The sequence below is a fragment of the Micromonospora sp. NPDC053740 genome (assembly GCF_040677775.1).
GTDB classification, from domain to species: Bacteria; Actinomycetota; Actinomycetes; order Mycobacteriales; family Micromonosporaceae; genus Micromonospora; species Micromonospora alfalfae.
In genome coordinates this window covers 974710-1030223 of sequence record NZ_JBFASO010000001.1, presented here as the reverse complement: position 1 = coordinate 1030223, position 55514 = coordinate 974710, and the positions used below count along the sequence as shown (strand labels likewise).

The following is a 55514-nucleotide window of genomic DNA, read 5'->3' as shown; positions in this document are numbered from 1 at the left end:
CCCTCAACGCCCTGATCCTCGCCTACGGCGACCGGATCGCCATCTAACAGCATCGATCACACCACAGGCCCAAACACGGAAATCGACACACTCCCCTGCGAAACTCGAGGTCGGCGAGGATGGTGTTGAATAGGGCCGGGTACTTGCCGTCCCTGTCCCGGATCATGTATTTCACCTGGCAGCCGGCGTCTTCCAGGTCCATCACCAGGTTACGTGCGGTCTGGGTGACCAAGCCTGCGGTGGGGTGTGCGGTGGCGCCGAGGATTCGGATGCGGCGGGTGGCGTGTTCGATGACGGCCAGGATGTAGAGGCGGGCGCCGGTCAGTGTGGTGGTTTCGAAGAAGTCGGCGGCGATGATGGCGTGGGCCTGGGAGCGCAGGAACGTCGCCCATGTGCTGCTGGTGCGCTGAGGTGCCGGATCGACATCGGCTTCTTTCAGGATCTCCCAGACGGTGGACGCGGCGACCTTGACGCCCAGGACGAGTAGTTCGCCGTGGATACGGCGGTATCCCCAGCTGTTGTTCTCCGGGGCCAGTCGCAGGACCAGCCGGCGGATCGACCGGATCGTTCGTGGCCGTCCGGGCCGGTGGGGCCGGGAACTGCTGGCATGCCGGCGGGCGATCAGATCGCGGTGCCAGCGCAGCACGGTCTCCGGGCGCACCAGCAACCGCAGCTGGTTGCGCACGGTTCGCGATAGCGGGTGCAGCAGGGCCGCCAGCCACGCCCGGTCCGCTGGAGTGAACCGGACCCGTTCGCCGTGCAGTTGACGTTCGAGAACCATGACCTGGTGCCGCAGAGCGAGGATCTCGGCGTCCTTGTCGCGGTCACTCATCGGCAGCAGCCGCAGCAGAGCCAGAGCGTTGGTCACGCCGAGGTACGCCAGTCGAAACAACACACCCCATCGTCGCCCAGCGCTCGACGTCGAGCACCGTCACGATCCAGCCGAGAAGATCCGCGTCGGCCCCAGCTCCCTTGCCCCGGTGATCAAGATGGCTGTGAACAGGGTGGATGAGATTTTCGGCATCCACAGGGTCCACATACCCGCCAGTACGCGCGCCGAGTCACCTCCACCGTCCTGAGTCAGAGCGAGAACCCTCGCCGCCTCGGCGTCGGTGAGATCAACCGGCTGAGGGAGAAGACGCCCATTGGCGTCGAGCACAAAGAGCCGAACACCGCCAGCCAAGGGCAAAGCGTTCATCACGGTCACCCACTCCGGCAGGCGCTTGTCCGGAATGCGGAGTTTCTGCCCCTCTTCGAACCTCACAGGTCTACACTACGGATCCGGTCTCGCAAGGGGGGGCCTCCGACGGCCACGGCGAGTGATCCGGACCGCCAGGCTTGCCCTGGCAGGCCGTCGGCATGATAGCAGGGTGAAAAAGCTCTCCGACTGGATCGCGCAGCACCTGGTCGCCTGGCTCGTCGGCTCCGGGCTCCTGATCACTGCCTCGGCCGTCGTGCTCATGGTCGACTTCTCGAAGTCCTACCGGCCCCCGGCTGGCGAGGAACAGCCGAAGATTACCGACTGGATGCAGGCGTGGGGCAGCATCGGGGCCGTGATCGCCGGTGTGCTGGCTGCCCTCGCCGCAGGTGCCCTGCTGGTAGAAGTCCTCGGCCGCGTCTTCCGACTCCTTGTCGCCTTCACCGCTGCGTGGCAAACCGTGCAGCGTCCGCGTGACCGAGCGCAGCAGCGAGTGCGCGGTGAACGTGGCGTCGCCGAGCATGATCTTCAGTGGTTCCCCGGCCGGTGACAGGGCGAGTGCGTTGAGGCGCAGGACCGGCTGTTGGTGGATGTCGAGGAACTCGTGCCAGCGCAGAACCTCGGGGTCCGGCGACGGCGCCATCGACGCGTCGGACAGCGTCACCGCCGCGGCCAGCGATCCGCTTCAGCGAAGAGCCCGGCCCCAGATCCGAAGGCACACCCCGGCCACGACGGACCCGACCGCCCCACTTGACTTGCGGTGTCGTTCTTGATTCGATGGGGGCATACGCGGGGGGCGTGTTGCCAGAGTGCAGCTCGGCGTACACGACGAGAGCGTGCCCGCAGGATCGGTCGTTCCGATTCCCGGACGATCAGTTGCTTGGTCCGAGGTGGTGTTTGTCCTGGCTCTCCTCAGTTACGGCCAGCTGTCCGTGCTGCGCAGCATAGAACACATCGACGTTAGCCAGTGGCATATTGCGAACATTGCCTACTGGCTACCACTTCGAACAGGGCTTGCCACGGATGAGGTACACGCGGCTTTGAACCATCTTGCTCGGCGACATGAATCGCTGCGCACGGTCTATCGACTGCCGGAAGAGGGCCCGCCGACACAACGGGTCGAGAAGGAACCCATCAGCGTGGTGGAGTACGCGGAGATCGACAATTCGGCCGAGGCGCAGGTCGCCTTGGTCGAAGCCTCCCGACAATGCGCTTTCAGGATCGAGGATGAGGTCGGGTGGCGCGCGACAATAGCCACGACCGACGGCACTCCTCGCGGCATCGGCTTCTGCATCCACCACATCGCCGCTGACGGCTGGGCCCAGCGCATCGTCGGGCAGGGCCTGTCACCGATCCTCAAGGTCGCACCGCATGGGCCTTCGATCGACGGGCGCGACGCCGTGCGGAGCCCTGGGGCCCTGGCGTCGGAGCAACGTTCGACGTCCTGGCGCGAGAGGCGACAACGGGGGCGTCGCTATCTTCGTGACTTCCTGGCCAGCGGCCTGCTGACGCCGAGCCCCTTCATGCCCGGTGAGCGCCTACGCACGCTGCCGACGCGTCATGACGGTGAACTGCGTCTGGATCATCTCGCTGGCGCGCTCCTCAGCCGCGCGCGCGGCATGCGTCTGCTGCCCCATACACTGCTGCTGGCCGCCGCCACGTTGACCACGGCCGCCTGTTTCGATGAGTTGTCAGCCGCGTGGTGGCTCATGTCCTCCAACCGGTTCGACCCTCGAACGAGTGGGCTGGTCACCTCCATGAACCAGGTCGTACCTGTGCATGCCGATCTCATCCCGCGAGGGACGGTCGCGGAGCTGATCCAACGCCTTCAGGCCAACAGCCTGGCCTCGCTCCGCTACGCCAGCTACGACGTCGACGAGTTCAACAACCTGGCCGAAGAGATGATCGGTGGACGGCCACGGCGGCAGTACATGTTCAACTATGCCCTGAACGAGGGGTTCACCGGTACAGACGACAAGCGCCCCCTCGACCAGATCCCGTTCGCAGAGCCGCGGGTGACGAGTCAGCAGAAGACGTCCGCCGCCTCCTGCTACTTCATCGTTGTCGACGAGCCGTGCTTGACCTTGGAGTACCAGACGACTCTCCCGCAGGCCGACGAGAGGCACGTAGCGGCTCTGCTGCGAACGTACGAGACCATACTGCGTCACGTCCTTCTGCAGCCCGAATCCTCGGTCCGGCGATTGCTCGACCAGGCCGTGCCCGGGATCGACTCCGCCGACGCCTCGCCGCATGGGGTTGGGTCCGGAGCGAGTCGTTCGTAGGACACGTGCGAGACGGCCAAGCCGCCGAGGTGTGCTAGGTTGCCGAGTTCATCCGGGTGCAAGGCCGCCGCGCCTTCATAGACGAACGCGAAGCACCGCTGACCACGTTCCGGCGGCCGCACCGCTACAACACCGTTCGCCGCCACTCCCGCCTTGGACAGCAGCCACCGATCACCTACGAGAAGAGCACCCGGCCAGCGCCAGCTACGCTGGCCCCGGCCGCATAAACCCCGTGTCCAAAATCAGGGGGTCAAGCCCCTCTACCAGCAGGGTCCCGGCAAAGTCGTGGAGTGCCCGGCTTGATGGGGTTGGTGTAGACGCGCCCTTGCTGGTGGTAGCAGGGCGGGCATGACCGTTCAGATGATCATCGAGGTTCCTACGCCTTGTTGATCGTCCGAAGTGAGTCATGCCCGCGCTGCCATCATCGCTGATCTCATCCTTGTCCGGTGCACCGGCTCTCACCACGCCCGAAACCGCTGCCGGGCTGCTCGCAGCGCTGGCCGATCTGCCGGATCCCCGTGCTCGTCGTGGAGTACGGCACCGGCTGACGGTCGTCGTCACTGCGGCCGTGTGTGCCGTGGTGGCCGGCTACCGCTCCTACACCGCGATCGCCGAGTGGGTTGCCGATGTCCCGGCTGCGACCGCGCTCGCGCTGGGCATCGTCCCGGATCGGCGCCCGTCGGAGTCGATGATCCGCCGCCTGTTGCAGCCCCTGGACCCGGACCTGCTCACCGCCGCCGTCAGCGGCTGGCTGTCCACCCGGACCATAGCGACAGCACCCGCTCAGCGGCAGGCGATCGCCGTGGACGGCAAGACACTGCGCGTGCGACACGAGGTCGCATGTGGTGAGTGGATCACGGCGGAGGAGGTGCCTGTGTGGTGACGTGATCCCCGGTCCGTGCTCGGTGGCCGGTCTCCTCTCTGGCGTGCGTCGTGGGTGACTGCGGGGTGCGGAGCCCAGGGTTCAAGCCGAAGGGTCCTCGTTCCTTCCGGGGGCTACGGGTGAGGAGAAGTACGGGCGGGCGAACGTGAGTGAACCCTTGGTTGATGCCTCGTCATCTTGAAGGTCCGGGTGGAGGGAAGCGGGACCGGGCCGAGGTCAGGGACTGGCCGGTGGGAAGCGGCGGATGCCGGTGGTGGAACGCAGCGCTGCCGGGTGAGCACCATCGTCCCCGGGGTACAGAGGGCGCCCTATCCGTGCGTCTCTCATGCATGCGGAACGTGGAAACCGTGCGCCACGAAGCACTTTGTGACTGTGTGGAGGTGAGACGACTTCACCGTTGGGTCGTCGCAGCGGCCTGATTGAAGCTGGGGGCAGCCGTGCGACGTGAGGTCGCACGTCGTGAGTGATCGCACTGCTTGGAGGTAGTCGATGACAAAGGTGTGATCCGGTCCAGTGTCCATTGGATCGTCCCCGTCCTGGCGTGCGTCGCGGGTGACTGCGGGGTGCGAAGCCCAGGAGAAAGCCGAAGGGTTCCCGTTCCACCCGGGGGCTACGGGCGAGGGGAAGGCCGGACGGGTGAACCAAGTGAATCTTCGTATGCTCCGTTATCAGCAGCTCCGCGAGGTGGGAGGTTCCAGCGGGGTATAGGGCTGGCCGCTGGGAAGCGGCAGGCGCCGACCAGAGAGGCTGCGCTGGTCGGGAGGACACCGCCGCCTCGGAGTAGAGAAGGCACCCACCCCGGCCGCATCTCATGCGTGCGGAACACGGCAACCCCGACAGAGGGAGTGTGGATCTAACTGTGTTTCCGGCCTGACCTGCCTGGCGTTGTGCCTGGTGAGGAGGGTGCCATGATGACCGCGACGCTGAACGATCAGAGCGGACGTAAGAAGCGGCCCGAGCCGTCGGCGGAGGCAAAGACCGCCGCCGAGCTGGTAGTGCGTCTTGAAGCCGTCGATCTCGGCACGGTGGTGTGTGACAACGGTGTCATCCTCGTGCGGAGCCATGTGGATGCTCCCATCTGGATGCTAGGCCGGTGATCGTCGGGTGGGCCGGACAGCGCATGGTGGCAAGCCGTGTTCCCGCTCCTGCCAGTACCAAACAATTCGTCCCGTCAAGGTGACCGGAGAACGTCAGCGTGATCCCAGCGCGGGTGTCGTGTCGGGGATGGCGTGCTCGATCAGGGCGGCCGCGATGCCGGCAGCGGTCGGGTAGACGTCGACGCCGAGGGTGCGGGTCCGGGCCGAGGCGCCGTCGAGCAGGAGCGCCAGCTGCTCTCCGAGCAGGTATGGGCCGGTCGCGCCGGCGTCCTAGGCGATCTTGATCAACCGGGTGGCGACGGACGTCTTGTGCTCGCGGGCCAGCACGCGCGCCGATGCTCCGAGTCGACTCCCTGTCCCGGTTGACCCTATCGAGTACGAGATCATCATGACCCCACCGGCCAGTCAGGCCGCGTGACTGAAACTGTCACCGATCCCTGCAGCAGACATCACCATTCGGCATTGCCCGACACCCGGCCTTGCTGGCGAAAAGCGCTGCTTCGCGGGCAGCACCTGTCCAGCCACAACCTCCGTGGGTTGCAGCGTTGGTTGCCATTCCGGTCGGCTGTGCTCGACCAATTCTCCGACCCACGCCGTCTACGTGTGACCGCGTGGCGCTGATCGACGTCGGCACCGGCCGGACAGTTGAGCGGCGGGTGCGCCCTCACCAGATCAGCGTGATCGGCTGGTCCTCCGTCGGCAAGCGAGAAACTCGACCAGCTTCGTCGCCTTCTCGATCGCATCCTGACTGAGAGTCACGCTCGCATGCACCCCTTGTTATTTGACAGGCAACGTCACAGACTGCGCCGTCTACAACCAAGATCACAAGGGTGATGCCGGGAGCGCAGCATGAGTGAACGTTCCGAGCAGGGGCGCGGCCCAAAATCGGGCACCCGTCGCCACCCCACCTCTGCGGTGTTCGCGGGCGGCGCCGCGATAGTCTGCAACGGATGAAGCCGTCGGCTCGAAGGTGAGGCTTGCCCGATGGGTACCAGCTACGAACCGATGAGTCTGGCCAGGTTGGCCACCCATCTGGCATCCGCGGACACCGACCAGACTCGCTGGAAGCTCGTATGGGAGTTTCTGGAGGAGTACCGCTGGGAACCCGCCGAAACCAGGGTCGACCTGTTAAGAGACGAGCCCGGGCTAACCGGAGACCCACGGTGGGACGCGCTGCTTGCCGCGCTCGCGGAGCACCTGTTAGCTCAGGCGGATCTTGCTCCGCCCGCATGGGTCGACGCACGTGTGCTGCGCCGGGCATGGTTCCCGGCCGAACTGGCCATTCACCGGGCCGACGCCCTGGCGTGGGCCCCGGCTGCATTCCGGAAGCACGGTGTGTACCTGTCCGTTCACGACCTGGCCGCGGCGTGAGCGGATCAGACAGCGTCCTCATGGGGCGCGCGGAACTCGAACGCGCGTTCACTCACCTGGGCGACCGGCTTGTCCGCCGCGGAGTCGTCGCTGACATCTTTATTGTGGGTGGTGCCGCGATGGCGCTCGCCTACGACGCGAAACGGGTCACCAGGGACGTCGACGCATTGTTCGTCCCGCACGGAGTCGTCCTCGATGAGGCGCGTGCAGTGGCCGACGAACTGGGCCTACCGCCGTGGTGGCTCAACGAGCAGGCCAGCGTGTATGTCTCCGGCAAGGATGACCCGGGCAAGCGGCGAGTCTTCGACCACCCTGGCCTGCGCGTGATGGCCGCCTCTCCGGAGCACATCTTCGCGATGAAAGCGCTCGCGGCGCGAACCCGCGACGTGGACGACCTTCGCGCCCTGGCGGCGCTGGCCAAGGTAACGACGGTGGACGACGCTATACGTCTGTGCAGCGACCTTTAACCCGACGAAGCGATCTCGCCACGAGCAATGGGAGTTATCCGCGAACTTTTCGGATGATTCGGATCCCCCATGCAGCGCAAGGCGGTCAATGCGATCACTTCCGATGGCTCAGGCCTCTAAGCAGGATCCTCACGTGTCCGCCGAAAGCGCGTGAAACGTGACCGTAAAGCGGGGCGCTTGCTCAGAATCCTATCTGCGGTTGTTCGCCTCGGAGATGGAACAGTTGGTGCCGTCGGGGGAGAGGTGCTTCGGGAATCTGCCGTTCCTGTTCAGCATCAAGGACGTGCGACGGCAGGATGGACAGATCTGACGGCTGCGTGGACGCCTGCACTGTCTTGGGCGATCACGATCCGCAGTGTGACGAGTCGTTTCCGAGCCACTGCACTCCCTCTGAGCGCCGTAGCTGAAAACGCCGTACCTCTCTTCACCGTAATGTTTCGGCAAAGTCTTGATCTTCGTGAGCTTCAGACGCAGACAACAGACGTCACAGTGAGCCAAGGGTAGCGACCTCCCGTGTCGGACGCTCTCGGCACCGATCGGCGTCCAGACGGGATTCGCCACTGCATTCGCTGTAACGCTTCAGGGCTGATGCGCGGGGGAGCCTTGAGTGGATGCTGCCCGAAGCCCGATCGAGGTCCCCTCTACTCAGGGGCGACCTGCGCACTCGCTTGGCGGAAGTCGGCAATGAACGCTGACCCGGCCCGGACCGGGGTGCGCGGGCGGCGCCGGTGCTCGTCCCGGCTCAGCCCCGAGGGCCGGGAAAGTTGACGGTGAACGGCGAGGTGCCCACCCGGATGGCGGACGCGTCGACCTGCCGGACGTAGTTCGGGTAGCAGCGGTCGGGGTGCAGGCAGAGCCGGACCCGCTGGCCGGGCAGGAGTCGAGCGTCGTACCGGCCGTCCTCGACGTTCTCGTCGACCGCGACGATGTCGCCGGTGTCGGCGTTGTAGACGTAGACGGGGTAGCTGTAGCCGTACACCGGGAGGCCGTTGGCTTGGCCGGAGACGGCGGTGCCGGCGCTCATCCGCTCGTTCGCGACGGTGATGCCGCCTGCGACGACCTTGATCCGGGTCGCCTTGACGCTGTTCGGCGCCCCACCGGACCATTGGGTGGCGTAGACGCTGTTGGCGCCGCCGTTGCCCGGTGGGATGAACGCCAGTGACCACTCGTACGGGCCGAGCCCGCTGAAGGTGTACGAGCCGTCGCCGGGAACCTTCCGGGTGGTCTCGTACCAGAACGGATCGTAGGTCGTCAGCGCGACGGTCACCGACACCGGCTGGCCGGTGACCGCGTCGGTGATCGACCCGGTGATCGACCCAGCCCGGTCCAACAGGATGTCGGGCAGCGTGGTGATCCCGGGCCCTGGCGCGACCACCAGTGCCTTGGTCCGGTCGCCGGTGCCACCGTTCGGGCCGACCCACTGCGCGCCGTGCCCCTCGGCCGAGCCGCCGGCCCAGATGTTGTACCGGTCCGGGTGGAGGCTCCGGAACCGCACCACCCCGTTCTCGTCGGAGATCTCGTTGGCGTCATAGATGTCGGGGAACCGCTTGTCCACCGAGATGGCGATGATTCCCGCGTTGGGCACCGGCGCGCCGGTCGCCCGGTCTCGCAGTGTCACTCGTAGTTCGTTACCGGGCGGCTGGACCGGCAGCGTCGCGTGGGTCACCCGCCCGGCGACCGCGTTCGCCTCGACCATCCCACCCTCGTGTACGCCGTCGTTCGCGGCACCGGTGAATCGGTAGTGGCCGGGCGGCACCTCCAGGTCGACGTACCCGTTCGGGAAGGTCCCGGCGGGGTTGGTGCAGATGAGGCCGAGCTCCATCGGGTCCTGCACACAGAAGTTCCGCACCTCGGCGCCGGTGGCCGCGTCGGCCGCGACGAACCGGATCCGGCCGGCCGGAGGAAGCACGTCGTCGACGACGAGCCGGCCACGGGTCGGCACGGTGACAGCTCCCCAGGGGAATCCGAGCCGGCTCGGGTAGTAGCGGGGCCGGAACACGCCGGGCAGTTGGTTGGTGATCCGGTAGCGCCCGGCCGACACCCCGGACACCCGCCACCGGCCAGCCCGGTCCGTGGTGGTCGAGTAGGTCGGATGCTCGGCGCCGGAGTCCGGCGCGAGGGTGACCCTGACCTGGCCAGCCGGTCGGCCGGACCGTTCGGTCAGAGTGCCGCTGACTGTCGCGGTGGCGCTACCGGCCCGTACCGGCGCGACCGTACCCAGCACCGCGTCGACGCCGAGCAGCAACAGTGCGCACAGCGCCGCCAACAGGAGGGTCGCGGGACGTGCTATTCGGCTGTCCATCGTGGTGGCACCTCCGGAATCGGCAAAGCTCGGCTCGCTCGCGCACGTCAGGGCAGCGTAACTTTGGCCATCATCACCTCAAGTCATGTGATGAACACGGACAGCGTCGGTTTTCGAGGCATCTGCAACTCGCTAGCGACGGTCAGGGCGCCGCCAGCCGCTCAGCGTGAGGAGGACTTCGTCGGTACGGGGCTTGTTCCAGACCTGCCGGCCGGTGTAGCGGGGGTTGGTGAGGATGACGCGGACGGTGCTTTTGGACCAGGCGATGCCGCTGCGATGTCGGTTGCGGGCGCGGTCGTGCGCCGAGGGGCAGGGCATCGTGTTCACGATTCCGGCGCTTGCCCGGGTCGCGGCCCGGGCCAGTGCGGAGCCTCCGACCAAGGCGATGTCGCCGTCGCCGGTTGCCCTCAACGTCTCGATCGTGGTGGCCAGGTCGGTGGTGGCCAGTCGCGCGCCCGACCAGCCGAGCGGTTCCCGCGTTCGCCAGCGGCCGAAGCCCAACGATCGTCCGCCCGGGGAACATCAGTCCACATGTCACGGTGCGGTGCCGGTCGTTGTGCGTCATGACAAGTCAGGCGTCGATTAGGGGGAAGGTTTGCGATCGTTCACGAAGACGTCGGCACGCCCGTCGCTGAATAGTTTCCCCACCATGTTTTTTCGATTCCCCTGCTACTGCGGGGAATGATTGTAGGAGGGGAAGATGCTCAGACGTCGCGTGCTCGGCATCGGGCTTGCCGCACTGCTGGCGGTCTCCGTGGCCGCCGTTGCTTCTCCGGCCAGTGCAGCAGGGTCTGCGATGGCTGCCGGGGCGATCCCCCAGCCGGTGCTCGATGCGGCGGAGGCTCTGGCCGGAGGGCAGGTCGTAGCGGTAACACCTACGTTCAGCCGGAAGCCGACCACTCGTAAACCGGTCGCGGCAGCCGCCGAGAATGTGATCACCTGCACCGCGCGGGCCCAGTATCCACATGCGTCGACCGGCGGCAACGGCATCCCGGGCAGCATCGACGGCAAGGCGGATTCGTGGTGTGACGCGCCAATCCCGTACATCGGTGCTCAGGCCGAGTTGTACCAGTACGTCCCAGGCAGCGGCTTCTACCTGGTGTCGGTCGGAAGCCTGAACTCCGGCCCGGGGAACAAAACGTACACAGGTGTCGCCTTCACGATCTGCCAGAGTGTGCCGAACTACTACGTCACCAAGGGCATCCACACGTACACCGCTCCCGGCGGCTACTACCCACCGTCACTGACGCTGACAACACAGTCGCCCATCGTGCAGGTCACCTGCTGAGGAGGCCGCACGGATCAAACCGGCCGGCCACCGCAGTGCCAGCGGGGGCCGGCCGGGTACGCCCGGCCCCGTCAAGCCTGCCGCAGCCGATCGGCGATCGTCCAGGCGACGGCGGCGGTCAGGATCCGCACGCCGCGGGTCGAGGCGGGACGCAGCCCGATCAGCTCTTGGACGCGCCGTAGGCGATAGTCGAGCGTGCGGGCGTGGACGCCCAGCGCCCGTGCCGTCGCCGGTCGGGACATGTCGTGCAGGTAGTACGCGTCGAGGGTGCGGATCAGGTCCGGACCGGCTTCGAGTCGGGTGACGAGCTCCCGCAGCCAACTGTCCATGTGTGGCGAGTGGGCGGCTCCGAGTTCGACGAACCTGTCCGCGACGCTGTAGAGGTGCTGGGGTCTGCGCTCCGCCGACGTCAATCGGCTGATCTGTCGAGCCTGGTCCAGCACACCGGCCAGCTGGCCCACCGCTCCGAGGGCCGCGCCGGCAGCGCACCCACGGCCGGAGTCCACGGCGACGCCACGGACCAGGTCCAGGGTGCGATCCGCCACTGGACCGTGGACCCCACCGTTGACGAGCCAAGCCGAGGTGGCCGCCGGTGCGTCGACCGATGCCGGCGTGACCAGTACCAACTCCGCCGGCCCGAGCCAGGACATCGGGATCCGCCAGGACGCCAGGGCTGTCGCGACGATGCGTTTCCGCTCCGGGGCGGCCAGGCCCGGCGGGTCGAACCGAACAACCGTCACTAGCCACCGATGCCCGAGACGTACGCCGGCCGCCCGAGCGATGCCCACCGGCGGTGGTTCGTCGGCCAGCAGCGACCGCGCGAGCAACTGGACCTGAGCCGACATCGACCAGGTCTGTGCGACGCCAACAAGGTACCCGTCCAGGTAGGCGCAGCGGGCTCGGTTGCCCTCCCGCCCGAGCCAGTTGGCCATGTGGAGCACGTCCTCGGTGTTAGCCGGAGCAGCGGTCTCCACCACATCGCGCAGCATCAGTGCGGTATGGGTGCTGAGCGCCTGCCGCTGCGACGCCAGCGAGAGCCGATCCTCGCCTCGTCGTCGGCCGACGTCGCCGATGGCCGCCAGGTCGTCCTCGTCGAGCGACGTGTCGTCCCGTACGCGCTCCAGACTCACCCGTCGAATGAAACGCGCGAAGTCGAGCATGTGCGCGAGCTGCTCCGGTGACGGCGACGCGTACTCGGGCACCTCGCGCTGGTAGGTGTTGACGGCGCGCAGGGCATTTACGTCAATCCGCCGCTGGAGCGCCACGATCAGGTCAGGCACGACACCTCCTGTGTGGGACGTCGGACGCCTTTCGATTGATGTTCGCCGATCGTATGGCCTCGCTGAGGGTCGACTTCGGTAAGTATTGCCCGTTCCGGTTGGCCGCTACGGCGATGGCCCGCAGCGTCGGAGAGCCCACCTGCCGCCGTAGCGCGCGGAGTCGATCGCGCAGAGCTGGGATCGGGTCACTCACCGTCACGTCAGCAGAGTACTGCCACGGCTCCTCGAGGGCGTCCGATGTTCGGTTGCGTTCGACCGGACCACCTCGGACACGTGGTTCGCGATCGTGACGGCACAGACACACGCCGAGCTTGCTGAGGAGTAAGGATGACGGAGATGCGCGGTGTTGCCGTCGCAATAAGCGGACTTGGTGCGGCTGGCTGCGGCATGGTGGCGGCGGCGGAAGCGCCGACAGTGAGCGCGATTGTGGCCGGGGCGGTCGTCGTTCTCGTCGGGGCCTTGTCGCTCGTGGGGTGCTGCGCCAAGGACCGCGCCGCGATCTTGACGATGCCGTCGCCACAAATCTACCCGTAGCGATCGTTCTAGTTGTAGTGAGCGCTACAGGATGCGCCGGCAACCTTCACCCTGGATAGCCCCGGCGCGGAGGTGGTCGTGGCTCGTGGCTGTCACAAAACGGGGTGGAGCTTCGTCGAGTGCGTGTGGTGAGACCAAGGTTGAAAGCCAGGAGTCGGGCATAGGCCGGAACAACGGACGCCGCCCGATCCGAACGACCCCGTGCGTAAGAACCTGCTGCGCCACCCTGGGTCCACCCGCGACCAACCGCACCGACCGCAAACGAGGATCATGACCAAGCTCCGTCATTTCCGACGTCAGGACGCCTCCCCCAGGTCTAGCCGGAGGCTGGCCCTGAGCGCCGTACTCACCCTGGCAATGATCGGGTGCGGGGGACCGCCGAACAAGGACTCCCCGCCGCCGCCCGCCTCAAACACTCCGTCCGCCACCTCCACCTCCACCGCCACCACCGGCACGGCCCTGGCCGAAACCCGCAGCACCATGACCGAGAACCTGAAGGTCGAGGTCGTCGGCCTCAACCGCGTCGAGGGCAGGCACCTCATCGCTCAGATTCGCCTGTCCAACACCGGCACAGAGAAGCGTCTGTCCTGGGCTGGCGAGATGGGCGACCACACGCGCCCGCTTGGCGAGATCAAGTGGGCCTCCGGCATCGGCATCCTTGACGCGCAGGCCCGCACCTGGCTCCTGCCGTACAAACCCGCCGGATCCCCCTGTCTGTGCAGTGGCCTGGGCCGCGACGGCCTCGGCCATTTCATCGACCCCGGCCGGTCGATCACCGTCTACGCGGTGCTGCCCGCGCCGTCGGGCAACCCCGCGACGACCGTCGTCGTCACCCCAGTGGGCCCGCCGATGCTCGACGTGCCCATCAGCGACGAAGCTCCGGTCGGTGACTTTCCCGACCCCGATGCCGAACCCGTCACCCCGGTCACCCGCCGCCTCATCCTCCCCTCCGAATCACTGGACAAGTCGGAGGAGACCGCCGACGACGGCAAGGACCTGCAGGTCAACCTCTCCGCCGACGTGCTGTTCGCGGTGGACAAGGCCACCCTCACCCCCAAAGCCAGGTCGGTCATGGCCCGCACGGCGAAGCTCATCGACGCCTCGCCCGCCACGGTGGTGACCGTGGCGGGCCACGCCGACTCCTCCGGCACTGACGCCATCAACGACCCACTCTCGCTGCGCCGCGCCCAGGCAGTACAACACGCCCTGTCGGCGCTGCTGACCAGAGACGGGGTCCGCTTCCAAACCGAGGGGTACGGCTCACGCCGCCCGCTCTACAGCAACGACAGCGACGAGGGAAAACGCCGCAATCGCCGCGTCACGGTGACCTTCCCCAAACCTCAACCCGCTGCCCAGGAACCGGTGGCCACGACCACCACCGGCGCGACCGACCTGACCGGCAGCGCCAGGGCCGACGGTCAGCCCATCGCGATGGAGGTCACCGGCCTGCGCCGGCTACCCGGAGGCCTCGGCCTGCTCACCTACAAGATCACCAATAAGGGCTCGTCCGACGCCTGGTTCAGAGACCTACACCACGCGCAGGACTGGGAGGCGTACAAATACCAGGCCGCCACCAACGTCCGCGTGACCGACCTCGTGGCCCGCCGCCAGTACCTGCCCGGCCGCATCGAGGTCCCCACCGACGACGGCGTGGACTTCTACTGCGCATGCACAGCCGTCTCCGGCGTCCGCATCAGCACCGAGAAGTTCCCACCGGGCCAGACCCGCGAGTTCTGGAACCTCTTCGCCCTGCCCGACACCGCCGCCACCCTCAAGGTCAAGATCGGCCCGTTCCGCGATTTCCAGGTTCCCGTCCAGTAACGGCATCCCGCGCTGCCTGCCACTTCAACCCATCAGGACGATCACCCTGTTGACCATCAGGAAGGACCTCGTGAAATCTCGACACATCCTGTCCGGACTGGTCGCGGCGGTGCTCACCGGCGCTGCGTCCCTGACGCTCGCCGCCTCGAGGTCGCCGGTGGGTGACGAGTGGAGGTACACCGATGACGCCAGCTCGGGAATGCCTTGCTAACGGCGTTCCCGGCGATCTTGGTAAGTAGGGGTCGGCGGGAAGGAAACGATCGGCATCAGCCACGTCATGCTTGCCGTCAGCGTGCGCCACAACGTCACCTCCACGATGACCGACACCACTGCCGAATCTTCCCCTCAGCGCACGGGGCCGGGGTGGCGCAGGCGGTGCATCGTGCTGCGGCTGATCGCCTCCTTGAAGGCGATGGCGGTCCGGCCGGTGAGTACCGCATCGATCGGCGTGTCATCGGCTCGGGTGAACTGGGTGATCCCGTCCCGTCGGCCGAGGCTGATGTTCTGCCAGACGTAGCGGATCCGAAGCGACCTCGGCGTCCGTCCGTCCAGCACGGCCGCGATCGCGTCTGCCACGTACAGACCCATCGGAAGGCCGGTCTGGCAGGACATCCGGGTCTCACCGCCGAATGCGGGTGCCGCCGCGGCGTCACCGATCCCGTACACCTGCGGGTGCGACACCGATCGGCAGGTCTCGTCAACGATCATCCGGCCACGGCCGTCGACGGCGAGACCGGCCCGATCGGCCAGCGCGGACACCCGGAAACCTGCCGTCCAGACGACGACCTCCGCGTCGAGATCCCGCCCGTCGTCGAGGCGCAGGCCTGCCGCCGAGACCATCTCGACCTGAACACCCTGGTGGACGCCAATGCCCATCCGGTCGAACGCCCGTCCGAGGTGGCGCCTGGCGGGCGGAGACAGCCAACCACCGACGGCGTCACTCGTCACCAGTTCGATCCGTAGCCCCGGATATGCCTCGGCAAGCTCGGTGGCGGCCTCGATGCCGGTCAGGCCACCGCCGACGACGGTAACGACATCGCCGGCCGAGGCACCGAGCAGATGCGACCGGAGCCGCTGCGCCTGAGCCGCCTCGGCGATCGTGAACGCGTGCTGCCGTACCCCCGGCACGCAGCTGACGTCCGCGCCACTGCCCAGTGCGTACACCAAGGTGTCGTAACCGACCGTGTACGGCTCGGCGTCCAGTCGGACGATCCTGGCGTCGACGTCGATGGCGGTGACCCGGGCCACGACGAGTTTCACGTCGGCACCGTCCAGCATGGTTCGCAGCGGCCGGTCTCGCAGGGCCTGCCCCGCGGCGAGCTGGTGCAACCGGATTCGTTCCACGAATCGGTCGGTGGCGTTGATCAGCGTAACCTCGACGTCGGTGCGGCGCAGCCGGCGGGCGGCGCGCCTGGCGGCGCCGAGGCCCGCGTACCCGGCGCCGAGTACCACCAGGCGGTGAGTCATGGTCGTCTCCTTTGATATGCGCTGGTTGACGGGTGACGGGGCAGATTCGTGACCGTCTTCCAGTGCAGGCGTGATCTTCCACGGCACTGCGGGGTGCTGCGCGATCTGTCAGCCGTGGCATCACCTAGCGTCCTGAACGGTTCTGACACGGATGTCGTGCGTCCACGACCGGGCGAGGAACCGTCGCGCAACGTCGAGGCCTACTCGTTACCTGTCGATCCAGCCGAGCTCAACTGCCTGCTCGCGCATGACGTCTTCCATCACGGGCAGCGTCAGGAACGAGACGGCATACAGAACAACGATGAGTCCGATCGGGACAACCCAAGCGCGAGGACGGGTTGCCCAGGTGCGGGGACGGATCTCCAACGGTCCGACGCCATCCGGTCCAGCGTCGGCACGGCCGGCCCGACGGAGCCGAGTCTCCGGAAGCCGGCGGTCGGCTGGCCTCAGCACCCACGACGCGATGGCGCACGTGCCGAACATCAACGGCACCCACCACGACTTGAGACCGTCACCGACTGCCAGATGCGACGCCACGGCACCCGACCACAGGAAGAGAGCGCCCACGTACGCCCATTCCTTGAGCAGCGGGAGCCCGGGCGCGATGATCGCGACGGCCGCGCCGGCCTGCCACGCGCCGAGAATGTAGGCGAAGAAGTGCGGGTACCCCAGGTGGTGCAACTGCACTTCCACCCATTCGATCGTCAGCAGGTTCCACACGGATCCAGCAGCCAACTCGAAAACGATTACAAACGTCGTGGCCCAAAAGGCGATGGCGCGGATCCGGCTCCAGGTCCAGCTACTTCGTGTGACGGTCGCCAACTTCTCGTCGGTCGCTTCCTGGAACTTTCTGGTCGCTTCAGTTCGCATCTCAGTCGCCTCGTCAAATCGGTCTGATGTGTTGGAAATTGCAGGCTCGCAGTGGCAGTACACAGCCGGGGCCGGAAGCAGCTGTCCACGCCGGCGGTGTAGTCGGTGCCGTCGGGACGGGCCAGGGTTCCGGTCAGGTGCGATCGCCGGGACGGAGGGAACGGTCACGGTCTCACTGCGCTTTTGACCCGCTGGGTGGGGTGTTCGTCTCAGTGGTACGACAACCGGGCGCCTCGGAATGTGAGGCGACGCGCGAACCTCACAGTTCGGGGTGCTGTCTTGTCGAACCAAGTGAGGCAGATGCGACCGAAGGGAGTCGGCGACACCATGACCAGACGAACCGAGCCAGGACACGCCCGACCCGATCCGAGCCTGACTGCGGTCATGAATGAACGGCGTCAGCTGATCAATCTCGCCTACCGGCTCCTCGGCTCCCTGGCCGACGCCGAAGATGCCGTCCAAGAGACCTATGCCCGCTGGTACGCCATGGCCCACCAACAGCAGGAGGCGATCCGATCCCCCGGCGCCTGGTTGACCAAGGTCGCCAGCCGGATCTGCCTCAACCTGCTCTCCTCGGCGCGGGTTAGGCGGGAGACCTACGTGGGCGAATGGCTCCCCGAGCCGCTACCCGAACCCACAGAGTGGATCAGCGGACGGTCCGACGCCACCACCATCGACCCGGCCGACCGCATCACCCTCGACGAGTCGATCAACATGGCCTTCCTCGTCGTACTCGAATCGATGACCCCGGCCGAGCGCGTCGCGTTCATCCTGCACGACGTCTTCCGCTACTCCTTCGCGGAAGTTGGCGACGTTGTCGGCCGTACCCCGGCGGCGTGCCGGCAGTTGGCTTCCTCGGCCCGCCGTCGCGTTGCCGCGGCACAGACCCGCGGGACCTCGACAGCCCCACGCGCCGACATCGTCAGGAATTTCAAACAGGCATGGGAGGCCAAGGACATCAACGCCCTCATCGGCCTCCTCGACCCCAACGCCACGGCGATCGCTGACGGCGGCGGCATTGTCGGCGCCGTGCTCCACCCGATCGAAGGCGCCGAGCAGATCGGCCGCTCCCTGATCCACCTCGAGGGCAGACTTCGGAATCTGACGCTCCTGGAGCGTCTGGTCAACGGCCAACCCGGCCTGATCGCCCAGCAGGACGGCCTCACCGTATCGGTGTACGCCTTCGAGGTGGTAGGCGACCGGATCAAGCGCATCTGGGCGGTACGCCACCCCGACAAGCTCCGGCCGTGGACGGTGGGACGCCCGTAAGGGCTCCCCGCTTCGGCACGGCTCTCAACGACGTCTACCGCAACGTCAACGGCGCGCTGCTGTTCGCCGACAGCGACACCCCCTCACCGGCGTCGTCCTCGACGTCATTCCGGCCTGCGGCCAGGTATGCGGGATCGACGCGTCAGGAATCCCTACAAGCGTTCTCACGTCGACTGAGCACTGAGGAATCCCCATGTTGCGAAAAGTGATGACCTTGCCCAGTGGCAGGATTGCGAAATGGGCAATCGTGGCCATCTGGGTCGCCCTGATGGTGCCGGCCTTCCTGCTGGCCGGCAACCTGGGCGATGTTGAGAAGAACGACAGTTCGGCCTGGCTGCCCAGCAACGCGGAGGCGACCAGGGTCCTCGACCAGGCAAAGAAGTTCCAGCCCGCCGAGACCCTGCCCGCGATCGTGATCTACGACCGGCCCGAGGGCATCACCTCTGCGGACATGGCCAAGGCCCAAGCCGACGCCGAAGCCTTCCAGGGCATCGAGAAGGTCATGGGGCAGCCACAGGGGCCGTCGAAGTCCCAGGATGGCAAGGCCATCCTGACCGTGGTCCAGGTTGACGACGGTAGTGAGGGCTGGGACGGGGCCCACACGGTGGTCGGCGAAATGACCACGATAGGTCGACAGAGCGCCAATGGTCTTGGGTTCCACGTCACCGGACCGGCCGGCTACGCATCCGACTCAATAACGGCCTTCAGCGGAGGAGGGGCCCTGGGGATGATCACGGCTTTGGTGGTGGTCGTCATCCTGCTGCTCACCTACCGCAGTCCACTGCTGCCAGTGCTGCCGCTCCTGACCGCAGGCGGCGCCCTGGTCGCGGCAGAAGCGGTGATCTACCTGCTGGCAAAGAACGCCGGACTCGTCGTCAACACGCAGACCAGCCTCATCCTGACCGTACTGGTGTTCGGCGCCGCCACCGACTACGCGCTGCTTCTCATCTCGCGGTACCGGGAGGAGTTGCGGCGACACGAGGATCGGCACGAGGCGATGGCTGAGGCCCTGTACCGCTCCAGCCCCGCGATCGTCGCCAGCGCAGCGACGGTCGCTGTCAGTCTGCTGGTGCTGGTGCTGGCCACGCTCAACTCCACACAAGGTCTCGGCCCGGCCTGCGCCATCGGCATACTCATCGGGCTGCTCGCTATGAGCACACTGATGCCGGCCCTCCTGGTCATCTGCGGCCGTTGGATCTTCTGGCCAGCCAAGCCGTCGTACGGTTCGGTCGGGACGGCTAAGGGCAGCATCTGGACGCGGATCGGCACCGCCATCTCCAGCCGGCCGCGAATGGTGTGGGTCGGCACCGCACTCGTCCTCGGCGTGATGACGATCGGAGTGACGGGGCTCAAGGCCGATGGGATCCCGAGCAAGGGCCAATTCACCAACGAGGCGCAGGCGGTCGTGGGGGAGGAAATCCAGTCCAGGCACTTCCCCGCCGGATCGGGTGACCCTATCTACATCGTGGCCAAGGCCGCCTCGGCGGAGCAGGTCAGGAGTGCGCTCTCAGGCATCCCGGGGATCGCCGACGTCGCGGCGCCAACGATCAGGGATGGCGACGTGTTCGTGCTCGGGACGCTCAATGACCCTCCCGGCAGCAAGGCCGCGATGCGCACCGTCGAGCAGGCCAGAACCGCGATTCACCAGATCGAGGGTGCGGATGCCCGGCTCGGCGGCAGTACGGCGATCGCACTCGACACACAACAGGCGGCGGCCCGCGACGCCAAGGTGATCATTCCCGTCGTACTGATCGTGGTCTTTTTCATCCTCGTGCTGCTGCTCCGGGCCATCGTCGCACCGCTGCTGCTCATGGCAACGGTGGTGCTGTCGTTCGGAGCGGCCCTCGGCGTAAGCGCGTTGATGTTCAACCATGTGTTCGACTTCGCCGGGGCGGACGCGAACTTCCCACTCCTGGTGTTCGTGTTCCTGGTCGCCCTCGGGATCGACTACAACATCTTCCTGGTTACCCGGGTGCGGGAAGAGGCGCAGCTGCAGGGAACCCGATACGGCGCGCTGACCGGACTGTCCGCCACCGGCGGTGTGATCACCTCGGCGGGTCTGGTGCTGGCCGGTACCTTCGCGGCGCTGGGATCGCTGCCGTTGGTCTTCGCGGCGCAGCTGGGGTTCGCGGTGGCGTTTGGCGTGCTGCTGGACACCATGATCGTCCGCTCGGTCCTGGTCACCGCGCTGACTCTGGACGTGGGTCGATGGATGTGGTGGCCCAGCAGGCTGTCCAAGCACCACGAGCCCCTGCCGGCGACGGGCGGATCCAACCCCGAACCCGCCCTCGCGGGCGCGGGCGGGTGACATCCGTCCGGCACCGGCCCTCTGGCGTCGGCTGGGAGGTCCGGTTCCGGGGGTGACGCCGCTCGGGAAGCCAGCCGTGCGGTGCGCGGCCGGTAGCCGCAGGAGGCGGACGGCCAGTAGGCCGCGGCAGGGGCGGGCGGCCGCGTGGTCGCCCGCCTCCTGCGGCTGCGTCCGGTGGCATCCGCAAGATCGACGAGGATATGTGACACAAGGTGTCAGGTTTCGGATTGAGGATGGGGTTCATCGGACCGGCGTCGACGGCCCGCGTAGACCGACACCATGGACGGATAGATGGATGAGGAACAGCGTGCGCGAAACTACAGAAGAGCTCAATGAGCTTCAGGCCCTCCTTGACGACTCCCTCTCCCGCTCCGCCGAGCACCTCCGCTCGATCATCAGCACCGAGCGCACCCTGAACGCTCAGCAGCTCACCCAGGTCCTCGCCGGCATGTGCACTCTCGCCCTGTCCACGGTGACGGCGAAAGGCGAGCCCCGGATCAGCGGTGTGGATGGGCACTTCCTACACGGAAAGTGGCACTTCGGCACAGCGCGCGGTGCCGCCAAGGCCCGCCACCTCGCGGCGCGGTCCGCCGTCAGCGCCGCACACATGCGCGGTGAGGACCTGGGCGTATTCACGCATGGCAAGGTGGAGACCCTCAACCCTCGGGATAGTGAGCCGGCCGCGGACTGGCCGGAACTGTTGGCGTACCTCAAGGATTTCTACGGCGATGACTTCTTCGACTGGGACAACGACGTCGTCTACTACCGGCTGCATCCGCACTGGATGACCGTCTTCGCCCCCGACACCGCGAAGCTCACTGCGGAATCCGAGACCTGAGCCGCAGTACGGCCGTATCGGGGTCGGGCGACGGGCTGACAGATCTAATGCAGCGACCGCTCAGCGCCACCGATGACGGCCTGCCGGGTAGTGGCGTGATCGACGTGTTCGGCACGGGTGGGTGGGCCGCTGCGCCCAGGCCATGCCGCGTCGCGAGAGGGTGAACAAAGGTTGACCGCATTCGCACGGGACTTCGCGAGTATGGGACGCGAGACGATTGACGTGGTGGGGGCTCGTACCAACAATTTGCGGGACGTGTCCGTGAGCATTCCCAAGGGGCGGCTCGTCGCCTTCACCGGCGTGAGTGGCAGCGGCAAGACTTCGCTGGCCATCGACACCCTGCACAACGAAGCCCAACTGCGGTATCTGGAGGGGCTTTCGCCGTTCGTACGGCAGTACATAACGCAGCGTAATCGGCCGAAGGTCGACCGTATCCTGGGCCTCGGCGCGACGCTCGCGGTCGACCAGCGCCGTCTGAACCGTAACCCCCGTTCCACGGTTGCGACGATCACCGGCATCGACGGGCACCTTGGGCTGCTGTACTCGCGTCTTCCGGGGATCGGCACAGATTCGGCGGCGGCGGTTGAGGACGGGCATCTGACGACCGCTCACTTCGACAGCAATACACCGGAAGGGAGCTGTGCGGACTGCCACGGGGTGGGTGGGCGCTGGCAGGCGCAGGAGGACCTGGTCATCACCCACCCGGAGCTTCCGCTCTTCGAGGGGGCCTCGCCCTGGTACGCGAAATGGCGCTCGGGGGAACACGCGTTCATACCGGCGCTCGCCGAGAAGCGGGGCGTGGACCTCGGCTGGTCGTGGCAGTCGCTGCCTGAGGAGTTCCGTCACTGCGTGCTCCACGGCACGGGTGACGAGAAGATCGAGGCGACCATCGACATGACGAACAGGAATGAGACGGCCCTGGTGACCTACACCTCGAGCCAGCCGCTGCGGGGCGCGCTCGCCGAGGTGGAGCGGGTGTTCGTGAACGCCCAGACGTCCAGCGCCAAGCAGCGCTACCTGCCGTACATGCGCAAACAGCCCTGCGGCACCTGCGGCGGCAGCGGATACGACCAGGTGGCCCGGTCCGTGCGGCTCGGTGGACTGACCTACCCCAACCTGCTCGAGGTGGAGGTGCGGGAGGTGCGCGACTGGGCGAAACGCGTGGCGGACGAGCTGGACGCCCGGCAGCGTGAGGTGGGTGATCCGCTGCTGCAGGACCTCGGCCGCAGGCTCGGAATCCTTGACCGGCTCGGCCTGGCCCATCTTCAACTGTCCCGGAGCGCAGCGACACTGTCCGGGGGTGAGTTGCAGCGGACCCGGCTCGCCTCGCAGCTCAGCACCGAGCTGAGCGGCATCATCTTCGTCCTGGACGAGCCTGGCACCGGGCTGCATCCGGCGGACAAGGCACACCTGCTCGACATCGCCCTGGAGCTGCGCGAGGCCGGCAACACCGTACTCCTCGTCGAGCACGACCCTGAGCTGATCGCCCGAGTCGACTGGGTGATCGACATGGGGCCCGGCGCGGGCCGATTTGGCGGTGAGGTCCTCGTGTCCGGGCCTCCCGCCGACGTGGCCGCTCATTCCAAGTCACTGACCGGGCGCTATCTGGCCGGCGAGGGGCCGCGGCTGCACCGGGCCCGCCGCCCGGCCGGGGATGACACCGGCTGGGTGGAGCTGCACGGCCTGCGTGCGCACAACGTGTCCGCGAGCCTGGTGAGGTTCCCCGCCGGGCGGCTCACCTGCCTGACCGGCGTGAGCGGCAGCGGAAAGAGCAGCCTCCTCGCCGCGCTCGGGGCGAGCGTGGAGGCCGCCTTGAACGGGACGGCGACCGACACGGTGCGGGAGGTGACCGGCATCGAGGGTTTCAGCTGGGTCGCCGTCGTCGATCAGGAACCGCTCGGGCGGACGCCGCGATCCAACCCGGCTACGTACAGCAAGGCGTTCGACATCGTCCGCAAGCTGTTCGCCGAGACCGACGTGGCGCGCGGGCGCGGGCTCAACGCCTCCTGGTTCAGCTTCAACACCGCGGATGGCGGTCGCTGCGAGAGCTGCACCGGTTATGGTCGCATGCTGGTCGACATGCACTTTCTGCCGGACGTGTGGGTGGTTTGCGACGCGTGCGAGGGTCGGCGCTACAAGCCGGAGGCGTTGGAGATCACGTACCGGGGGCTGGCCATCGATCAGGTGCTGGAGCTCACCGTTGCCGAGGCCGTGGAGCAGTTCTCCGAGCCCCGGCAGCTCGTAGAGACCCTGGGAGCTCTGAACCAGGTGGGGCTCGGCTATCTCCAACTCGGCCAGAGCGCCACAGAGTTGTCCGGCGGCGAGGCGCAGCGGCTGAAGCTGGCGTCCGCGATCCAGCGAGGTGCGGCGAGCCGCAAAGCCGGCCTTGTCGTTCTTGACGAGCCCGTCTCGGGCCTGCACCCGTCTGACATTCAGCGCGTGGTGGACGCGCTCGACGTGTTGCTGGACTCGGGCAACACCGTCGTCGTGGCCGAACACGACATCCCCGTCGCCGCATCCGCGGACTGGGTGATCGACCTGGGGCCAGGAGCCGGTCCGGACGGGGGCACGGTGATCGCGGCGGGCACGCCGGAGGCCGTTGCGACAGCGGACACCCTGACTGCCGGCTTCTTCCGGCGGTACGCGGCGGGCCTGCCGCTCCTGGCGGTGCGGGACGGCGCGCGCTGCTGAGGGGTCGGGACGCGCACTGCGTCACGGCTGCGCTGTCGCCCGCCTCTCTACATCGACCTGGCATTGGACGCGCTGTGGGCTGCGATCCGGCGCAGGCACGTCAACGTCCCACCCGCCGAATACGAAGCGTTACGCGCGATGACCCAACCCCTGCGCCATCGTCGCGTGTTCGATCATGCGGCCTGGACGGTAAAGGCCAGCGCCGCCGAGCAGATGACCAACATCGCCGTCGCGTTCAGGAACAGGTTGCGGCCGAAATCGTGGGCGCGGACATGCGCCGAGACCGCCACCACGAAGTAGCAGACCAGCGCCGCACACACGAGCACCGCCAACGGCGGAACCCAGATCCCGACGATGAGCCCAGCCGCTGCGGCAGCCTTGAGCGGAGGGAGAAACTTCCAGAAGCGTTCGGGGAACCGGACGTCGATCAAACACTGCCGAATGAAGGCGACCGGCTTTGCGCATAGCACCGCATCGCAGAGCTGGATCACTGCCAACAAGGCCAGCGGCCACCAGGGTTGCACCATCTCGAAGGACTCCTGAGGGTAATGGGTCACAATCAACCACACTGGACGTGATTCGAGCCTCACCATGTCGGACACCGGTGACCCGCCATCGTCTGCGAACCGTGCCCGACTCCTGCTGCCGTGCCAGTCAGCCACCCTGCCTCAGCGGAAAGGCTCAGCCCTCCTTCGTGTCTTGGCTTCTCACGCGCCCGGGCTGTCGTCGGGTAGCGGCAGCGGGTGGGCGTACCCGCCTGCGCCGAGGACGTGCTTGGCCACCGCGTCGGCGCAGGGAGTGCGTGCGCGCCAGTGGAGGTAGCCGTCCGGGCGAATGAGCAACGCGGTACCGGGCTTTGCTCGGTAGGCCCGGCGAAACGTCCCGTCGCGGTCGATGACCACCCGGCCGGAGGACGACGTCGACCGCGCGGGCGTGATCAAGCAGGTGTGCACCTCGTCGGGAAGAGCATCACGGTCGAGGCGGCTGGCGGATGCGTCGCCGATGAGGAGCAGCATCCATTGTGGCCCGCGGAGCAGGTCGAACAGCCGCAGCGGTTGCCCGGTTGCGGCATCGACGAGGTGCGCATCGGGGGCCCGATCGCCGGGTCGGACGCGGCCGCCGGACAGTTCGTCGTCTGCCAGGGGCCCGTCGCGGTAGCCGATGTCGATCTGGGACACACGAGCGGTGAGCCTGCGGTTGATCGAGGGTCGGCTGAGTAGCGGCAGGAGCAGTCGTTGCACGGCGAACCGGACGAGTGGGTTGCGACTGGTGACCACGTCGAGGATGTCGGTGCTCTGCGCCAACGCACGACGGGCGACGGGAAGGCGTTCGGCCGGGTAGGTGTCGAGCAGGGTGTCGTCGTGGCCGTTGAGGCAGGCGGCAAGCTTCCATCCCAGGTTGTAGGCGTCCTGGATGCCGGTGTTCATTCCCTGCCCTCCGGTGGGCGGGTGCACGTGCGCGGCGTCGCCGGCGAGCAGGACCCGGCCGCGGCGGTAGTCCTCGACCATGCGGACGTTGACCCGGAAGTTCGACAACCAGGTCGCGTCGGACAGGCGGACCTGCGGGTGGCCGGTGCGTTCGTCCCATAGCCGCTGGAGGGCCTCCAGGGTGGGCTCGAGGTCGTCGCCGGCGGTGATGCTCGCGCCGATCTGCCACTGCCCGGTCTTGGGCAGGCCAGCCAGACCGAGGAACGACCCGTCTGTGCCGAGCCATGCATGTGAGCGAACGGCTCCGTCGACTTCGGGGTGCCAACCGGGAACGGTGACATCACCGAGCAGGTAGCGCTGCGTCTCGTCGGAGGAACCGGCGAACTCGAGCTCGAGTGTGCGGCGCACGATGCTGTGCGCGCCGTCGCAACCGACGAGGTAGCGAACGGTCAAATCCTCCCGGCCGCCGTCCGGTGTGGTGACCACGGCGCGCACCGCGTAGTTACCAGCGGTGAACGACTCGAGGCGAGTGTTGAACCGAATCGCGGAACCGAGTTCGTGCAGCCTCCGTGCGAGCAGCGTGGTGGTGCGCCACTGAGGAATCATCACGATGTTCGGGTACGGCAAATCCGCGCGCGGCTCGGCGAGACCGGCGGGTATCCGCGCAAGGCGCCGGCCATCGCGGTACAGGGTGATGTCCTGGCGCGACTGGCCGTGTCTCAGAACCGCGTCGATAACACCGAGATCGTCAAGCACCTCCAGGCTTCGAGGTTGCAGGCCCTTGCCTCGGGACTGACGAGGCAGTGTGGGCGCGGCCTCTATCAGCACCGCGCGAAATCCACGGCGGGCCAGATCGACCGCGAGGGTGAGCCCGGTCGGGCCGGCCCCGACGATCAGCACATCGACAGCGGGCATTTGTCTCCTCTTTCTAGGCGATGAACCCCGGTAGCAGTCACGATGCCCGGCGCGAGCGCAACAGCGACGGCAAGCACGGCGCCTGTCCGCAGGCGGGGGCGCCCGAACGGGACCTCAGACATGGGGAATTAGGTCTGGCAGTAGGTCGAACACGGCACGTCGACTGGCAGCGTCGAGCGGTGGGCGAATGGCGTTCGCTCCGATCAGGACAAGAAGCGGCAGCAGGGCCGCGGCACGCGCCCGGGCCGGGTCGGGCACAGCGCGGTTCCAGAGGGTCTCGAGGAAAGTGAGCCGCGCGCTGTCGACGCGCTCCACCACGCCACGCGCACCGTCGTTCCCGATCGCCCACGCCCGGAGGGCCCGATCCAGCTCGGCGTCGAACAGCTCGTCGAGTCGCGAGGGGAGGGCCCGCAGGGCGTCGACCGGATCGGCGGTCGCGAGCTCGTCTGACAGCCCATGGAGCAGGGTGACCTGTCCATGCTCGATATGAGTCAGCAACGCCGCGTGGTAGTCGGCGACCCCCGTGAAGTGGTGATGGAACGACCCCTTCGTCAGGCCGAGGCGGGCAGCCAGACGGTCGATCCGCACACCCGCCGGTCCCTCGTCGGTCAATACCACGACGCCCTCGCCGAGCCAGAGATCACGTGTTCCCATCAATCGAGCATACCATACGGTATGGTATGCAGATCTTTCGGCAAGGATCCCGATCACCGCCGGAGACAACGCTCATCCGCGAAGACCTGCGCGTAGATCGGATCACCCGCTTTCTTCGAGGAGCGAGTGTTCGGCCCCCACCCCCACGCCGGCACCCTCCGGCTGGCCTTGGACGACGAGGCCGCGCCAATGCTCGGCATCGCTATCGACATTGACCGATCAAGCGAACAGGCTGCTTCTACCAGCAGACACAGAAAGCCGAGCGCAGCAGCCGAATGGCCACTGCTCTCGGCCGGCTTAATGACCTGTGTGGGTGGGCACCAGCTATCACTCGGATCCTTGAGCGGACTGAGAATCACGCAACCAAGGCAGCGGGAAGGGACACGGTGCCGCGCTCGTAGGGCGTGATGTCGATGCTCGTGACGAGGCCGTCGTGGACGCGGATCCGGATTAATGCGAACGGGTGCCCACCAGGGGCGATCACCGCTCCTGGGTAACCCTCAACGAGGACCGGGGCGGCGGCGGCGATGCGGTCCACGAACGCCCTGGTCTCCTTCGCGACCGCCCAGGCGCCCCGAACGACAGGCGCGGCGCCGTTCGCGAGGAATCCGAGGTCGGCCGTGCGGACGACGTCAGGCGCCAGGAGCGTGACGAGCCGCGCGATGTCGCCGCCACGCGCCGCGGCGAGGAACGCGTCGATGATCTCCATCTGGTGGGCGGACCCCGGCAGGTCGACCGCACGAGCGTCCCTGAGCCGGATCCGCGCTCGACTCGCGAGCTTCTTCGCCGCGGCCACCGTCGTGTCGAGCACGGGCCCGATCTCGTCGAACGGGACGGCGAAGAGGTCATGCAGCACGTAGGCCACCCGCTGCGGGGGAGACAGTTCGTCGAGCACGACCAGCAGCGCCCGGGAGACGTCCTCACGCCGGACGAACGCCTCGTCGGCCGCGAGCTGCTCGCTGGGGATGTCGTCGGCCTTGAGCGGGACCTCGCGCCGGCGATGGCGGGCGCGAAGCTGGTCGAGGCACAGGCGTGCCGTCACCGTGGTGAGCCAGCCCTCGGGGTTGACCAGTTGCGCCGGGTCGGCCGACGTCGCGCGCAGCCAGGCGGCCTGCACCGCGTCTTCGGCATCGTTGCGCGAGCCGACGATGCGATAGGCCAACGACATCAGTCGGGCCCTCGAAGCCTCGAAGTGTTCGACGAGTTCCACGTCTGGTCACCTTTCATCCGTGCTGGGCGTCAGAAGGGGCGAGAGACCACAGCCTGATGAACCCGCGCACGTGGAGGCACCTATGAGTTTACCGATTGCTCAATCGCGCCGACGCGCGTCATGATCGCCGTACTGGAGGGCGTCCTGGTCGTCGCGACCGTCCTTTGCGCCCTTGCCAACGCCATCGAGGTGACCGCCAAGGTGATCAGGGCGGACTTCGTGATGCGCAACTGTGCCGAGGTCGGGCTGTCCGCGCGGTGGATCCCCTACCTCGCGGTGGTCGAGGGGGCCGGCGTCGTCGGTCTGGTGCTCGGCTTTCTCGGCGTACATCCCGTCGGATTGGCCGCAGCCGTTGGCCTCGTCCTGTTCTTCGTCGGCGCGATCCTGGCTCACGCCCGCGCGCGGGTGTTCCACAACATCTCGTTTCCCGCGGTCTTCCTCGTCCTCGCCGTCGCCGCCGTGGGGCATTTCGCGTCGACGACCGCCTGATCAACCGCCGATCGGCCTTGGCGGTGCAGGGGCTGAGGGTCCGCGTGTCGGGGTCGCCGATCTGTGCCGCCGGGAGGGGATGAGGCGGCTGCACGCCCCCTGCACGTGCCCGAAAGGGCGGAGTTCACGCCGATCCTGCGCGACCTCGACCACCCGGCCGGCGAGGAAGATCCTGGCCGGCGAGAACGGCGAGAACGACCACACTCTGGCGCAGGTGCGCGCCGACGACAGCGACGAGCCAAGCGTCTTCGTGCCAGCGAAGAAGGTCGCCGTGAGCTCGCCGAGCGTCTCGGCGTCGTCGTCGCCGCCGTTGCCGTCGGCATCGGCGTCGTCGAGCGCCGGCCCGGGCCTGCCGGTCACCGGCGACGACACCATGCTCTTCGTCGGCGCGGCTGCGATCGCCGTCGCGGTCGGCACGGTGCTGTTCTCGTCGCAGGGCGCCGCCGTGTACGCCTGCAGCCTGACCGACCGAGATCACTCCAGCGGCCGAACATCCGCACGCTGTAGCGTCCCCGGCTGTGTCGAGCAAAGCGAAGCGCGCCGAGGCCCCAGCACCACGCTGGAGCCTCGGCGCCGCGACTCCGGCCGCGCCAACGCCCTCGACGTGCGCTTCGCCGGGTGTTGACGTTCGTGGTCCTCGTCGGCCACTCGAGCCTCTTCGGCTTCGTGTCCGCCACCCCCACACGTCCGGGACAGTGACCTCGCACTGGTCGCGACGTCGGCGAAAGACTTCGGCCAGCTGCGCCACAGTGCTCACCGTCGGCCGCCGTGGAGCAGGCGATGCCATGAGCAGTGAGAAGACTGGCAGCCGGACGGACTCGTGTCTGCGGACCTCCACGGTTCGGACGTTTCCATCGACGACCCGACCTGTACGCCCGAGACACCCTGGCCCCGCCTGCGCCACTCGATCAGAGCGCGTGGGACCCCCGTACGGGAGGCAACCCGCCGCGGGTGCGCCAGGCGGGAGGCCCCGCCGCCCAACCCCGTGCCGACGGCCAGCATTCTGGCCTTGGCCGGGGGTGTCGTCGCGGCACTGATCGTGCGTCGCCGGATCGCCGTGACCACGGTCGCCCGGGCCCGCAGCCGGTGGGTGCCGGCCCGCTTTGAGCATTGAGTAGCGCCGAGAGTCAGCGTCCCCGTGGGGGTAGCCGAACTCACGGGGACAGACACGCCCGACCGCGAAGTGTCGGCCCGGCCGCTCAGGCCGGGCTGAACTGGATGAGGACCGACGCGGTCGGCAGCTCGTCCGGAGCGGGTGGCGCCTCGGTTCGCCAGGCCAGCCGTACGCGCCACCGGCGGCCCGGCGGAAGGCGGTAGGCGTCGGCGATGCCGCCGGCCGTGCCGCTAAAGAACCCGAGGATGCCCGACTCGAAGACCACCTCGAGCACGTGGCTGCGGTCCCAGCCGGCCGGATCGAAGTCGGCCGGCCCGTCCCAGGTCTCCAGCCGGGTGTCGCTACCCAGCACCACGGTGTCGTCGATGTTCTCGACCACCACGTAGCCCGGCGCCGAGCTGACCCATTGATCGAGCTCGTGCGGTGAGGGTGGAACGTTGCGCCGGTCGTTGCTGTCGTCGATCATCGCGAACAGTCGATAGTCGACATCGACGTACAGCTCGGTGTGCTCGACCAGCGCCGCCATGCTGGCCCCTCCCCGCTCGGTGGACTACGAGGGTAGCGATCTCCCGCCGACCGTGAGTGTCCGCACACTTAGTCGCCCTTGCGTCGGCAGCAGCGAGTATCCCGAGTGCGGTGTGATGGCGATGGTGATTGCAGGCGTAGAGCCAGGCAGGTAGGGCCGCTCGTCGGGCGGTCTCGGATCGGTAGGCCCGGTCGCCGCGACTAAATCGGGTGAGCCACCACTTCTCGGTGCCCCTGGCAGCCCCATCGAGAACCAGATCCGGCCCTGAAACGGCGGGGAGACTGCCATGTGGGCTGGGAGCCTCGCTGCCGCGACGCTGCCGCTACCTTGCAGCTTCGACTCCCGGCCCCTGGCCTGGGCCCCACGCTGACGGCGTCGCAGCCGCTCATGCCGCCGAGAGGTCGCTATTGGGCGACCGCATGCCGTCGGCCCTCGGCGTCTGAACACTTTCCCGCCTGATCGGCAATGTCAGGGTGAAGCACGGACTTTGCCGAGGAGGGCCATGGCTTCGGATGCGGATTTGATAGGCCGGTCGCTGGATGGCGATGTCGACGCCTTCGTAGAGGTGGTCGAGCGTCATGAGGCCGCCGTCGGTGCGTACCTCGTTCGCCGGGCTGGGCGGGATGCGGCTGAGGACCTCCTGGGCGAGGTTTGGGTTGCGGCGTTCGAGTCGCGGCGATCGTACGACCGGTCGTACAACGATGCGCGGCCGTGGCTGTACGGGGTGGCATTGAATCGCTTGCGGCGCTACTGGCGGTCCCGGCCGGCCGAGGACCTGGTGGCGGACGTGCCGGACGTGGCTACTGGATGGGATCCGTGGTTGGCGGTGGACCTCGGCGTGGACGCCCGGGCGGTGCTCCGGTCGGCCCTGACGCGGCTCAAACCCGAAGAGCGGGAGGTCCTGAGGCTCGTCGCCTGGGAGGACCTGACCGCAGCCGACGCCGCGCGGGCCCTCGGCATACCGGCCGGCACCGCGCGGCGGTTGCTGAGCCAGGCCAGGACGGCGTTGCGCGACGCCCCGGGGGTGTCCGCGCTTCTGAAGGACCGCAACAGCGCGAAGGAGAGACACCGATGACCGACGAGCTTGATCTGGTCGGTGCGTTGGGCAGCGCAGAACCACTACGCCCGGAGGCGTATCAGCGGGCGCGGGCGGTGCTGCGGGCGGCTATGGCCGACCCCGGAACCGTGCGGCTGCTGGGCGCGAAATCAGCGGAGGACACGACTATGGAGGCGACTTCAACAATGGAAACGACGACAACCACGCGGGACCACGAATCCAGTCCGGCGCTTCAGCGCCGCCGCAGGATCGGCGTCGCGGGCCGATTGGGCATCGGCGCCGGGGTGGGGGTTGCCGCGGCGGCGGCAGTTGTCGCTGTGGTGCTCAACTCGCCGGCGACCGGGGGAGTGGAGGCCAGCAAGGATTCGCCAGCCGCCACCTCGGGCTCGACCACCGTCGACGGGTCCGCCGAGCGCGCGCCGCTGATGACCCTGGCTGGGTCCATCAAGACGGTCACCCCGTCGACGGGCGACGCGTGGCTGGTGAAGGCGACGCAGGTCCACGGCACCAAGACCATGCAGGTCGTCTACACGCTGTACACCGATGGTCACGCGATCTACACGGGCAACAGCGTGAAGGACATCAAGCGTGCGATCGCCCGTCACCAGGACCAGATGACGGACGGCGGCTACGCTCCGCTCCTCAAGGCGGCCGTCGCCGCGGCGGACAGCAGCCCGGCCGACGGCCGGACCCAGATGCTCAAGGCAGCCAACGATCCGCTGGTGGGCCTCGACCCCGCAGCGCAGAAGGCGGTGTGGGACAAGCAGCAGGCGGATGTCCAGGTGATCATCAAGCAGAAGGGCGGTAACGCCGAGCCGAAGCCGTACAGCCCCCAGGCCGTTCAGCGGCACTTCGACAACGCCCTGTGGACGTACAGCACCCAAGCGCTGTCCGCTGGCGACGGCAACACGCAGGTCCGGGCCGGTGTGCTGCGTCTGCTGTCCACCATCTCCGCGGTCAGCGTCAAGAACTCGACCACCCACGGCAAGGCCACGCTGACGATCACCGCCGGCCCCGAGGTGTTCGGCGGCGAGGGCAGCGAGGTGCTGACCATCGACGCCACGACCGGCATGCTCGTCAAGGACGTCTCCACCGTGCCGGGCCTCCCTCAGGCCTCCACGACGTACGAATCCTCCCGCGTGACGAAGGCCGACCTGTAGGCCGGGAGCTCCCCATCCACCAGCATTCGGTAGACGGGCGTCAGGCGCCCGGCGTTCGATGATCCCGGTCGCCGACTACCTGGTGCGATCCCGCCGCAGGCGCCGTGACCAGCGCGTCCTTGGTGGTGACCTCTTCGGAGGTCACCACCACAGCTAGGCTTGTGCGAGCTTCAGAATCGCACTGAGCGTTATCGGCGGTGGGGCAACGGGTCGTGTCGCCCTCGGACACGAACCATTACCGCACGGTGCGCGCTGAGATCGATTGCAGCGCGCACCGTTCGCGTTTCAGGCTGGTAGTTCAGCCGCGCTTGTCTCGCCATCGGCCAGGGGGCGGGCCAACTCCGACGGACCCGATAATGCTGTGATCTCTCGGTGCAACTGGAATCGTGACGTGCCAAACACCGCGTCGATTCCCTCTTCCAAACCGCGAATGCGCCACGGATCGAAGACAGCCGGGCCCCGACGGGTCCCCAACAGGATGGCGCTGAGTACGGTTTCCCATAGGGCATCCGGCCTGGGAGCAAAGCGGATACAGGGTGCCGATGTGAGTGCGTTAGGTGATACCGCTCGCTGCGACGAGCGGACGTCAGCCGTTGCCGTGCTGCCGTTCCTGCTCCGCCAGAGCAGCCGCTGCCCTGTCCAGGTCGTAGTGAGGAAACACCGGGATGCCCCGGCGGCGCAAGGCCTCGGCCGCGACGCCACGCCCAGCGACGGGTGACGCCGGTGAAGGTTCCGTCGTGTACGTAGGTGCTACCGCGGCAGGTGCGGCGAGCCGTAGGAAGACGTAGTCACTGCTAGCTGGACCGGGCCGGCGGTCGCCGTCGGGCTTCCAGCCGAGTCTGTTGTAGAAGGACTGTGCGCGGATGTTGCGTTCCCAGACCTCGAGCAGCCCTGTCGGCAGGGAAGAGTCCGTGAGGTAGTCGATGAAGCTGGTGTGCAGGCGTGCGCCGATGCCGTTGCCCCAATGGCTGGGTATAACGTGGATCTGGTACAGCTGTCCCACTTTGCGGGCTTCTATGGTCGGTGAGTTTGGGCGTCCCATGCTCAGGATGCCGACGATCTTGCCGTCTTGAGTGGCACACTTCACCACCCGGTCCGGTGAGTGGATGGCGCGGGCCCATCCGTCATGGCGTCGCTGTGTCTGCGCTGGGTCGGCGAGGTCGTCGGCGTTGAGTCCTCCGGCGATGTAGTAGGCGGTGCGCGCTTGAGTGTGCACCTCGACTATGCCGTCGACATCTACAAGCGTGACTTGTCGGATCATCACGGGGGTGTCCATGCTCTCGGGCCCCATCTGCTGGTCTCGATCTATCCTGCTGGCTCGTGGCCGGCAAGGTTGGCCTCGGCCCTCAGTGAGGGCAGCCCGCATCGTGGATCAGGAACGAAAGTGCCCTCTGCTCTGGGAAGATCTGTCTAAGGCGCGGATCGTCCACCACAGCGAGCACTCGCCGGATGCAGGTCCGCAGACGTACGAAGATCGTTCTGCACACCAGTCGACGAGGCCACCGGATTCCTGTGGCTCGCCGCGAGAGCCGAGGAAAGCGCAGGGGCTGGAATAACCACATCCTCCGCTTGCGCGGAGCTTCCCGAGTTGAACGGGAATAGAAGGAAGCACCCGCATAGCCTCGGCTGTCGCAAACCTACTCAGGGATCAGCTCACTGAGTCGATCAAGTGTATATGCCTCCGACCCGTCTGGCAGGTCCTCGGGCGCCTGAATGCCGATGAACGTGACCGGCTCGTCTGGCAGCCGACCGTCCCACGTCATCACCTCGGCCCGTGCGCGCCATCGGTCGACAAGGTATGACACGGTGAGGTAACGCCGCTCCATCAGTGCTCGTACTCGGTCGGCCGTGGTGAACGTGTTGTCCTCCACCCGATTGAACGACGGCGTACCTCGCAGGTACAGGTGCAGCCATACGGCCTGCCAGCCGTCCTCGCGCCTGACGAACACCATTGGCAGCGCGACCCGGCCCTGGCCACGCAGGTGCGAACGCGCCCGGACCGTCCGTGCGTCAAATGGGGCACCGAGCTGGTCCTGTGTTCGGGTCTGGTAGCCGAACATCGATTCGGCGACCTCGTCGAACGACTCACCCGTGTAGATATGGACCTGCGGGACGACATAGTGCCCACCGGTGGTCATGGGCATGTCGATGAACTCGGTTGCGCCGTTCGCCGCGTCGGTGATGTCGCCGGAATACACCACACCGTTGTGGCGGTAGTTCGTCCACGACACTTGGCCTGCACCGTGGAACTCGTCATCGAGCAGCAGCACCGACAGGTCGTAGTCGGTACGACGATTGGTCTGGCGCCAGTACATGAAGAAGCGCAGAAGCTCACCGGACACCGATGCCCGCGAGCCCCTTGGCAGGACCGCGAAGCCGCCCTCTGCCGCCTTGCCGGACAGCGGCAGCGCGACGTCGAGCACCTCCGGATCCACCAGCAGCGGCCGATCATGCTTCGGCAGTCGGGTGCTGATCTCGGCGTCAAGCAGCGACGACAGCTCGGCCACCAGGTCGGCCGGCAGCGGTGGCCGCTCGTCGGGGCCGACCCATGCGGTGCGCGAGCGGCTCGCGTACATCCGGGCCGACGCGGGCGTCAGCCGGTTGTCGACATGCTCCCGCAGCGAGAGCAGCACTCGCCCGGACGCCGAGCCGAGCGCACCGTTGACGGCGTCGACGACAGCGGTGCGCTCCGACGCCGGCGCCAGCCGCAGCAGCCGGTCCGCCGATCGCAGGAGTAGACCCGGCGCCGCCGACAGTACCGATGCGGCTGAGCCGATGGCGCCGGCACGGACCGCCGCCTCCGCGCGGCCGGCGAGGTTGCGTACCCGCCGCTCGCCACGCGCGACCTCGAACACCGCCTGTGCGTGCGGCCACTGGTCGTACTCGTGCGGATGCAGCCGTTCCCCGAGCCGCTTCCACCGCTCCGCGTAGCGCACGACATCGCCGAGCTTGCCTGGACTCGCGCCGACGACATCGTTCAGCGCGGCGAGAAGGACGCGCCGCTCCGGGCGTCGGAAGGCGCGGAATCGCGTGGGTGTCACGAGCGATGCGTCGCCGCCGGATACCTGGCAGGCGAGGCGCAGCACGTCGGTCGTCGTGTCCACGTCAACCAGCGGCCGGCCGAGAACGAGCCGGATCCCGTTGAGCACGGCACGGTTCTCCCGTACGGGGATCTCGGCCGGCTGCGCGCCGTCCACGCACGCGACCGCGAGCTCGCTGAGGATCGCGAGGTCCGCTTCGCCGAGCGGCGTTGAGCTACTGGCCAGGGCCAGATACAGCAGCGTTGCCTCTACGGCGACAGCGTCGCCGAGGCGTAGCAAGGTCACCCGGTCACCGGCTGCGGCGATCAGCTCGTCGTGCGCGGCCAACAGCTCGGCATAGGTGTGCTGGTAGGTCCCATAAGTCGGCAGGTCCAGCAGGTTCAGCGCACCCGAGGCGGCGACGTCCCGCAACTGCTCGTCGGTTGCCGTGCCTCCGCCGGTGAAAGCTGCCGCCCGCAGCCGATCCGTCCAGAACTCGGCGGTGTCCGGCACGTCATCAGGGAAGCCGATGAAATAGGCGTTGTGCTGGACATGGTCGCCCACCAGTTCGCGCACCGCCGAGACGACCATGGCTGCCAGGTCCATTGCCGGCGCCGGGGCCAGGGCGCCGATGTGCTCCAGCAGAGCGCGCGACGCCGAAAACCCGACATCGAGCAGCGCCACGTCCAGCTGTCGGGCCAGCGCCGTGCTATCGCCAGCCGCGCCAGTGCTGGCCGGCACGCGCAGGGTCTTCTGGATGATCAGCTTCTCGAGCACGTGGTTCCCCGTTCCGGCCAACTCCGGCAGTTGCCCCTCGGCAGCTGCGGCACAGTGGGTCGCCGGGGACTCGAACCCCGAACCCTTCGATCCAACTAGGAGAAGGAAGCGCACCCATCACCGTGCAAGCGGGGAGCGGACACGCTACTCAGTCGAATGCTCTATCCAGTTGAGCTAGCGACCCAGATGTCGATCATCGCACCGGCCGGTCCGACATGGCTATCCCGTTTTGAGGGGCGCCATCGGACGCGGCGGACATGGGAGTGCCGGAGGAGGTCGAGGTTCGCGCGGCCGTACATCTGTCGCTTCATGGTTTTGACGCGGTTGACATGGCCTTCGACCGGACCTGAGCTCCAGGGTTGGGTGAGGCGGCGGCGACCGCGTCGCGGTCGCTGGCCACGCCGGCGGCGAAGCCGCGTAGTTCGGGGTATCCGGCAGGCCCCATGGATCCGACCGCCTCGCCGGTTCGCGCCGGCCGTCGGAACGGATCATCTCTGGACAGAGTTATTCGGCTTTTGTCGCTGCGCGTTGCCGTTCAGAAGGCGGCACCCGTCCTAACGGCTGGAACATCAATCCCACCGACAGCGCGTTGAGCAGGGCTCTCTGTTCGGTGACCTCTTCGGCGGACCCGAAGGCGTCAGCGCTGGCGCCTTCCGCGGAGGGGGTAGGGCGGCGTCCACTCATGCCGATGAGTAGATGTTTTTCTTGGCGGGGGCCTGGATACTTTCCGCGCATGTTTGACGGTTTCGAGGACGAGCGGGTCGATGTCGGGGAGGTGGAGCTCCGGGTCCGGTATGCGGGGCACGGGCCTCCGGTCCTGCTCATCCACGGGCATCCGCGTACGGGATCGACGTGGCATCGCGTCGCGCCGCAGCTGGTTGATCGCGGGTTCACCGTCGTCTGTCCCGATATGCGCGGCTACGGGCAGTCCAGCAAGGCGCAGATCCTCGCGGATCACTCGCAGCAGTCCAAGCGAGTGGTTGCCGCGGACATGGTCCAGCTGATGGAGAAACTGGGCCACCCGACGTTCGCAACGGTCGGACATGACCGTGGGTCGTACGTGGCGTTGCGCCAAGCGCTTGATCATCCCGACACTGTCGGTCATCTTGTGATCATTGACGGCGTTCCCATCAGTGAGGCTCTTGCCAGGTGCGATGCGAAGTTCGCCCATGACTGGTACCACTGGTTCTTCTTTGCTCAGCCGGACAAGCCAGAGCGAGCCATCGCCGCCGACCCCGATGCTTGGTACGCCAACAAGGCCCGGTCCGAGAGCATGGGAGCCGCGAATTACCAGGAGTTCCGGCAGGCCATCCACGATGCGGCCACGGTTCGGGCAATGCTGGAGGACTACCGAGCCGGCCTCGGCGTTGACCGAGCGCACGAGGAAGCCGACCGGCGTGACGGTCGTACTGTCCGCTGCCCAACTCTCGTGCTGTGGTCGACCCGGGACGACATGGAAGACCTGTACGGCGACCCGCTAGCCGTCTGGCGCCCGTGGGCCCCCGATCTACGCGGGCACTCAATTGAGTCCGGCCACCACGTCGCCGAGGAGAACCCCGACGACTTGACCGCAGCCCTGCACCGCTTCTTGTCCTGAGCCTCCCGCCCCCACACGGCATCAGCCGGGCCTTATCCAGGGCACACTTCCCGTGGTGTCGAACTGGTCGAGAAGCTCGACGGATCACCATGGTCGCGCAATGTAGCCACGGGTTTCTCCCATGACCAGGTGCGCACATCTGCCGCCGACCGGGCGTCACCCCTCAGCGCTATGCGACGGGCGGGTCGACTGTGCCGAGCGGTAGGCGCGTGCGACCGTTGAGGACATTCCCAGCCGTAGTCTTGCTGACCCAACTTCGACTTGTCGTCACCGCCGACCACCGGCGACATCCTGATCTGCCGCTGGTCGGGCGCCCGCCTCTGCATCCCAGTCTGGAGCGCGCGTCGCCGGCCTTGAGACTCCGCAGCTGTTCGACCTTGCGCTCGGCGTCTCCCCAAGTCCGCTTACCCGCTGATCAATATGACAGTTGACGACACCGCCCGCCGGGGTCGCTCGGTTGAGCACGGCCTCGGCGGGCGGCTCGGGGTTGCGCTGACCTGTGGAGATGCGGTCGGGCGGTGCGGCATGACCTTCCAGTAGAGGTCGAAGTGGTCAGCGGAAGGAACGAGTTCCACGGAGGCGGCCGGACCACGGCAGGCAGGGGCTGCGAAGGCGAACGACGCGTGGTCGATGGCCGGTTCGCCGACCTCAACCCTCACTGCGCGGTACCACGACAAAAATGGGTGGCCTCGCCAGCCCGTCCGGCCCTACCTTGCAATTGGATCTATCTTTTCCCATCCACTCACGAGAGGACTTCACTCCGCGTGACGCCGCCTGCCCTTTAGACCTGACACCTTTTCCGTGCATCGGTCGCCGACGTCGCCGTCGGCTCTTTTCCCATGCCTTCCGTCAGGCCTTCAGAGGGATCATGTCTACGCGTCCTCATATCGTTGCGTCCTGGACCCTTCGGCGCACGTACTCTCCGCTGCTCGCGTTCCGCTGCGTCCGCTGCCAGTCCGGCCTCGCCAGCACCGGCGACGACACGTCCCGCATCAATGCCAGCGGCGAACTCCTCGACATCCCGCCCCTGGCCACCTACGTTTCCTGCGACCCCACCAGCAGAATCACGGGTCGCGATCGCGTCCCGGTCCGATACCTGGATCCGATCCGTCTGGAGGGCTACTCCGGAAACTCCTCCCGCGGTGGGCCTGATCTGGGGCGACAGGCAAGGTGGCCTTGCCCCGGACTGCATCATGCGGCGGTCCGCGCACGGTCGCCCATGACCGGGCGCGAACGAGGATCAGGGCCGGCCCGATACCGGCGACGAAGGTGAACGGCCGGGTGCGTGCATCCGGTGCGGTTGTTGGACAACCCGACGTGCAGCGACCGGTACGGTCGCGCCTCGCCGACGTCCGCTCATGGCCGATGAGCGTGCCCGGCCGGGTATCCGTGACAGAAACTGAGTGGCAGACGTTGCCAGGAGGCGCGATGCGCCACAGTAGCCCTCGTATTCGCCTACTGCCGTTGCAGCATTAATCCTGCCCTCAGGTTGATCGGGGAGGATGAGCCCAAAAGCATCAACGGGAGGGAGCGGGCCGGCGTGCGAATCATGATCGCCGATGACGAGGCGGCCATCCGTGAGTCGCTGGAGCGGGTGCTTCAGGTCGAGGGCTACGGCACCAGCACCGCCTCCAACGGTCTCGCCGTGCTCGACGGGATCGGTGGCGCGGCGCCGGATCTGCTGATCCTCGACGTGATGATGCCCCGCCTCGGCGGGTTGGAGACCTGCCGGCGGTTGCGGGCGGCGGGTCGGGATCTGCCGGTACTGATGCTGACCGCCCGGGATCAGGTCTCCGACCGGGTCGCGGGGCTGGACGCGGGCGCCGACGACTACCTGCCCAAGCCGTTCGCCACCGAGGAGTTGCTGGCCCGGGTCCGGGCCCTGCTGCGCCGCCGCGCGCCCGGCGACGACGAGTCGCAGATCCTGTCGTTCGCCGACGTTCGGCTCGATCCGGACAGGTTCGTGGCGTGGCGGGGTGGGCGGCCGCTGTATCTGACCCGGACCGAGTTCTCCCTGCTACAGGTCCTCGTGCGCAATGCGACCCGGGTGTTGACCCGTGACGCGCTGTTCGAGGCGATCTGGGGCTTCGACATGAGCACCACCGCCAACAACCTTCAGGTGTACGTGAGCTATCTGCGCCGCAAGATGGAGGCCGAGGGTGAGCCGCGATTGATTTACACGCTGCGCGGCTTGGGGTACACGCTGCGGGAGACTCCTCCGTGAGCAGGCCCGCCGGTCGGGTACCGCGCCGGCTGACCCGATGGTGGCGCCAGCGGTCCTTGCGGACCAGGCTGACGGTGATCGCGGCGACGGCCATCGCGGTCAGCGTGTTCGTGGCCTTCCAGGTGGCCAGCGAACTGCTGGACTCGGAGCTGCGGGACAACGCCGAGGATCAGCTACGCGCGGACTCCCGCGTCCTGGCGACGACAGTGGAGCGCACCGGTCTGGCGCAGTTCCAGCTGCCGCCGTATCCCGGATCCGGTCGGCTGGTGCGGGTCATCCTGCCCGACGGTTCGACCCGGACGCCGGCCGGCCAACCCGCGCTGCCCCCCGTCAGTGGGCACGCCGGGCGGGTGGCGCAGGGCGCGTCGGCCGACCTGATGGAGTCGAACGACAGCGATGAGGACGGCTACCTCATCTACACGCTGCGGGCGGGCGACGGCGCGGTCCAGGTGGCCCGCAACAGCGACGACAGCCCGATCAACCAGTTCGGACTGGGCATGCTGCTGATCGGACTGCTCTGCGTGGTCGGGGGTGCCCTTGTCGGGCGGACCGTGGCGCGGACCGGGCTGGCGCCGATCGACCGGCTCACTGCCGCCGCGGTTCGTGTCGCGCAGACGCGGGACCTCGACGCCGACATCCCGGACGAGGGCGGCGGGGAGATCCGGCGGCTGATCCGGTCAATCAACGACATGCTCGCCGCGCTCCGGGACTCCCGGCGGGCGCAGCGGCTGCTCGCCGAGGACGCCGCCCACGAACTCAAGACCCCGCTCACCAGCCTGCGCCTCAACGTTGAGCTGCTGATCCGGCTCGATCGGCGCGGCACCCTGGACAGCGCACTGCCGGCGGAGAGCCGGACCCGGCTGCTCAACGATCTCGGCGCCCAGGTGGCCGAGTTGAGCACCCTTGCCGCCGAGCTGACCGACCTGGCGCGCGGCGACGTCAGGGACGAGAGCGCCGAGCTGCTCGATCTCGCGGACGTGGTGGTGGCCGCCGCGGCCCGGGCGCGTTCCCGCGTGCCCGACATCGAGGTCACGCTCGACGTGACCTCCGCGTGGGTGAGCGGGCGTCCCGCTGCGCTCCAGCGGGCGGTGCTCAACCTCATCGACAACGCCAGCAAGTGGTCCCCCGCTGACCAGCCGGTCCAGGTGCGGCTCCGGGCCGAGGGCGCGTCGGCGGTCCTCGAGGTCGACGACGCCGGGCCGGGCATCGACGCCGCCGACGTACCGCGGGTGTTCGACCGGTTCTACCGTGCCGACAGCGCCCGGGCGCTGCCGGGATCAGGTCTGGGGCTGTCGATCGTGCAGCGGGTCGTCGACGCCCACGCCGGCCGGGTCACCGTCGCCCGGTCGGCACGCGGTGGGGCGCTGCTGCGGATCATCCTTCCGGCCGCCGCCCCGCCCGCTCGGATCACGCAGCTCACCGCGGGGGCGGACACGGTGGCGCGCTGACCCGCTGCGGCACGGTGCCGGGACCGCCACGGCGCGCGGTGCCAGGACCCGCCGCAGCGGGCGGCGCAGGACAAGGGCGGCGGACACGGTGACGGCCGCCGGGCCATGACAAAGATCCGGGGCGGGCAAGAGCCCGTCCCGGATCTCGACTGTGCCGCCGCGCTCACCGTTGCGGCGCGGGCCCCTCCACGACCGGCCGTTGATCGTCCGGCTGCTCCACCGGTCGGGACAACCGGCTCGGCCACCACATCCGCCGGCCGATCAGCAGCGTGAGGGCGGGCACCAGGACCGACCGCACCAGCAAGGCGTCGAGCAGCACGCCGAAGGCGACCAGGAACCCGACCTCGATCAGCATCACCAGCGGAAGTGAGGCGAGGACCGCGAACGTGGCCGCTAGGACCAGCCCTGCCGAGGTGATGACGCCACCGGTGGCGGAGAGGGCTTTGAGCATGCCCTCTCTGGTGCCGAGGCGCACAGTCTCCTCCCGGGCCCGGCTGGCCAGGAAAATGTTGTAGTCGATGCCGAGCGCCACCAGGAACAGGAACGCCAGCAGCGGCACCGAATAGTCGACGCCCTCGAACCCGAGGATCGTGTCGAAGACGAACACGCTGCCGCCGAAGGCTGCGGCGAACGAGACGATCACGGTCGCCATCAGGACCAGCGGGGCCACGATCGCGCGCAGCAGTAGCCCGAGGATGATCAGGACGACGGTGAGCACCAGCGGGATCACCAGCTTCTCGTCGCGGGTGGTGGTGACCTCGGTGTCGAGGTTCTCCGCGCTCGGCCCGCCGACGATCGCCTCCGCCCCGTTCACCGCGTGCACGGCGGTGCGCACCCGCTTGATCGTGTCGTACTCCGTGGCGGTGTCCGGCGCGTCGGTCGGGAACACGGAGATGTCGGCCCAACCTCCGCTGGTCTGCCCTGGGACGGCCAGGGCAACACCGCTGGTGCCCTGGACGATGTCGAGCACCCGCTCCTGGTGCGCCGGCCGCGTGAAGATTGTCATCGGCTGGCCGCCAAGCTCCGGGAAGTGCTGGCGGAGGACGGTGAAGCCGGTGACCGACTCCGGCGCGGACAGGAACTGGTCCTGCTCCCGCAGGGCGCCGGTATTGCCCGCCACCCCGATGGCGAGCACGCCGAGGACTCCGAGCGAGCCGAGCGTCGCCACCCACCGACGGCGGCTGATGGCGGTGCCGAGCCGTCCCCACAGCCCCGGCTTCTCCTGAACGGCCGTGTCGAACCGCGGGATGGCCGGCCAGAAGATTCGCCTGCCGAGCACCACGAGCAGCGCCGGGAACAGCGTCAGCATGGCCACCAGCGCGCACAGGATGCCGGCCGCGCCGATCGGGCCCAACCCGCTGGTGCTGTTCAGGTCGGCGACGAGCAGGCAGAGCAGGCCAGCGATCACGGTGGCCGCGGACGCGACGATGGCCGGCGCCGCGCCGCGTAGCGCGTGGACCATCGCGACCCGGACGTTCTCGTGGTGGTGCAGTGTCTCCCGGTACCGGGCGATGAGTAACAGCGCGTAGTCCGTGCCGACGCCGAATACCAGGATCGTCAGCAGCGCCGAGTTCTGGTCGTTGATCACGATGCCGAAGCCCTTGACGAGCAGGTAGACGGTCGCCATCGCGGTCAGTGCGGCCGCGCCCACAGCCATGAGCGGGATGAGCCACAACACCGGGCTGCGGTAGGTGAGGATCAGCAGGAGCGTGACGACGACGACGGTGGTGAGGAAGACCTGCAGGTCGACGCCGTCGAAGACGGCGTCCATGTCGCCGTCGACCGCGGCGGGTCCGGTCACGTCGAGTTCCAGGCCGGCGGGGCGGTCCTTCGCAGCCTCACGCAATGGGCCGACAAGGGTCTCTGGTGCGCCGTAGGTCGTGCTCACGTCGAGGGTGAACATCATCGCCTTGCCGTCGGTGGAGGGTCTCGTCGCTGGGCCCTCGTCGTCCTCGCCGCCGGCCGCCGTCGCCTTCGGCGGGTACCGCTTGGCAAGGGTGTCGTGGTGGCGCTCGACCGACGCGCGGTCGGCGTCGGTCATGCCGCCGGCGCGGTGGTACACGAAGACGAACGTGTTGTCCTCACCGCCGGGGAGGCTGTCCTCCAGCACCGCCACCTTGGTGGACTCGGCGCTGGCCGGCAGCGTGTCCACGGCTCTGTCGGTGGTTACCGAGCTCAACTTCCCGCTCAACGGCACCATGACCGCCGCCAGCGCCACCCACAACCCGATCACCAACCACGGCACCCACCGGCCTGCCAAGCGACCGGCCGGCGCTTCCCCGGGCGGCGCTGCCTTGACTGCCATCACTAGCTTCCTCCATACGGGTCACATCGCTTATCTGATGCCGACTTCGTACCGAGCGAATCTGAGACGACAGTTAATGCGCCGCTCAGGCCGGGTGGCCGAGCCAGATGCCGAGCGCACGCACCAGCGCGGTGGTGTGCAGATCCTGCGCGGTGGGCAAGGCCCGGGCGACGCAGCCGTCGGGCCGGATCAGCTACGCGTCGACGTCCATCCGGTCCGTGCGGGCGGTGACGGCGTCGACCCGTCCGGTCGCTGTCGGCGCCGACGGCACGGCCGCGAAGATCAATCTGTTGCTGAACACGAGCCCGTACTCGAACTCGGCGCTCGACCTGGCCGGTGGCAACCTGCGGGACGTGGCCCACGAGCGCGCCCCGGCTCCGGAGGTGCGCTCGCTCGACGACGAGGCGTGTCGCCGCCGGTCATAGCGCCGTTCGATGGGGCAGGCCGGCGTGGAACCGCAGCAGTCGCACCGTGTGCTCGCCGAGGATCGGGCGAGCGTCCTCGATCAGCTCGTCAAGTTCGGCCGCATGCTTACGGGACGGCCCGTGATAGGTCGTAGCCGCTTGCCGACCGAGCCACGCGCTGAGGTCCGCTCGCGCACTGCCACGCAACCGGTCGTCGGGATCATCGATCAGCCTTAGATTGGTGACCAGCCGTTGCCAGGCGTTCCCCGCGATCAGTAACCGGTACCCCGCGAACCTGACATGCGGCGCGTTGCCCGGACCGAGCAGGGCCTCCAGCATCCCTGGGTCAAGGACGCCGAGGTCCTGGCGCAGTGCCACCACCACCTGGCGGGTCACCGCACCGGACTCGTCGCGCAGCAGCGACACCAGGTCGGCCGACCTGGTCACGCCGAGGCGACGCAACGCCCGGACCGCTTCAACCCGACCACGCGAACGTGGATGCGCCAGCCATCGCCGAACCAGGCCGGCATCCTCGGCGTCACCGGTCTCGCCCAGCCCGGCGATCACCCCCGGCGCCGGTGGCCCCCACCCGGCGGCGAGGCGGCGATAAGACACTGCCGGATCCCCGCCGCTACGGCGCAGCGCGGCCTGAGCGATCGCCCGCACCAGCGGATGCCGATCGGGCAACGCGGCCTCAGCAGCATTCAGATCACCGACCGCGGTCACGGTCTGCAATGCCTCAGCCCGAACCAGCGCCGTACTACTAAGCAGCAACCCACGCAGCTGAGCGGGGTCGGTCGCGACTTCAACGGCGCCTCGGGCGCACAGGATCCGAATCGGCAGGTCGTCGTCTTTCATCGCGGCGGTTGTCAACCGGTGCAAACTCAACAGACCACCGGTCGTCGCGGCGCGGTATGCCGCTCGCCGGGTCCGACGATCCCGCGCTGCCAGCAACGGCTCCAAGCCACTCAACGGCAGGGTCCGCAGGGCACCCTCGACGTGTTCTGCCAACCAGGCGCCCTCACCCCGCCCGCGCAGGGCGAACGCCATTTCCGCGAGCTGGGTCAACGAACCCCGCGATGACGACCACCAAACCTCCACCGCCCTCTTGCCCGCTGGCGCACCTCAGCCACCCAGTCGACGGTCCGAAGCGCCAGCACCGCAAGCGCCGCCGGGTGTGCGTGATCAGCCAGGTGAGCGACCGCCGCCTCGCGGATCCGCCCGTCGCGGTGGCAGCCGGCCATGACCAGGTGGAGTAGCTCCACCTCACCGTCTGCAAGGTCCGCCGCGAGGCTCCGCGACCAGCGCGGCGCCGACCACCACTGCTCCCGCAGCGCTCCATCCACCGCCAACCACCACCGTGCCTCGGCGGAACCAAGCGCATCCACAGCCACGGCCCGGATACCCGGCTCACCATCGCGAGCCACAGTCATCAACCCGGCCGAGAACTCCGCCGGACTAACGCTTCGATCGAACCCGCCAGCTCCAGCCCGCACCCACTCGACGGTCGGCAGCTCAGGCAGATAGTCAGGTTCAGGCAACTCGTCCGAGCCGCCCGTCAAACTTCGCAGCCGCCCCCGCAAGACCGTCCCCAGCGACATCGCGCCCACCGACGCCTCCGCCCCCACCGCCGATCACCATGATTGCAGCCATTCTGTCGCCCATGAGTCGACCGAGCGACCGCATTCCCGGCGCGTGACAGCGACGCCGCAGCGGCGACCCGGGAACCAACCGCCGGGCATTGCAGCAGCGAATCGATGGCCTTCGTGCTGGGGAGAATCCTCGCCCTGATATCCATGCCTGTGCTGGCGGCTAGTGTCGCCGTGGTGCGGATGGACGTCGCGCGGTGTGTGCGCTGGCTGGAGGACGTACGCCGCTACCAGCCCACTACGGTCTCGCGGCGCCTGTCAGTCGTGGTCGGTTTTATCGGGTCTGCGTCATCGACGCCATCCGGGAGCATTCGCTGGCGGACTCGTCCGTCGGCCCACGCTGCCGTCCGAGTCGCCGGCCCTTGGGCTGGAGCACCTGCGGGCCGATTCTGCGCAATACCCCCGGTGTTCGGATGGACCGGGATGCCGCCACCCGCCGGCTCAAGCACCTGGCCTACACGGCGGGGATCCGGATGCCGAGGATCCTCGCTGCCGTGCCTGACTGCAATGATCGAGGCGTGACCCACATCCCTGACCTGGCGCCCTATGACTACTATCCGGGCGCCCCGGACGCCATTGCCGTTGGTTGGCTGGATTCGAGCATGCCCTTCACTACAGGAGCCTGCCCGCGAGACGTTCGAGATCGCTTGGTGAGCCTCGGCGCCACACCAGTACGGCTCATGCGTGGGTACCACTACTGCCAGTTCTGCCAGGCAGCGGTCGAGCCTCAGCGCGTGATTCGGGCCGACGTTCGGCTCTACGAAGCTCCCGATGTTGCGCACGGGAACGGGGAGATCTGGCTCACCGGAGTGGATGGAACGAACTTCGCCGCACCGGCGCTGATCGGCCACTACGTTGAAGAGCATCGCTACCTGCCACCTGATGGCTTCATTGAGGCGGTTCGGACCGGTGTCCCCACCCCTGGCGTCGCATAGTGGGATCCGGCTTCTGCCGCATTCGGCTGGCATGTGAAGGTCAGCCGGACCGCTACCAGAGGGCCGCATAGACGCAAGGTGCTCGGCAGCTCACGCCCCTTCGGCGGTCAGCGGTCGGCGGCGCGATTCGGGCCGGTTCGGGGGAGCAGGTCGGGAACAGCCGGTCCAACGGCATCGGACTGGACTCAACCGCACCCACCCCTGCCTGCGGATCCAGATTTCCGCAGGTCAGGGTGGGTGCCGCGCCCGAAGGAATCCCGGTCTCAGGAACGACCCATGACCCGTGTACGGCTTTTGCCCGCCCCGAATTGCCGCATTCGCGGCAGCGTGCCCTCCATTGTCGGCAGTGCGGTCCTCAGGTCGGTGTGGCGAAACGGATCTCGTGTGACGCTTTGGGGGCGAGTAGGTCCAGCAGCTCGCCGCCCTCGGTGGTCAATGCCTCGCGGTCGGCTGCGGACAGTGGCTCGAATGGGTGCACGGTCAGGGACGCCGCGCCTCGTGCCGTGGCGAACGTCCAGGTTGCTGCGGTGAAGCCGTCGAGGAGTACCAGGCGGGGGACGGAACCGTGCGGCGCGAAGTTCTGCTGGCGGAGGCCGTCGGTGACCACCCTGGACCGGTCGTGGTGAGACAGCAGCAGGTTGTCGAAGTCGTACAGATACCGGGCAGGCGCGCTGACCTGGGGGTCGGGTCGGGGTGCGTCGGGTAGGTCGAACAGTTCGACGCCGTTCTCGTCGCGGAACGTGGCCAGGCGGGGCCGGAGCCGGTCGAGCACCTCCGCCAGTCGGGTGAGACCGCACCAGGTCTGCGCGTCGCGTACTGTCGCCGGGCCGAACGCGGCCAGGTATCGCAGGAGCATCTGGTCGATCGGCTGGTCGGTGCGCAGCGGCGCGCCGACCCACGATTCGAGCGGCGCGTGGACGGGTTGGCCACTGGCGCCCCACACGCCGCGCGGCGGGGTTTGCACGACCGGCAGCAGGTTGCGAACCGCGTAGGCGAGGCTCGCGGGGTTCCGATCTGGCCACCGCTGGGCCAGCAACCGGCCCAGTTCGCCCGGGGTACGCGGCTGCTCGTCGAGGAGTCCCCGGCCTGCAGCGACGAGCTCGGCAGTGTCCAGGCCGCGCATGGACCGGCCGTGTGTGTGGTTGGTGAACAGGTCGCGGTCCAACGCCGGCTGCACGAGCGGGCGTAGCGCCAGCGCGTCGGACGCGCTGACGAAATGGATCGTCGAGCGCATGAGCGCGATCCGCACTGCCCGTCGTTGGGTGAGCAGCGCCCCGATGTCCTCGGGTCGGCACTCGGTGAGCCGGGTCCACAGCCCCACGTACCAGGTGTGCGGGGTCTGGGCCTGCAGGCCGACGAGGTGCTCGATGGCCTGCAACGGGGTGAGGTCGGCGCGGCGCAGGAGCAACTGCCGCTCAAGGGTGGCGCGGTTGAGGGCGCGGCGGGTCAGGGTTTGCACGGGTGGCCTTCCCGGAGGGTCGAGATCAGGGGTACGCGCGGCGGGCGTACCTGCTGGGGTGTGGGTCAGGGGAGTTGGCGGAAGAAGCGACGGATGCTGCTCACCAGCAGGTCGGGGGGCCTTGTCGTACACGTGCCAGGACACGATGTTCTTGTGGTCGTTTCGACATCCTGCTCCTGGTCACCCGCGTTTCCGGCGTACCCACCAGCAGAATCACGGTCCACGATCGCGTCCCGGTCCGGTACCTGGATCCGATCCTTCCAGAGGCCTACTCCGGCAACTCCTCCGGCCATGGGCCTGAGCTGGGGCGACAGGCAAGGTGGCCTTGCCCTGACTGCATCACGAGGCGGCCCGCGCGCGGTCGCTCATGACCGGGCGCGAACGGGCCGATGGTCCTGCGTGACCGGCGTTGGCTTCTACGCCGGTCGTCAGCAGCCAGACCGAGCCGAGATGGCAGGCGAACCCCGCTTTCGCATGTGACATCCGGCACTCAGTTTGGACTGTTCGGTCCATTTTCAGCGAGAAGCCGGACGGCACCGCCTGGCTGCGGCTGGAAGGTCGCGAGCAGATCGCGGCGACCATCGGCGGCAGCAACACCCCTGGCGACACCCTCATCCACCATCTCTTCTCCGACGAGATCGACGTCGACGCGGCCGACGACGCCCGAGGCGTCTTCGCCATGGAGGACATCATCATCCGCCCGGACGACGCCCCGGTCTCCGACGACTTCCCGTTCAAGGGCATGCACGGCTACGGCCACTATCACGCGCGTTTCAGGCGCGGGTCGACGGCTCCTGGCAGATCTCCGAGCTCGTGCAGACCCGGCTGCGCCTCGACTTCACTTACTGATCCCCGAACTGGAAAGGCACTCACATGGAACTCGAGCGTTTCACCATCAACGTCCCGCAAGAGGCTCTCGACGACCTCAAGCGCCGCCTGAAGGCGACCCGGTTCGCCCAGGATCTCGACAACGAGGACGAGTACTACGGCCTCAGCACCGCGCGCCTCAAGCCGCTGATCGAATACTGGGCCGACGGCTACGACTGGCGCCAGGCCGAGAAAGAGCTGAATACCTACACCCGGCACCGCATCGAGGTCGGCGGCACCCCCATTCAGTTCATCCGCGAACCAGGCAAGGGCCCCAAGCCCATCCCGCTGCTGCTTCTGCACGGCTGGCCATGGCCGTCGACCTCGTACAACAAAATCATCCACCCGCTGACCGACCCGGCCGCGCACGGCGGCGATCCCGGCGACGCCTTCGACGTCATCGTGCCGGACCTGCCGGGCTTCGGCTTCTCCACGCCCCTCGGACGCGGCGACCTCAACTACTGGAAGATGGCCGACATCTTCCACGAGTTGATGACTGGCGTCCTCGGCTACGAGAAATTTGCCGTCGGCGGCTCTGACTACGGTGCCCTCATCCAAGCTCAGCTGGGCCACAAATACGCCAAGGACCTCTACGGTCTGCATACCGGTGTGGAAATGGTGCCGGGCATCTTCAGCGGCGACCGCTTCTGGGACCTGACCGGTGGCACCAACCTTCCGCCGGACGCCCCCGAGTTGCTCCGAGCCGACATGCGCAAGTTCATCGAGACCTACGCCGCACACGTCACGGTTCACATGCTTGACGGCCAGACCGTCACCCACGGCTGGAACGACTCTCCGGCTGGCATGCTCGCATGGCTGCTGCGCAAGTGGCAGACGTGGAGCGACCGCTGGACCGACGACTTCCACCAGGTCTTCCCCCGCGACTTCATCCTCACCGCGGCCACCATCTTCTGGGTCAATCAAGCGATCGGATCATCGTTGCGTGTCTACCGCAACGCGGAACGCTATCCATGGACGCCGTCGCACGACCGCAAACCGCAGATCGAGGCGCCGGCGGGCTTCACACTGCTGCTCGGCGACGTCAACCCGATCGGCGTCCGCACACCAGAGGAACGCATCGCAGCCTTCGAGAACGGTCCTACCCGCGATTGGTACAACCCCGTCAACGTCAAGGCGCACCGTAAGGGCGGCCACTTCGGAGCCCTCGAGAACCCCGAGGCATGGATTGCCGACCTCCGCGACACCTTCCGCGAACTGCGCTGACCATGTCGGCTCCGCCCCGGCCCGGGGCGGAGCCAGGGTCGTTGAAACTCCATGCCTCGCACTGCAACCGTCGCGCCGCTCCGCCCTCTACCGTCACTCCCGATCGTCATCTGGGCGGACGCCCATCACTCAGAGTGGACGGAAGCACCGAGGACGCCTCGATTCCCTTGCGACCGCACCGCGACGGCTGGTCGTGCAGCTCGGCACCGGGGGAGCGGGCGCGTGCAGTGCTCTTGGCTACGAGGACTTCGGTGAGCCGTCGCTCGACGGCGCAAACCTGCGTGGACGACGCAGCGCTTTCCTCTAGCCTTGGCTGGTCACGGGGAAAGGTCAGAACGTGCGCTGGTGGGAACGACGACAGGCTGGGCTGTCGGCCCGTCGGAGTCTGCCGACGAGGATGTCGTGCTGCTTCCGCTGATGCCGCAGCTCCAGCCGACACAGCACGACCGCGTACGCCCTGCGGCTGACGCCGCCTCGCAGACCCGGACGTCCGCAACATCGCACTGACCGGGTGCTACCCGAAGAAGTCGGCCGGTTTGCTCGCGGTCGTCGGTTCAGCGGCGTCCGCTCATGCCGAGAACAGTGCATCGTCGGCTGCAAACGCATTCCGCACATCGTCGTGGCGGAGTCAGACGTCAGCCAGCCGCACGATCAGCAGTCCAGCTCGACAGTCGCATTGTCCTCGATCTGCACCACGTCGGGGTCCCGGCGCAGAGCTTGAACCTGAGCGTCAGTCATGTCAGCGGAGAAGCTGTTGATGAAGTCGAACACTCTGCTCGGGGAGACCCCGGCTCGCGCGGCGACGGTAAGCGGATCACCGCCGCAACGAACGGAGACTATGTACCCACCATCGACACGCCGTTCCTGTGGGGCACGGAAATGCGGTGCAAGCCGATCGGGGTCGGGCTCGATGCGATCGATGTCCGAGTCTCCGGAAAGTGCCGCGACCCCGGCCCTCGGCGACTGTTCCAACTGCAGGCCGGTCAGCCTGGCGCCGAATCCCCAAGAGCCGACGATGCGGTACAAGTCGTTGGGCGAAAGCTGGTGCCGACTGAGTATTTGATAGGGATCGATTCCCGGTTTGACGATGACGAGGTAGTCGTTCTCAGCGGAGCGCCTCGCATACAGCGCCTCCAACGAGTGCGGCTCGGGTTTTGACTCTTTCTCGATGGCGTTCAGCATGGCGGTGGGGTCGTAGCCGCGCTCGCGTGCCTTGATGACGAGGTGCGCCGGTGGGCGGCGGCGCAGCTGCGCGTACGCGGGCGTCCCACTCAACTTGTGCATGTCTTCGAGGCTCAGTTCGTCGAGCGGGTGCCAGGGCTGATAGGCGTTGGGATATTCGGCCCGCAACGAGTCGTGGTCTGCCGGCAGATCCTGCACCGCGACCCTGATTGAACGCACCGAGCGCGTCGGAAGACTCGCCGACCCGCCAGCCGGATCACGGACGAAGACGAAGTCCGGTGTCATCGTCACGAAATGGGCCGGGTACGACCGAACCTCGCCATCTTCCTGCTCGATCTCCACGATGTACGGCAGATACACCGTCGGATCCGGCCACTCCGTCATCAGTGCCTCCCCTGTGAACCCCGTTGCGACCGGTTGGCGGTGGTGGTCACCGACCGCTCCGCTTCACCAGGAAGCCCATCACGGCGGATTTCGAGCGAATTTTTCAGCGGTCTGCCGCACGGACTTACCCGATAACGTGATCATGCCACGCAGGCGCTCTCATGCCGCGGATCGCGCGACTCGCGCCGCGTTCGGCGCGGTCGTTCAGGTAGGCGCCGAAGTGGCGTTTGGGCTGAGACTCGGATCCGGATGCTCAGCTGGGCGCCAAGCTGACGGAAGCCCAGGGCTAGCGCTACTTGGCGCGATGGGTACGGTCGAGCCCGCCACTGCGGCAGCAGACGGTTTGCCAAAGCGTCTGCGACTGCTGCGGAGGCAACGGCAGGCGCCAGCCCGCGTCCACGATGATTCGGCTCAGTGAGTACGCACAGGTGGGCGACAAGCCCCGGCCAGCGTCGGTAGCCAGCTGCGGCGACAACGCGATTCCCGCGGCGCACCACGAACGCGTCGGAGGTGATGTCGGCCAACCCGCATTCGTCGGCGTCGTCCGTTGCGACAGAGGCCAGAAGCCCGGCGAGATCGGCATGTTCGCCAGGGACCACATCCACGGAATCGAGTCCGGCCGGCTGGAAGTCGCACTCATCGAGATAGGCCAGGCTCGCCGGACCCAGCACCTCGGCGATCGGCAGGACGGCACGCAGCCGGTCAGCGTCGGTCAAAACCCCGACGGGTAACTCGTGCAGCACCGTACGCACGATCCCAGCCCACCTACCCGTCGGCACGGTGACGACGACGGCGTCGCCCAACCCGACGATCCCGACCCAGCCCGGTGGACAGAGCCGGGACCTGGCCGAGACGGCTACCTCAACGCCACCGCCAACGGGGAAGTCCATCGAAACGCCAGCCATCTTGAGCCAAACCCTCCGAGCCCGAGCAAGCAACGGATCATGCGTCATGGACGCATCCTCACGCCTGGTCCATTGCTCACACCACCGAGTTCGCAGCCGTCCGGGTCGGCAACCTCTTCTGAGGCCGGCGAGGTGGTTCAGGGTTCGGGTGGACAGCGGAATCGCGGCAGGGTGAGACAGCGCAGCGAGGCTCCCGGTTGGGGCATCGGATCTTGCTCGACTGCTTTCCTACCGGGAGCCTCGCCCCATGTCCACATCAGGCCGTCAGACCGACCGTACCTGCACGTTCTGCGACCAACCTATCTGTCCCGGCCGGAGCCGGCCTCAGTCACCGGAGATCCAGAGATATCCGCGCGCCCGGGTCGCCTCCTCGATGAGCGCCCCCAGCGCCTGCACGTCGACCCGGAGCTCGGGGTTGCGGCTCGCGATCTCGTCCAGCTCCGCGGTCAGCTGCGGCAGCTGGATCAGGTTGATCATGGTGTCGCCGTAGGAATCGATCCTCGACACCAGGTGGTGCCGCTCCCGGTCGCTCGCCGCCACCAGGCGTTGCAGCGAGGAGCCTGCTTCCACGCCGGCATAGCGTTGCTCGTGCACCTGGTTCTCGATATACACATCGAGCCCCACCGCCGCGCCCCCTTCACGAAATGGCCGGCCAGGGCATTGCACACCCCGGCCGGCCAACCTTAAGGTCGTCAGTCCTTGCAGGGAATCGGGTACCTCGTTCGCACGCCGCCCCACCTGTCCTGAACCAACCATGTAACAACTCGTGATCTGTGCGCCACTGTCCTTCGACGTCCGGCCGACCGGCTTGTCGGCCTTCGCGTCACACTCGTAGTCGCCGTCCTTGTTCGGTCCGTTGCACGGGCACTTGTTGGCCTCGTCGACGAGATCGCCGAGATCCACCGTGTCGTCGAAGACGCCCTTTGCTGTCTTCGATCTTCGACCGTGACCTCCACTGTCACGATGAAAATGGCTCACTGACCAGCCCCTCCAGGTTGGTGAGCTCTTCGGCGAGTCCGAGGGTGTCAGCCAAGGTGCTCCCGGGCATCGGCCGGGCGATGTCCGCTAACTAGCCGCGATCCGATCGTTCGTGAGGTCAGCCGGTCCGCCAACCGGCCGGGTCGGTACCGCCGGGCACTGGCGCCGCGGGGTCGTAGGGCTGCCGGGTGAAGATGAAAGTGCCAAGATCGAGGTGGCTGACGGCGCCAGTCGCGTCGTGTTGCACCCGCAGCCGTTCGCCGGCGAAGTAGCCGTTGATCCCCTCCCAGCCGCCGTCGTCGGTGGGGCGCAGCCGGGTGCCGCGCCCGCCGGACAGCGGGGCCAACTCCACGAAGCCATCAGCCTGCGGGCGCAGCACATAGGGGGCCGGCCCCCAGTACCACGGGCCGGCGAGATCCAGTAGCTGTGGATCAACTGAGGGCAGCGGTCGCCACGGCGCAGGGATCCGCGGCTCCCGCTCGGCGACCGTCTGCAGCAGATCAGCGGCGAGAGCACCGGCGGACAGGCCGGCGGTCACGTTACCCATGACGACCGCGCCCAGAGCGTCATCGGGGTCGACCCACACGGTCGCGACAAAGCCCGGCATCGAGCCGGTGTGCCCGGCCAACAGCCGGCCGTCGCGGCGCAGCAGCTGCATGCCAAGCCCATAGCTCCTGTCCCAGTCCGTCGCCTCCGGCGGGCTCGCCGGGGTGCGCATCTGCGCGACGGTGTCCGGATGCAACACCCGGTCGTCGCCGTCGATGAGGAACGCAGAGAACCTCGCCAGGTCCGTCGCGGTCGACCACAGCTGCCCGGCAGGCGCCATCAGACCGGTGTCCACGGCCGGCTCCGCCAGAAGCACATCGGCCCAGGGGTGCACCGCCCAGCCCGTGGCGTGTGGCGCGACGGGCAGCAGGGTCGTGCGGGTCATCGCGAGCGGCTCCAGCACCTCGCGCCGCAGCACCTCGCCCCAGGCCTGCCCCCGAACTCGCTGCACCAGCGCGCCGAGCAGCGCATAGCCGGGGTTGGAATAGTGGTGGCGCTGTCCGGCGGGATGCACCTGCGGATCGCTGCCCAGCACGTCGGCCAAGTCGGGCCGTAGCGTGCCCGGGGTTCGCTCCCACCACGGGCCGGGCGCCTCAGCGATCAGCCCAGCGGTGTGCGCCAGCAGCGCACCGACCGTGGCCTGGCCCGCCGCCGTGCCCGGCAGGTGCTCGGCCAGTGGATCGGTGAGCGCGAGTCGCCCCTCGTCGCGCAGGCGCAGCACCAGCACCGCCAGGAAAGTCTTGGTGATCGAGCCGATCCGGTATTGGAGGTTGCCATCCGGCACCCTGCCGTCCACAGTTCCCCACCCGTCCACCCACACAGGACGGCCATCACGCACCACGGCAGCGACGACCGAAGGCGCCCGGCCCGCTACCTGACCAGTGGCCAGCCGGTGAACCAGCGCGCGCCGGGTTTCGGGTAGCAGCGGCGTCGGGATCGGTGACATGCGGGCAAACCTACCGGTGGCCCGCACGGCCCGTACCGATCCGACGCGTCCGGATCTGCCGCTGATGAGCGTGGCGTCCGTGACGGCGGACAGTGAGGCCGTGCCCGTGGGAACAGGTCGGGCACGCCGGGCAGGGCACTGTGATC

45 protein-coding genes, 1 tRNA gene and 1 pseudogene are annotated in these 55514 nt (G+C 67.7%); 24 read left to right on the top strand and 23 right to left on the bottom strand.

The window, feature by feature from the left end; all coding sequences use genetic code 11:
- Positions 1–43: 43 nt before the first annotated feature.
- Both AB0K35_RS04515 and AB0K35_RS04510 read right to left on the bottom strand, forming a co-directional pair.
- Positions 44–781, bottom strand: a complete 738-nt coding sequence (locus AB0K35_RS04515; protein WP_363883737.1) for a transcriptional regulator — start codon at positions 779–781, stop codon at positions 44–46.
- A gap of 150 nt (positions 782–931) precedes the next feature.
- Complete coding sequence (locus AB0K35_RS04510) at positions 932–1264, bottom strand: hypothetical protein (RefSeq protein WP_363883735.1); 333 nt, start codon at positions 1262–1264, stop codon at positions 932–934.
- Positions 1265–1370: 106 nt separating this feature from the next.
- Here AB0K35_RS04510 and AB0K35_RS04505 point away from each other — a divergent pair, with 106 nt between their 5' ends.
- From AB0K35_RS04505 to AB0K35_RS04480, 6 genes are all read left to right on the top strand, one after another.
- Positions 1371–1748 carry a hypothetical protein gene (locus AB0K35_RS04505; protein WP_363883733.1) on the top strand — a complete coding sequence of 126 codons (378 nt, stop codon included), beginning with the start codon at positions 1371–1373 and terminating at the stop codon, positions 1746–1748.
- A gap of 259 nt (positions 1749–2007) precedes the next feature.
- Positions 2008–3480: a condensation domain-containing protein gene (locus tag AB0K35_RS04500; RefSeq protein ID WP_363883731.1), complete on the top strand. Its 1473-nt coding sequence runs from the start codon at positions 2008–2010 to the stop codon at positions 3478–3480.
- 439 nt (positions 3481–3919) lie between these two features.
- Entirely contained in the window at positions 3920–4363 is a 444-nt protein-coding gene (locus AB0K35_RS04495) for a transposase family protein (protein ID WP_363883729.1), read from the top strand.
- Positions 4364–5271: 908 nt separating this feature from the next.
- The gene (locus tag AB0K35_RS04490; RefSeq protein WP_363883727.1) at positions 5272–5460 is read left to right on the top strand and encodes a hypothetical protein; all 189 of its coding nucleotides are present in this window, start codon (positions 5272–5274) and stop codon (positions 5458–5460) included.
- 984 nt (positions 5461–6444) lie between these two features.
- Positions 6445–6831 carry a hypothetical protein gene (locus tag AB0K35_RS04485; protein WP_139586411.1) on the top strand — a complete coding sequence of 129 codons (387 nt, stop codon included), beginning with the start codon at positions 6445–6447 and terminating at the stop codon, positions 6829–6831.
- Positions 6828–7298: a DUF6036 family nucleotidyltransferase gene (locus tag AB0K35_RS04480; RefSeq protein WP_363883725.1), complete on the top strand. Its 471-nt coding sequence runs from the start codon at positions 6828–6830 to the stop codon at positions 7296–7298. The genes AB0K35_RS04485 and AB0K35_RS04480 overlap by 4 nt, the downstream gene beginning before the upstream one ends.
- Positions 7299–8040: 742 nt before the next feature.
- On the opposite strand, the gene AB0K35_RS04475 is transcribed toward AB0K35_RS04480, so the two are convergent.
- On the bottom strand, positions 8041–9600 hold the full coding sequence (locus AB0K35_RS04475) for a carboxypeptidase-like regulatory domain-containing protein (protein WP_363883723.1): 1560 nt from the start codon (positions 9598–9600) through the stop codon (positions 8041–8043).
- 132 nt (positions 9601–9732) lie between these two features.
- The gene (locus AB0K35_RS04470) at positions 9733–10101 is read right to left on the bottom strand and encodes a recombinase family protein (RefSeq protein WP_238671396.1); all 369 of its coding nucleotides are present in this window, start codon (positions 10099–10101) and stop codon (positions 9733–9735) included.
- A gap of 199 nt (positions 10102–10300) precedes the next feature.
- On the opposite strand from AB0K35_RS04470, the gene AB0K35_RS04465 reads away from it, so the two are divergent.
- Positions 10301–10888 carry a hypothetical protein gene (locus tag AB0K35_RS04465; protein WP_363883721.1) on the top strand — a complete coding sequence of 196 codons (588 nt, stop codon included), beginning with the start codon at positions 10301–10303 and terminating at the stop codon, positions 10886–10888.
- 71 nt (positions 10889–10959) lie between these two features.
- On the opposite strand, the gene AB0K35_RS04460 is transcribed toward AB0K35_RS04465, so the two are convergent.
- Positions 10960–12168, bottom strand: a complete 1209-nt coding sequence (locus AB0K35_RS04460; protein WP_363883719.1) for a helix-turn-helix domain-containing protein — start codon at positions 12166–12168, stop codon at positions 10960–10962.
- A gap of 327 nt (positions 12169–12495) precedes the next feature.
- On the opposite strand from AB0K35_RS04460, the gene AB0K35_RS04455 reads away from it, so the two are divergent.
- Positions 12496–12702 (top strand): hypothetical protein, encoded by a 207-nt coding sequence (locus AB0K35_RS04455; protein WP_363883717.1) that lies wholly within the window; start codon positions 12496–12498, stop codon positions 12700–12702.
- Positions 12703–12972: 270 nt separating this feature from the next.
- Positions 12973–14523 carry an OmpA family protein gene (locus AB0K35_RS04450; RefSeq protein WP_363883715.1) on the top strand — a complete coding sequence of 517 codons (1551 nt, stop codon included), beginning with the start codon at positions 12973–12975 and terminating at the stop codon, positions 14521–14523.
- A gap of 345 nt (positions 14524–14868) precedes the next feature.
- Here the strand turns inward: AB0K35_RS04450 and AB0K35_RS04445 are convergent, their stop codons facing one another.
- Together AB0K35_RS04445 and AB0K35_RS04440 are read right to left on the bottom strand one after the other, a co-directional pair.
- Positions 14869–15990, bottom strand: a complete 1122-nt coding sequence (locus tag AB0K35_RS04445) for an FAD-dependent oxidoreductase (RefSeq protein WP_363883713.1) — start codon at positions 15988–15990, stop codon at positions 14869–14871.
- Between the two features lie 207 nt (positions 15991–16197).
- Positions 16198–16860, bottom strand: a complete 663-nt coding sequence (locus tag AB0K35_RS04440; protein ID WP_363883711.1) for a DoxX family protein — start codon at positions 16858–16860, stop codon at positions 16198–16200.
- A gap of 384 nt (positions 16861–17244) precedes the next feature.
- Between AB0K35_RS04440 and sigJ the strand changes: the two genes are divergently transcribed.
- The 4 genes from sigJ to AB0K35_RS04420 all read left to right on the top strand — a co-directional run bounded on the left by sigJ (position 17245) and on the right by AB0K35_RS04420 (position 23966).
- Complete coding sequence (gene sigJ / locus AB0K35_RS04435) at positions 17245–18129, top strand: RNA polymerase sigma factor SigJ (protein WP_238671390.1); 885 nt, start codon at positions 17245–17247, stop codon at positions 18127–18129.
- A gap of 193 nt (positions 18130–18322) precedes the next feature.
- A complete protein-coding gene (locus AB0K35_RS04430) occupies positions 18323–20437 on the top strand; it encodes an MMPL family transporter (protein ID WP_363883709.1) in 2115 nt (704 codons plus the stop codon).
- Between the two features lie 295 nt (positions 20438–20732).
- On the top strand, positions 20733–21275 hold the full coding sequence (locus AB0K35_RS04425) for a pyridoxamine 5'-phosphate oxidase family protein (protein WP_363883707.1): 543 nt from the start codon (positions 20733–20735) through the stop codon (positions 21273–21275).
- A 201-nt stretch (positions 21276–21476) separates the two neighbouring features.
- A complete protein-coding gene (locus AB0K35_RS04420) occupies positions 21477–23966 on the top strand; it encodes an excinuclease ABC subunit UvrA (protein WP_363883780.1) in 2490 nt (829 codons plus the stop codon).
- Positions 23967–24139: 173 nt separating this feature from the next.
- On the opposite strand, the gene AB0K35_RS04415 is transcribed toward AB0K35_RS04420, so the two are convergent.
- The 4 genes from AB0K35_RS04415 to AB0K35_RS04400 form a co-directional block, all read right to left on the bottom strand.
- Positions 24140–24559: a DoxX family protein gene (locus tag AB0K35_RS04415; protein WP_238671418.1), complete on the bottom strand. Its 420-nt coding sequence runs from the start codon at positions 24557–24559 to the stop codon at positions 24140–24142.
- Positions 24560–24673: 114 nt separating this feature from the next.
- Positions 24674–26308, bottom strand: coding sequence for an FAD-dependent oxidoreductase (locus AB0K35_RS04410; protein WP_363883705.1), 1635 nt, complete (start codon positions 26306–26308; stop codon positions 24674–24676).
- A 114-nt stretch (positions 26309–26422) separates the two neighbouring features.
- On the bottom strand, positions 26423–26962 hold the full coding sequence (locus AB0K35_RS04405) for a TetR family transcriptional regulator (protein WP_363883703.1): 540 nt from the start codon (positions 26960–26962) through the stop codon (positions 26423–26425).
- A gap of 355 nt (positions 26963–27317) precedes the next feature.
- On the bottom strand, positions 27318–28172 hold the full coding sequence (locus AB0K35_RS04400; RefSeq protein ID WP_363883701.1) for a sigma-70 family RNA polymerase sigma factor: 855 nt from the start codon (positions 28170–28172) through the stop codon (positions 27318–27320).
- 120 nt (positions 28173–28292) lie between these two features.
- Between AB0K35_RS04400 and AB0K35_RS04395 the strand changes: the two genes are divergently transcribed.
- Positions 28293–28661: a DoxX family protein gene (locus tag AB0K35_RS04395; RefSeq protein ID WP_238671384.1), complete on the top strand. Its 369-nt coding sequence runs from the start codon at positions 28293–28295 to the stop codon at positions 28659–28661.
- Positions 28662–28875: 214 nt separating this feature from the next.
- Positions 28876–29286, top strand: a complete 411-nt coding sequence (locus AB0K35_RS04390; RefSeq protein WP_363883699.1) for a hypothetical protein — start codon at positions 28876–28878, stop codon at positions 29284–29286.
- A 574-nt stretch (positions 29287–29860) separates the two neighbouring features.
- Here AB0K35_RS04390 and AB0K35_RS04385 read toward each other — a convergent pair.
- A complete protein-coding gene (locus AB0K35_RS04385) occupies positions 29861–30301 on the bottom strand; it encodes a hypothetical protein (RefSeq protein WP_363883697.1) in 441 nt (146 codons plus the stop codon).
- Between the two features lie 502 nt (positions 30302–30803).
- On the opposite strand from AB0K35_RS04385, the gene AB0K35_RS04380 reads away from it, so the two are divergent.
- Positions 30804–31376: a sigma-70 family RNA polymerase sigma factor gene (locus AB0K35_RS04380; RefSeq protein WP_363883695.1), complete on the top strand. Its 573-nt coding sequence runs from the start codon at positions 30804–30806 to the stop codon at positions 31374–31376.
- Between the two features lie 110 nt (positions 31377–31486).
- Entirely contained in the window at positions 31487–32518 is a 1032-nt protein-coding gene (locus tag AB0K35_RS04375; protein ID WP_363883693.1) for a hypothetical protein, read from the top strand.
- Between the two features lie 586 nt (positions 32519–33104).
- On the opposite strand, the gene AB0K35_RS04370 is transcribed toward AB0K35_RS04375, so the two are convergent.
- The 3 genes from AB0K35_RS04370 to AB0K35_RS04360 all read right to left on the bottom strand — a co-directional run bounded on the left by AB0K35_RS04370 (position 33105) and on the right by AB0K35_RS04360 (position 36499).
- Entirely contained in the window at positions 33105–33794 is a 690-nt protein-coding gene (locus tag AB0K35_RS04370) for a GNAT family N-acetyltransferase (RefSeq protein ID WP_363883691.1), read from the bottom strand.
- 361 nt (positions 33795–34155) lie between these two features.
- The gene (locus tag AB0K35_RS04365; RefSeq protein ID WP_363883689.1) at positions 34156–36315 is read right to left on the bottom strand and encodes a hypothetical protein; all 2160 of its coding nucleotides are present in this window, start codon (positions 36313–36315) and stop codon (positions 34156–34158) included.
- Positions 36316–36370: 55 nt separating this feature from the next.
- Positions 36371–36499: transfer RNA gene (locus AB0K35_RS04360), tRNA-OTHER, on the bottom strand.
- A 549-nt stretch (positions 36500–37048) separates the two neighbouring features.
- Here AB0K35_RS04360 and AB0K35_RS04355 point away from each other — a divergent pair.
- The 3 genes from AB0K35_RS04355 to AB0K35_RS04345 all read left to right on the top strand — a co-directional run bounded on the left by AB0K35_RS04355 (position 37049) and on the right by AB0K35_RS04345 (position 41584).
- Complete coding sequence (locus tag AB0K35_RS04355) at positions 37049–37912, top strand: alpha/beta hydrolase (RefSeq protein ID WP_238671377.1); 864 nt, start codon at positions 37049–37051, stop codon at positions 37910–37912.
- 1540 nt (positions 37913–39452) lie between these two features.
- Entirely contained in the window at positions 39453–40136 is a 684-nt protein-coding gene (locus tag AB0K35_RS04350) for a response regulator transcription factor (protein WP_363883687.1), read from the top strand.
- A gap of 74 nt (positions 40137–40210) precedes the next feature.
- Entirely contained in the window at positions 40211–41584 is a 1374-nt protein-coding gene (locus tag AB0K35_RS04345; protein WP_363883685.1) for a HAMP domain-containing sensor histidine kinase, read from the top strand.
- 163 nt (positions 41585–41747) lie between these two features.
- Here the strand turns inward: AB0K35_RS04345 and AB0K35_RS04340 are convergent, their stop codons facing one another.
- Positions 41748–43889, bottom strand: coding sequence for an MMPL family transporter (locus AB0K35_RS04340; RefSeq protein ID WP_363883683.1), 2142 nt, complete (start codon positions 43887–43889; stop codon positions 41748–41750).
- Positions 43890–43996: 107 nt separating this feature from the next.
- Here AB0K35_RS04340 and AB0K35_RS04335 point away from each other — a divergent pair, with 107 nt between their 5' ends.
- Complete coding sequence (locus tag AB0K35_RS04335) at positions 43997–44314, top strand: hypothetical protein (protein ID WP_363883681.1); 318 nt, start codon at positions 43997–43999, stop codon at positions 44312–44314.
- On the opposite strand, the gene AB0K35_RS04330 is transcribed toward AB0K35_RS04335, so the two are convergent.
- Positions 44309–45361, bottom strand: coding sequence for a hypothetical protein (locus AB0K35_RS04330; protein ID WP_363883679.1), 1053 nt, complete (start codon positions 45359–45361; stop codon positions 44309–44311). The genes AB0K35_RS04335 and AB0K35_RS04330 overlap by 6 nt on opposite strands.
- A 994-nt stretch (positions 45362–46355) precedes the next feature.
- On the opposite strand from AB0K35_RS04330, the gene AB0K35_RS04325 reads away from it, so the two are divergent.
- Positions 46356–46877 carry a hypothetical protein gene (locus AB0K35_RS04325; protein WP_363883677.1) on the top strand — a complete coding sequence of 174 codons (522 nt, stop codon included), beginning with the start codon at positions 46356–46358 and terminating at the stop codon, positions 46875–46877.
- Between the two features lie 355 nt (positions 46878–47232).
- Here AB0K35_RS04325 and AB0K35_RS04320 read toward each other — a convergent pair whose 3' ends face one another.
- Complete coding sequence (locus AB0K35_RS04320; protein WP_363883675.1) at positions 47233–48336, bottom strand: winged helix DNA-binding domain-containing protein; 1104 nt, start codon at positions 48334–48336, stop codon at positions 47233–47235.
- A gap of 409 nt (positions 48337–48745) precedes the next feature.
- Between AB0K35_RS04320 and AB0K35_RS04315 the strand changes: the two genes are divergently transcribed.
- The gene (locus tag AB0K35_RS04315) at positions 48746–49276 is read left to right on the top strand and encodes a nuclear transport factor 2 family protein (protein ID WP_363883673.1); all 531 of its coding nucleotides are present in this window, start codon (positions 48746–48748) and stop codon (positions 49274–49276) included.
- The gene (locus AB0K35_RS04310; RefSeq protein WP_238668128.1) at positions 49210–50427 is read left to right on the top strand and encodes an epoxide hydrolase family protein; all 1218 of its coding nucleotides are present in this window, start codon (positions 49210–49212) and stop codon (positions 50425–50427) included. Before AB0K35_RS04315 ends, AB0K35_RS04310 begins: the two co-directional genes overlap by 67 nt.
- A gap of 651 nt (positions 50428–51078) precedes the next feature.
- Here the strand turns inward: AB0K35_RS04310 and AB0K35_RS04305 are convergent.
- From AB0K35_RS04305 to AB0K35_RS04285, 5 genes and pseudogenes are all read right to left on the bottom strand, one after another.
- Complete coding sequence (locus AB0K35_RS04305; RefSeq protein WP_363883671.1) at positions 51079–51993, bottom strand: protease inhibitor I9 family protein; 915 nt, start codon at positions 51991–51993, stop codon at positions 51079–51081.
- 140 nt (positions 51994–52133) lie between these two features.
- Positions 52134–52946: a GNAT family N-acetyltransferase gene (locus AB0K35_RS04300; RefSeq protein ID WP_363883669.1), complete on the bottom strand. Its 813-nt coding sequence runs from the start codon at positions 52944–52946 to the stop codon at positions 52134–52136.
- Positions 52947–52979: 33 nt separating this feature from the next.
- A pseudogene (locus AB0K35_RS04295) lies at positions 52980–53078 on the bottom strand (IS5/IS1182 family transposase); the annotation flags it as partial.
- 144 nt (positions 53079–53222) lie between these two features.
- The gene (locus AB0K35_RS04290) at positions 53223–53876 is read right to left on the bottom strand and encodes a hypothetical protein (protein WP_238668125.1); all 654 of its coding nucleotides are present in this window, start codon (positions 53874–53876) and stop codon (positions 53223–53225) included.
- A 118-nt stretch (positions 53877–53994) separates the two neighbouring features.
- On the bottom strand, positions 53995–55368 hold the full coding sequence (locus AB0K35_RS04285; RefSeq protein ID WP_238668124.1) for a serine hydrolase domain-containing protein: 1374 nt from the start codon (positions 55366–55368) through the stop codon (positions 53995–53997).
- Positions 55369–55514 lie beyond the last annotated feature (146 nt).

Bases quoted from the DNA above. Each gene is read 5' to 3' on its own strand.
- AB0K35_RS04395 (WP_238671384.1), top strand. From the start codon at position 28,293: ATGATCGCCGTACTGGAGGGCGTCCTGGTCGTCGCGACCGTCCTTTGC.
- AB0K35_RS04405 (WP_363883703.1), bottom strand. From the start codon at position 26,962: ATGGGAACACGTGATCTCTGGCTCGGCGAGGGCGTCGTGGTATTGACC.
- AB0K35_RS04325 (WP_363883677.1), top strand. From the start codon at position 46,356: ATGGACCGGGATGCCGCCACCCGCCGGCTCAAGCACCTGGCCTACACG.
- AB0K35_RS04380 (WP_363883695.1), top strand. From the start codon at position 30,804: ATGGCTTCGGATGCGGATTTGATAGGCCGGTCGCTGGATGGCGATGTC.
- AB0K35_RS04305 (WP_363883671.1), bottom strand. From the start codon at position 51,993: ATGACGGAGTGGCCGGATCCGACGGTGTATCTGCCGTACATCGTGGAG.
- AB0K35_RS04310 (WP_238668128.1), top strand. From the start codon at position 49,210: ATGGAACTCGAGCGTTTCACCATCAACGTCCCGCAAGAGGCTCTCGAC.
- AB0K35_RS04440 (WP_363883711.1), bottom strand. From the start codon at position 16,860: ATGCGAACTGAAGCGACCAGAAAGTTCCAGGAAGCGACCGACGAGAAG.
- AB0K35_RS04370 (WP_363883691.1), bottom strand. From the start codon at position 33,794: ATGGACACCCCCGTGATGATCCGACAAGTCACGCTTGTAGATGTCGAC.
- AB0K35_RS04410 (WP_363883705.1), bottom strand. From the start codon at position 26,308: ATGCCCGCTGTCGATGTGCTGATCGTCGGGGCCGGCCCGACCGGGCTC.
- AB0K35_RS04335 (WP_363883681.1), top strand. From the start codon at position 43,997: ATGCCGAGCGCACGCACCAGCGCGGTGGTGTGCAGATCCTGCGCGGTG.
- AB0K35_RS04300 (WP_363883669.1), bottom strand. From the start codon at position 52,946: ATGACGCATGATCCGTTGCTTGCTCGGGCTCGGAGGGTTTGGCTCAAG.
- AB0K35_RS04465 (WP_363883721.1), top strand. From the start codon at position 10,301: ATGCTCAGACGTCGCGTGCTCGGCATCGGGCTTGCCGCACTGCTGGCG.
- AB0K35_RS04420 (WP_363883780.1), top strand. From the start codon at position 21,477: ATGGGACGCGAGACGATTGACGTGGTGGGGGCTCGTACCAACAATTTG.
- AB0K35_RS04340 (WP_363883683.1), bottom strand. From the start codon at position 43,889: ATGGCAGTCAAGGCAGCGCCGCCCGGGGAAGCGCCGGCCGGTCGCTTG.
- AB0K35_RS04490 (WP_363883727.1), top strand. From the start codon at position 5,272: ATGATGACCGCGACGCTGAACGATCAGAGCGGACGTAAGAAGCGGCCC.
- AB0K35_RS04450 (WP_363883715.1), top strand. From the start codon at position 12,973: ATGACCAAGCTCCGTCATTTCCGACGTCAGGACGCCTCCCCCAGGTCT.
- AB0K35_RS04415 (WP_238671418.1), bottom strand. From the start codon at position 24,559: ATGGTGAGGCTCGAATCACGTCCAGTGTGGTTGATTGTGACCCATTAC.
- AB0K35_RS04445 (WP_363883713.1), bottom strand. From the start codon at position 15,990: ATGACTCACCGCCTGGTGGTACTCGGCGCCGGGTACGCGGGCCTCGGC.
- AB0K35_RS04425 (WP_363883707.1), top strand. From the start codon at position 20,733: ATGAGGAACAGCGTGCGCGAAACTACAGAAGAGCTCAATGAGCTTCAG.
- AB0K35_RS04515 (WP_363883737.1), bottom strand. From the start codon at position 781: ATGGTTCTCGAACGTCAACTGCACGGCGAACGGGTCCGGTTCACTCCA.
- AB0K35_RS04475 (WP_363883723.1), bottom strand. From the start codon at position 9,600: ATGGACAGCCGAATAGCACGTCCCGCGACCCTCCTGTTGGCGGCGCTG.
- AB0K35_RS04385 (WP_363883697.1), bottom strand. From the start codon at position 30,301: ATGGCGGCGCTGGTCGAGCACACCGAGCTGTACGTCGATGTCGACTAT.
- AB0K35_RS04355 (WP_238671377.1), top strand. From the start codon at position 37,049: ATGTTTGACGGTTTCGAGGACGAGCGGGTCGATGTCGGGGAGGTGGAG.
- sigJ (WP_238671390.1), top strand. From the start codon at position 17,245: ATGAATGAACGGCGTCAGCTGATCAATCTCGCCTACCGGCTCCTCGGC.
- AB0K35_RS04455 (WP_363883717.1), top strand. From the start codon at position 12,496: ATGACGGAGATGCGCGGTGTTGCCGTCGCAATAAGCGGACTTGGTGCG.
- AB0K35_RS04430 (WP_363883709.1), top strand. From the start codon at position 18,323: ATGTTGCGAAAAGTGATGACCTTGCCCAGTGGCAGGATTGCGAAATGG.
- AB0K35_RS04285 (WP_238668124.1), bottom strand. From the start codon at position 55,368: ATGTCACCGATCCCGACGCCGCTGCTACCCGAAACCCGGCGCGCGCTG.
- AB0K35_RS04485 (WP_139586411.1), top strand. From the start codon at position 6,445: ATGGGTACCAGCTACGAACCGATGAGTCTGGCCAGGTTGGCCACCCAT.